Origin of the sequence: Veillonella parvula, from assembly GCF_048309325.1 — a bacterium.
In the GTDB taxonomy this organism is placed as follows: domain Bacteria; phylum Bacillota; class Negativicutes; order Veillonellales; family Veillonellaceae; genus Veillonella; species Veillonella parvula_T.
In genome coordinates, this window is record NZ_DBFBTX010000005.1 from 694,557 (window position 1) to 752,227 (window position 57,671).

At 37.6% G+C, this 57,671-nt stretch carries 52 protein-coding genes (2 of these 52 cut by a window edge); 4 read left to right on the forward strand and 48 right to left on the reverse strand.

Annotation, left to right across the window (positions count from 1 at the left end; translation table 11 throughout):
* Both ACMKPP_RS08115 and ACMKPP_RS08120 read right to left on the reverse strand, forming a co-directional pair.
* Nucleotides 1–637: the 5' portion of an amino acid ABC transporter permease gene (locus tag ACMKPP_RS08115; RefSeq protein WP_004693053.1), read on the reverse strand. It extends 20 nt beyond the left edge of the window; 637 of the gene's 657 nt are visible here — the first part of the coding sequence; its start codon is at nt 635–637; the stop codon falls past the left edge of the window.
* An 11-nt stretch (nt 638–648) separates the two neighbouring features.
* Complete coding sequence (locus ACMKPP_RS08120; protein WP_120054737.1) at nt 649–1,455, reverse strand: basic amino acid ABC transporter substrate-binding protein; 807 nt, start codon at nt 1,453–1,455, stop codon at nt 649–651.
* A gap of 903 nt (nt 1,456–2,358) precedes the next feature.
* Here ACMKPP_RS08120 and ACMKPP_RS08125 point away from each other — a divergent pair.
* Nucleotides 2,359–2,961, forward strand: coding sequence for an HD-GYP domain-containing protein (locus ACMKPP_RS08125; RefSeq protein ID WP_004693025.1), 603 nt, complete (start codon nt 2,359–2,361; stop codon nt 2,959–2,961).
* Between the two features lie 41 nt (nt 2,962–3,002).
* On the opposite strand, the gene ACMKPP_RS08130 is transcribed toward ACMKPP_RS08125, so the two are convergent.
* The 16 genes from ACMKPP_RS08130 to polA form a co-directional block, all read right to left on the reverse strand.
* Nucleotides 3,003–3,698, reverse strand: a complete 696-nt coding sequence (locus tag ACMKPP_RS08130) for a ComF family protein (protein ID WP_123137980.1) — start codon at nt 3,696–3,698, stop codon at nt 3,003–3,005.
* Nucleotides 3,698–5,851, reverse strand: a complete 2,154-nt coding sequence (recD2, locus tag ACMKPP_RS08135; protein ID WP_004693020.1) for an SF1B family DNA helicase RecD2 — start codon at nt 5,849–5,851, stop codon at nt 3,698–3,700. The genes ACMKPP_RS08130 and recD2 overlap by 1 nt, the downstream gene beginning before the upstream one ends.
* Nucleotides 5,851–6,615, reverse strand: a complete 765-nt coding sequence (locus ACMKPP_RS08140; RefSeq protein ID WP_418369590.1) for a shikimate kinase — start codon at nt 6,613–6,615, stop codon at nt 5,851–5,853. The genes recD2 and ACMKPP_RS08140 overlap by 1 nt, the downstream gene beginning before the upstream one ends.
* A gap of 12 nt (nt 6,616–6,627) precedes the next feature.
* Nucleotides 6,628–7,560, reverse strand: coding sequence for a bifunctional riboflavin kinase/FAD synthetase (locus tag ACMKPP_RS08145; RefSeq protein ID WP_004693017.1), 933 nt, complete (start codon nt 7,558–7,560; stop codon nt 6,628–6,630).
* A 2-nt stretch (nt 7,561–7,562) separates the two neighbouring features.
* The gene (locus tag ACMKPP_RS08150; protein WP_004693015.1) at nt 7,563–8,504 is read right to left on the reverse strand and encodes a tRNA pseudouridine synthase B; all 942 of its coding nucleotides are present in this window, start codon (nt 8,502–8,504) and stop codon (nt 7,563–7,565) included.
* Nucleotides 8,505–8,506: 2 nt separating this feature from the next.
* Nucleotides 8,507–9,448, reverse strand: coding sequence for a DHH family phosphoesterase (locus ACMKPP_RS08155; protein ID WP_004693013.1), 942 nt, complete (start codon nt 9,446–9,448; stop codon nt 8,507–8,509).
* Nucleotides 9,449–9,465: 17 nt separating this feature from the next.
* On the reverse strand, nt 9,466–9,822 hold the full coding sequence (gene rbfA, locus ACMKPP_RS08160) for a 30S ribosome-binding factor RbfA (RefSeq protein WP_004693011.1): 357 nt from the start codon (nt 9,820–9,822) through the stop codon (nt 9,466–9,468).
* A gap of 9 nt (nt 9,823–9,831) precedes the next feature.
* A complete protein-coding gene (gene infB, locus ACMKPP_RS08165; protein ID WP_004693008.1) occupies nt 9,832–12,294 on the reverse strand; it encodes a translation initiation factor IF-2 in 2,463 nt (820 codons plus the stop codon).
* A 15-nt stretch (nt 12,295–12,309) separates the two neighbouring features.
* Nucleotides 12,310–12,615 carry a L7Ae/L30e/S12e/Gadd45 family ribosomal protein gene (locus ACMKPP_RS08170; RefSeq protein ID WP_004693007.1) on the reverse strand — a complete coding sequence of 102 codons (306 nt, stop codon included), beginning with the start codon at nt 12,613–12,615 and terminating at the stop codon, nt 12,310–12,312.
* 12 nt (nt 12,616–12,627) lie between these two features.
* Nucleotides 12,628–12,897, reverse strand: coding sequence for an RNase P modulator RnpM (gene rnpM / locus ACMKPP_RS08175; protein WP_004693005.1), 270 nt, complete (start codon nt 12,895–12,897; stop codon nt 12,628–12,630).
* Nucleotides 12,898–12,899: 2 nt separating this feature from the next.
* Nucleotides 12,900–13,976 carry a transcription termination factor NusA gene (nusA, locus tag ACMKPP_RS08180; RefSeq protein ID WP_004693004.1) on the reverse strand — a complete coding sequence of 359 codons (1,077 nt, stop codon included), beginning with the start codon at nt 13,974–13,976 and terminating at the stop codon, nt 12,900–12,902.
* 17 nt (nt 13,977–13,993) lie between these two features.
* Nucleotides 13,994–14,452: a ribosome maturation factor RimP gene (locus tag ACMKPP_RS08185; protein ID WP_004693003.1), complete on the reverse strand. Its 459-nt coding sequence runs from the start codon at nt 14,450–14,452 to the stop codon at nt 13,994–13,996.
* A gap of 262 nt (nt 14,453–14,714) precedes the next feature.
* The gene (locus ACMKPP_RS08190; RefSeq protein WP_287507445.1) at nt 14,715–15,410 is read right to left on the reverse strand and encodes a hypothetical protein; all 696 of its coding nucleotides are present in this window, start codon (nt 15,408–15,410) and stop codon (nt 14,715–14,717) included.
* A complete protein-coding gene (locus ACMKPP_RS08195; RefSeq protein WP_012864253.1) occupies nt 15,394–15,948 on the reverse strand; it encodes a lytic transglycosylase domain-containing protein in 555 nt (184 codons plus the stop codon). Before ACMKPP_RS08195 ends, ACMKPP_RS08190 begins: the two co-directional genes overlap by 17 nt.
* Nucleotides 15,949–16,108: 160 nt before the next feature.
* The gene (coaE, locus tag ACMKPP_RS08200; RefSeq protein ID WP_021148058.1) at nt 16,109–16,711 is read right to left on the reverse strand and encodes a dephospho-CoA kinase; all 603 of its coding nucleotides are present in this window, start codon (nt 16,709–16,711) and stop codon (nt 16,109–16,111) included.
* Between the two features lie 29 nt (nt 16,712–16,740).
* Nucleotides 16,741–19,362 carry a DNA polymerase I gene (gene polA, locus ACMKPP_RS08205; protein WP_316063742.1) on the reverse strand — a complete coding sequence of 874 codons (2,622 nt, stop codon included), beginning with the start codon at nt 19,360–19,362 and terminating at the stop codon, nt 16,741–16,743.
* 267 nt (nt 19,363–19,629) lie between these two features.
* Between polA and rpsT the strand changes: the two genes are divergently transcribed.
* Entirely contained in the window at nt 19,630–19,890 is a 261-nt protein-coding gene (gene rpsT / locus ACMKPP_RS08210; protein ID WP_004692998.1) for a 30S ribosomal protein S20, read from the forward strand.
* Nucleotides 19,891–20,035: 145 nt separating this feature from the next.
* Nucleotides 20,036–22,240, forward strand: a complete 2,205-nt coding sequence (locus ACMKPP_RS08215; RefSeq protein ID WP_418369591.1) for an RNA ligase — start codon at nt 20,036–20,038, stop codon at nt 22,238–22,240.
* Nucleotides 22,241–22,355: 115 nt separating this feature from the next.
* Here the strand turns inward: ACMKPP_RS08215 and ade are convergent, their stop codons facing one another.
* The 29 genes from ade to ACMKPP_RS08360 form a co-directional block, all read right to left on the reverse strand.
* Nucleotides 22,356–24,029 (reverse strand): adenine deaminase, encoded by a 1,674-nt coding sequence (ade, locus tag ACMKPP_RS08220; RefSeq protein WP_058948478.1) that lies wholly within the window; start codon nt 24,027–24,029, stop codon nt 22,356–22,358.
* A gap of 13 nt (nt 24,030–24,042) precedes the next feature.
* A complete protein-coding gene (locus tag ACMKPP_RS08225) occupies nt 24,043–25,356 on the reverse strand; it encodes an NCS2 family permease (protein ID WP_418369592.1) in 1,314 nt (437 codons plus the stop codon).
* A 233-nt stretch (nt 25,357–25,589) separates the two neighbouring features.
* Entirely contained in the window at nt 25,590–26,762 is a 1,173-nt protein-coding gene (locus tag ACMKPP_RS08230) for a phosphopentomutase (RefSeq protein ID WP_058948476.1), read from the reverse strand.
* 130 nt (nt 26,763–26,892) lie between these two features.
* Nucleotides 26,893–27,426, reverse strand: coding sequence for an NUDIX hydrolase (locus ACMKPP_RS08235; protein WP_058948475.1), 534 nt, complete (start codon nt 27,424–27,426; stop codon nt 26,893–26,895).
* A gap of 8 nt (nt 27,427–27,434) precedes the next feature.
* On the reverse strand, nt 27,435–29,060 hold the full coding sequence (locus tag ACMKPP_RS08240) for a methyltransferase regulatory domain-containing protein (RefSeq protein ID WP_418369593.1): 1,626 nt from the start codon (nt 29,058–29,060) through the stop codon (nt 27,435–27,437).
* Nucleotides 29,061–29,206: 146 nt separating this feature from the next.
* Nucleotides 29,207–29,656 carry a dUTP diphosphatase gene (gene dut / locus ACMKPP_RS08245; protein ID WP_021148054.1) on the reverse strand — a complete coding sequence of 150 codons (450 nt, stop codon included), beginning with the start codon at nt 29,654–29,656 and terminating at the stop codon, nt 29,207–29,209.
* A 10-nt stretch (nt 29,657–29,666) separates the two neighbouring features.
* Nucleotides 29,667–31,736, reverse strand: a complete 2,070-nt coding sequence (locus tag ACMKPP_RS08250; protein WP_205112330.1) for a polyribonucleotide nucleotidyltransferase — start codon at nt 31,734–31,736, stop codon at nt 29,667–29,669.
* A gap of 111 nt (nt 31,737–31,847) precedes the next feature.
* Nucleotides 31,848–32,114, reverse strand: coding sequence for a 30S ribosomal protein S15 (rpsO, locus tag ACMKPP_RS08255; RefSeq protein ID WP_004692991.1), 267 nt, complete (start codon nt 32,112–32,114; stop codon nt 31,848–31,850).
* Nucleotides 32,115–32,285: 171 nt separating this feature from the next.
* A complete protein-coding gene (locus ACMKPP_RS08260) occupies nt 32,286–33,083 on the reverse strand; it encodes an ABC transporter ATP-binding protein (protein WP_119562894.1) in 798 nt (265 codons plus the stop codon).
* Nucleotides 33,084–33,093: 10 nt separating this feature from the next.
* On the reverse strand, nt 33,094–33,966 hold the full coding sequence (locus ACMKPP_RS08265) for an ABC transporter permease (protein WP_316063745.1): 873 nt from the start codon (nt 33,964–33,966) through the stop codon (nt 33,094–33,096).
* Between the two features lie 11 nt (nt 33,967–33,977).
* Nucleotides 33,978–34,958: an ABC transporter substrate-binding protein gene (locus ACMKPP_RS08270; protein WP_205112329.1), complete on the reverse strand. Its 981-nt coding sequence runs from the start codon at nt 34,956–34,958 to the stop codon at nt 33,978–33,980.
* 24 nt (nt 34,959–34,982) lie between these two features.
* Nucleotides 34,983–35,960 carry an ABC transporter substrate-binding protein gene (locus tag ACMKPP_RS08275; protein ID WP_287531148.1) on the reverse strand — a complete coding sequence of 326 codons (978 nt, stop codon included), beginning with the start codon at nt 35,958–35,960 and terminating at the stop codon, nt 34,983–34,985.
* 131 nt (nt 35,961–36,091) lie between these two features.
* Nucleotides 36,092–36,469 carry a hypothetical protein gene (locus ACMKPP_RS08280; protein ID WP_024061486.1) on the reverse strand — a complete coding sequence of 126 codons (378 nt, stop codon included), beginning with the start codon at nt 36,467–36,469 and terminating at the stop codon, nt 36,092–36,094.
* Between the two features lie 50 nt (nt 36,470–36,519).
* Entirely contained in the window at nt 36,520–37,911 is a 1,392-nt protein-coding gene (locus ACMKPP_RS08285) for an aminopeptidase (RefSeq protein WP_004697029.1), read from the reverse strand.
* A 71-nt stretch (nt 37,912–37,982) separates the two neighbouring features.
* Nucleotides 37,983–38,966, reverse strand: a complete 984-nt coding sequence (locus tag ACMKPP_RS08290) for a 3'-5' exonuclease (RefSeq protein ID WP_077708351.1) — start codon at nt 38,964–38,966, stop codon at nt 37,983–37,985.
* A 4-nt stretch (nt 38,967–38,970) separates the two neighbouring features.
* Nucleotides 38,971–40,011 (reverse strand): glycosyltransferase family 9 protein, encoded by a 1,041-nt coding sequence (locus ACMKPP_RS08295; protein ID WP_008600741.1) that lies wholly within the window; start codon nt 40,009–40,011, stop codon nt 38,971–38,973.
* A complete protein-coding gene (locus tag ACMKPP_RS08300) occupies nt 40,011–41,030 on the reverse strand; it encodes a glycosyltransferase family 9 protein (protein WP_004697170.1) in 1,020 nt (339 codons plus the stop codon). Before ACMKPP_RS08300 ends, ACMKPP_RS08295 begins: the two co-directional genes overlap by 1 nt.
* A gap of 69 nt (nt 41,031–41,099) precedes the next feature.
* Nucleotides 41,100–41,594 carry a D-glycero-alpha-D-manno-heptose-1,7-bisphosphate 7-phosphatase gene (locus ACMKPP_RS08305; protein ID WP_004692981.1) on the reverse strand — a complete coding sequence of 165 codons (495 nt, stop codon included), beginning with the start codon at nt 41,592–41,594 and terminating at the stop codon, nt 41,100–41,102.
* A complete protein-coding gene (rfaD, locus tag ACMKPP_RS08310) occupies nt 41,594–42,559 on the reverse strand; it encodes an ADP-glyceromanno-heptose 6-epimerase (protein WP_004697321.1) in 966 nt (321 codons plus the stop codon). Before rfaD ends, ACMKPP_RS08305 begins: the two co-directional genes overlap by 1 nt.
* Nucleotides 42,556–44,034 (reverse strand): D-glycero-beta-D-manno-heptose-7-phosphate kinase, encoded by a 1,479-nt coding sequence (rfaE1, locus tag ACMKPP_RS08315; RefSeq protein ID WP_060918812.1) that lies wholly within the window; start codon nt 44,032–44,034, stop codon nt 42,556–42,558. Before rfaE1 ends, rfaD begins: the two co-directional genes overlap by 4 nt.
* 93 nt (nt 44,035–44,127) lie before the next feature.
* On the reverse strand, nt 44,128–44,697 hold the full coding sequence (gmhA, locus tag ACMKPP_RS08320) for a D-sedoheptulose 7-phosphate isomerase (protein WP_060918811.1): 570 nt from the start codon (nt 44,695–44,697) through the stop codon (nt 44,128–44,130).
* Entirely contained in the window at nt 44,697–45,623 is a 927-nt protein-coding gene (locus ACMKPP_RS08325; RefSeq protein WP_060918810.1) for a dipeptidase, read from the reverse strand. Before ACMKPP_RS08325 ends, gmhA begins: the two co-directional genes overlap by 1 nt.
* A gap of 60 nt (nt 45,624–45,683) precedes the next feature.
* Complete coding sequence (gene nrdR / locus ACMKPP_RS08330) at nt 45,684–46,175, reverse strand: transcriptional regulator NrdR (RefSeq protein ID WP_004692976.1); 492 nt, start codon at nt 46,173–46,175, stop codon at nt 45,684–45,686.
* A gap of 198 nt (nt 46,176–46,373) precedes the next feature.
* A complete protein-coding gene (locus ACMKPP_RS08335) occupies nt 46,374–49,820 on the reverse strand; it encodes a pyruvate carboxylase (RefSeq protein ID WP_195395141.1) in 3,447 nt (1,148 codons plus the stop codon).
* Between the two features lie 281 nt (nt 49,821–50,101).
* Entirely contained in the window at nt 50,102–51,451 is a 1,350-nt protein-coding gene (locus tag ACMKPP_RS08340) for a M18 family aminopeptidase (RefSeq protein ID WP_008600727.1), read from the reverse strand.
* Nucleotides 51,452–51,685: 234 nt separating this feature from the next.
* The gene (locus ACMKPP_RS08345) at nt 51,686–53,086 is read right to left on the reverse strand and encodes an anion permease (RefSeq protein ID WP_418369594.1); all 1,401 of its coding nucleotides are present in this window, start codon (nt 53,084–53,086) and stop codon (nt 51,686–51,688) included.
* 236 nt (nt 53,087–53,322) lie between these two features.
* Entirely contained in the window at nt 53,323–54,156 is an 834-nt protein-coding gene (locus tag ACMKPP_RS08350; protein ID WP_021148035.1) for an Mrp/NBP35 family ATP-binding protein, read from the reverse strand.
* Between the two features lie 120 nt (nt 54,157–54,276).
* Nucleotides 54,277–55,470, reverse strand: coding sequence for an aminotransferase-like domain-containing protein (locus ACMKPP_RS08355; RefSeq protein ID WP_418369595.1), 1,194 nt, complete (start codon nt 55,468–55,470; stop codon nt 54,277–54,279).
* A gap of 151 nt (nt 55,471–55,621) precedes the next feature.
* Nucleotides 55,622–56,359 (reverse strand): TVP38/TMEM64 family protein, encoded by a 738-nt coding sequence (locus tag ACMKPP_RS08360; RefSeq protein ID WP_288580144.1) that lies wholly within the window; start codon nt 56,357–56,359, stop codon nt 55,622–55,624.
* Nucleotides 56,360–56,605: 246 nt separating this feature from the next.
* On the opposite strand from ACMKPP_RS08360, the gene ACMKPP_RS08365 reads away from it, so the two are divergent.
* Complete coding sequence (locus tag ACMKPP_RS08365) at nt 56,606–56,998, forward strand: thioesterase family protein (protein ID WP_004692969.1); 393 nt, start codon at nt 56,606–56,608, stop codon at nt 56,996–56,998.
* Nucleotides 56,999–57,142: 144 nt separating this feature from the next.
* Here ACMKPP_RS08365 and ACMKPP_RS08370 read toward each other — a convergent pair whose 3' ends face one another.
* Nucleotides 57,143–57,671, reverse strand: the 3' portion of a protein-coding gene (locus ACMKPP_RS08370) for a branched-chain amino acid aminotransferase (RefSeq protein ID WP_004697304.1). It continues 494 nt past the right edge of the window; the window shows 529 of its 1,023 coding nt (coding positions 495–1,023); the start codon falls outside the window, past its right edge — the gene reads right to left on this strand; the stop codon is at nt 57,143–57,145.

The window sequence follows — 57,671 nt, forward strand, 5'->3', positions numbered from 1 at the left end:
TTTCAAGATATCCAACTAATTGTGAGATAGTCACTGTCATAATAAGGTAAATCACAGCAACCGTACCCCAGATTTCAAAGGATGCATAGGTTTTAGCAATGATTAATTGACCACGACGTGTCAACTCCTCGAAACCGATAACAGAAACTAAAGAGGAATCTTTCAACATGGCAATAAATTCGTTCCCTAACGGAGGAATAATTGCTTTAAAAGCTTGAGGCATAATGATGTAACGCATGGTTTGTCCCCAAGTTAAACCAAGAGAACGACCGGCCTCCATTTGACCTTTATCAATAGATTGAATACCAGCACGGAAAATTTCAGATACATAAGCACCAGAGTTAATACTACATGCGGTAACAGCCGCAATATATGGATCAATCCGTTGACCTGTAATCATAGGCAAAGCAAAATAGATTAGGAAAATTTGCACCAGTAATGGTGTACCACGAATGATATCTACATAACATTTTGCAAGCAATCTAACTAATCTAAATTTAGATAAATTTGCTAAAGATACTAAAAGACCGATAAAAAAGCCACAACCTACAGACATGGCTGTAATTTCTACAGTCACTAGAGCACCTTGTAGCAAGAGCGGTAAATTATCCGCAATTAACCCCCAATTAAAACTCATAATCTCTCCTATTATTTAAATTCTAAAACTACTGGCATATCAGCAGGTGCATCTACATTAAACCATTTTTTATATAATGTATTAAATTCACCATCAGCCTTCATATCAGCAATTGCTTTATTGATTTCTTCTTGCAATGCTTTGTTATCCTTATTAATTGCTAAGCCCAAATATTCTTTAGTATTTGGATATGCCATAAATTTAATATGTTGGTCAGGATGCTTAGTACTGTAATATTGAGCTACAGGTAAATCGATTACAGTTGCATCTACTCCACTATTTTGTAATTCTAACAAAGCTTCATTACTATGGTCAAATTCTTTTACAGTAGTACCTTCAATTTTATGAGCTAAATCTGCACCAGTAGTACCTAATTGGGCTGCAATTTTTTTACCCTTTAAGTCATCAAGAGAATTCACAGCCGTTCCATCTTTATATACTACTGCTAAGGCATTTTCATAATAAGGAGAAGAAAATAATACTTTTTCACTTCTCGCTTTTGTAATAGTCATACCAGATGCAGCAACATCAATATCATGTGTGTTCAAAGCTGGAATCAAAGCATCAAAAGCTACATTTTTTAGCTCCACATCTTTATTAATACGCTTACCGATCGCACGAATCAATTCAATATCAAAACCTGTATAATCTTGAGTTTTTTCATCTTTAAACTCAAATGGAACAAATGTAGCATTAGTGCCAACGACAAGTTTATTAGATGTAGGTTGATTAGAGGAACCACATCCACCAACTAAAGAAGCCGCCATCACTAACATACAACCGCCAAGAATTATTTTTTTTACTTTGCTATTTAACATATTATCAACCTCATTATTTTAACTTACTACTACTTTATAATAGTATATAGATTTAGTATAATTATGTCAATAATTTTGTATATAATTTTAGATACAATCGCAAAATCGCTATATTTATATTTTAATTTTATACATTGTTTGTATAAATATTACGGTTATGTATAAAAACTTTCCCATAGTTAGTGGTTTTCTATAGATTTTATAATATACAACTGTATAAAAAAAGCACATGAGAAAAGCCTCATGTGCCCCTATACGGCTGACCTGGTCTTTGCCCCCACACTCGCCTGCTGGAAGGTTCGCTCATAAGTCCAAGACTCCCCACTACTACCTCTCTCGATTTTATCGGCAGGACTTACACCTAAGCCGCACCATGCTCACAACCCTTTGGGCTGCTTATGTGGATCGTTTTGCCTGCGACTAGCCTCGACTTTCAACCACAGACCCGTATAGACGTATTATAAAGAATAACAGTATTCATGTCTAGTTTTACTATTATTTTAAAAAATTTTTGATTATATAGTTAAGTAGCCAAACATAATTTTTTACCAAACATATTATCGCATAATTCTTAGAACAATGAGAATAAATTTTGCAACCCCTATTTGTTGATGTATAGAAAATTGGAATAGAAAACCTAAAATATTCTTCATAATATTTTAATATTTCTAAAATCACATTTTTTAAGTACCATATCTAGTGGATTCTTAAATTGTCAATTAGTTTTTGTATGCCAAATATGAATACAACATATTTGTAAGAACATACGTATCATACACAAAAAATTATTTATGGTGTATAATTTGTATACTGTTAAATTAGAACGGCCTAAAGTTGTACGATATGAACATAAGTACGAGGGGTTGTACCATATGTTCAGTTTGTTAGTTAGAGGGGTTTATTATGTTTATGTTATCATTGATGCAACCATCAGGTTTGTATGAACTGGAGAAAGACAGTTTAGAAGCCATAAGCGCACAACTTTTACAGATGATACAAATGAAAAGCTATCATCTCTATACACATTCTATTCAGGTTTCAAACTATGCTGTTAGCATCGCAGCTAAAATGGGTTTACCATTAAATGAAATTGAACAGATTCGTCACGCAGCTTTACTTCATGACGTGGGTCTATTAATGGTTCCTAATGCCTTAATCCAAAAATCTCCATATCTTAATAAGCAAGAAATGTCTAAGTATAAACAACATGCTGCAAGTGGTGCCAATATGATTGAAAACTATCCTTGCTGCCAACAAATTTTGCCTTATATTCGTTACCATCATGAAAAATGGGATGGCTCTGGTTATCCTAAACATTTACGTGGTGCGAATATTCCATTGGGAGCTCGAATTATTGCTGTAGCAGATTACTATGATACAACAGTTAATCCTTCTACTGAATTTTGGGCGAAAACAAAAGCTAAAGCAAAAGAAGAACTCTTTAGTGCGTCTGGTTCCCTTTTTGATCCAGATGTTGTCAAAGCATTTATTGATGTACTTGGCTAATATGAAATCAAATATTATATTCCTACATTTAGTAATAAAGATTAGAAACTACCACTAGCCAGCGTAAGGGCATCAACACGTAGCGCTTTATGCTTTTGTAAGACTTTTGCTACAGCTTCAATTGTGGCACCTGTAGTATATATATCATCAACAATTAATATATTCTTATTGGTAAAATCAATATCCTTATAATCAGCACATATAACAAAGGCATCATCAATATTTTGATGTCTTTCTTTATTTGTTAATCCCCACATATCTCGAGAAGTATTAAACTTGTATATACAATCTAACCATTTAAAGTTTTTTCTATCTATTTCCCATAAAGAATGAGCCCATTCAAAAAAGAATAAATCTACTTGATTATATCCTCTCTTAGCTTTTTTCTTTTCGCTAGACGGTACAGGAACAATATAATCATACATAATTTTACAATTACTATTCACAATATTAGACTCATTATATTTCATGTAAAAGTTGTACGATACTAAAAAAGGAGCGGCCCCTTTGGACTGCTCCTTTTTTTCATTAAATTTTACATCGTAAATCATAGACTTTAGACCACCACGATATTCGGCCAACACACATACATCATCTACATAGTGTAAAAATTTATGTGGTACATGACGAATATGTAATAAATCTGTAAAACAAGCTTTACACCAATCCCCTTGTGTTGCCACAGGTGCACCACAGTGAGGGCATACAGGTGGAAATAGGAAATCCCAAAGACTCATTACGAATCACATCTCCCTTGTAGTCGTTCTTTAAACAATGTGTAACGTTCATCGGCATTAACAGTACGCACAGCACGTTCAACTGCGCTCGTAGTACCAACGATGATTACTTTACGCTTTGCCCGTGTAACAGCAGTATACAACAAATTACGTTGTAACATACCACCATAACGTGGAACAAATGGAATAATAACTACACCATACTCACTACCTTGACTCTTATGGACCGTAATAGCATAAGCAGGCATAATCATATGTGCTTCATCGATAGGTAGACGAACCTCTTTATGGATAAATCGGATACAAATATCGGTCCGCGTAATAGCATAGATAACGCCAATTTCGCCATTAAACACTTCTAACTCATAATCATTGAGAATTTGAATAACCTTATCCCCAACGCGATACGTAATGCCATTGACACGAACTTCTCCCTTATAGCTATCTGGAGGGTTTACGGCTTGTTGTACATATTGTGATATCAATGTACTACCTGCTTCACCACGGCGCATAGGAGAAATAATTTGAATATCTAATTCATCCTCTATCGTCTCTTGTTCACGTTTATATACATCAATGATGGCTTTCATCATCATGTCATAAGATTTAACAGGAATAAAAGAAAACTCTTCGCTCACACCTTCCAGGTTAGGCATTTCACCACGGTTAATTGCGTAAGCACTTTCAACGATAGTATTACCAGAGCTTTGACGATAAATCTGATTAAGTCGTGTATAGGGCACACAATCACTATCTAATAAATCTTTTAATACGAACCCAGCACCTATAGGTGGTAATTGATCTACGTCACCCACAATAATGACATGGGCTTCCTTTGGAATAGCAGCCATCAAAGAATAGAATAAACGCACATTAAGCATAGATGCTTCATCGATGATAATGACATCTATATCTAGAGGATCATCTTCATTCTTTGTAAAGTCATAGGAGTCACTACCTTGAACAGGTACCAATAGACGATGAATTGTAGTAGCTTCAAACTCAGTGGCCTCGGTCAGACGCTTTGCAGCACGTCCCGTAGGAGCACAAAGTATAATGCGCCCCAATCCACCGAGTTGGAAACCTTTTACTAGTGCCTTGATGATAGTTGTTTTACCTGTACCAGGACCACCAGTTATAAGAGAAAACTTTTCAAAAAATGAGAGCTGTATAGCTTCTTTTTGAGCATCACCAAAGATAATGTAGTTGTCTCGTTCAAACTTTTCAATAAAACTAGAAATATCTAATGCTATTGGATCAGCTTCTAATAGAAACTCACGAGTATAGTGGACACCTTCCACTTCAGAAACATACATCTCTGGCGGATAGATATATAAGATATCTTCATAATACGTACTATACAGTGCACCTTGTTCCAGCAGGCTTTCAATAAAGTTCGCAATATCATCTACATCAGTTTGTAATAAATCGTCAAGTCGACCGATAAGTTGGTCTACTGGTAAACATGTATGACCTTGATTATCTAGACTACGTAGAATCCATTCTAAACCAGCCTCTAAACGGCGTGTATCACTACCATTAATACCAAGATGCTCTGCTAGTGTATCGGCCGTACCAAAGAGCATATCCGGTGCTACACGTAATAATGTATAAGGATTATCCTCTATAACTGCGACGGACTGCACACCATAATAGGTATATACAATACGACTCCATTTCGATGAAATGTGATGACTTTCAAAAAAATGATTTAAATCGGATAAAATACCTTCGCCAAGTAAGGTATTGAATAGCTCATCCTTAACACTCTTTCGGAGACCTGGAACATCTTTAATCTCTTCTGGACGTTCTTCCCGTAAAATTTCTAAAATACGAATACCGAAATATTCTAGTACCTTCTCTACGGATTTTTCACCAAAACCTTTTATGCCTAGGTTCAACAAATAAGTCTTGGCAGCACCCATATTATCAGGTTTTAACTTTTCAACACTGCTCGCATCAAATTGGCGGCCGTACTTTTCATGTTCTACATAGCGGCCCCGTACTTCGATGTCTTCCCCTTCTTTAGGAGACTCAAATTTGCCAGTACAAGTAATGTATTCCTCATTATAATCTTTTAGGATAAACACGCAATATGTACGTTGTGTATTCTCATATATAGTTCGGTATACAAATCCTCGTATGGCGTCCATTATTTCTCCGTATTCGGCAAAGCTTCAATAATTTCTTGCACTGCATCGGTAATACTGCCTTCGTTACCAATTTTAATATGTGCTACTTCTTCATATAAAGGATAACGTTCTTCATATACATTAAAAATATATTCGATACTTTCTTTTACAAGCGGACGAATCTCTAGATCCAAATCATCTAAAATATGATTTACATCGCGGTTAACAAATACAACAAGACCATTATTGCGCATCAATTTAACAGTTTTATCATAGGTAACAGTGCCGCCACCTGTAGCAATGACAGATGGTTTATTGTGAATTAATTCTTTAATTGTACTATATTCATATTCACTGAAAGCATCTTTACCATCGTAAATATAAATATTTTGAACGGATTTACCTACCTTGTCTTGAATCGTTTGGTCTAGATCGAAAAAGTCGCGGCCTAACTCTTTTGCTAGAACCTTACCAACAGTAGTTTTACCTGCGCCAGGCATACCAATGAGAAAAATATGCTTATGCATATGCTCCTTTAAGAACTCATTACTCATAGAAACGACGGTTTTTATATAATTTTCAATATAAGGTGCTAAAACTTTATCTTTACAATTTTGAGTATGTAAAGCAATGATACTTTCATCCCGTTCTTCATCAATAAGTGGTAAGTGATGTTCATCCTTATATTTACCAATTTCTTTAATCAGTGTGAGTCGCTTCTCAAACTCCGTAACTAATACAGAATCAATACTATCTATCTGTTTTCGAGCTTCTTTAATATCCATGAGAACCCCCTTTTATGCATTAGCCAAAATAGCTAGAGCCTGTTCTTCATCTACCTTCATTTGATCGATAAGATCTTGTAAATTATTAAATTTAACTTCCCCTCTAATATAAGAAATGAACTGTACAATTACTTCTTTTCCATATATATCTTGGTCAAAGTTAAAAACGTGTACTTCACATCTATGGTACTGATTTCTAAAGGTTGGATTATCTCCAATATTGCCTACCCCATCATACCAAATACCATCAATACATACACGATTAGCATAGACTCCGTCTGGAGGTGTAGCCATTTCATTAGGAAGTAATAGATTTAATGTAGGAAATCCTAATGTGCGTCCCCGTTGATCACCTTTAATCACAGTTCCTTTAAACTGGAATGGCCTACCTAGCCAATGATTTGCATCCTCCAAATGCCCTTCATGAATAGCTTTTCTAATTTCTGTACTAGAAATAGGTGTACTACTACCATCACAAGGTAATAAAGGCTGTACAAGAACTCGTATATTCTTATCCGCTACCACTTGTTTCATATATTCTGGATTACCAAGCCCCTTTGCACCAAATGTAAAGTTCTCACCGATTACAATAGCTTCCACATTCATATCATTGCAGAGTTCATGTAAGAATTCATCTGCAGTCATTTTTAATAATGCTTCAGTCATAGGTAACCGCAAAATATAGTCAACTTTGAGTTCTTCTAGCACAGTATCCATAATCTCTTCTTGAATCACTCGTTTAGGTACTCGTTCTGGATGTAATATAGTCAATGGATGATGCTCGAAGGTAATGATGATACTAACCCCATCGACTGATATAGCCTCTTCAACAGCCTTATGTATAACTCGTTGATGACCTCGATGAATGCCATCAAAGGTACCAAGGGCATATACTTTTGTATCTTTGATTTGACGTAGTTCATCAAACGAATGTAGTTGCTTCATACTTATCCTTCAATAAAAATATTTTTTTCCACTTTTAATGTGTGGTTGTTTCGTTTCATAATACCAATAAAACCATTCGGTCCATAAGCTCTATAGAGCTGACCTATTTCTGTGAAAGCAAATTCTTTACCAATCGGTAACTGCTTGCCTTCTATCATCATTCTTAATTGTACACTATTTACAGTTACTTTTGAAAGATGAGAAACAGCCGTATCTGTTGGCAACAACAGACTTTCACCATGTAGCATCAATTCTTCGGCCATCTTAGCAGAGCCGATATCAAAAGGGCCTACTTGAGTACGTGCCAAAGAAGTCATAGCGCCAGGAATACCTAAAGCAATACAAATATCGCGTAATAACGAGCGAATATAAGTCCCCCCTGAGCATGTCACACGAACCGTGAAAAAAGGGAATCCATAAGCAATGAGCTCAATATTTTTAATATGAATTTGACGTAATGGTAGCTCTACAGGAATACCTTTACGAGCATATTCATAAGCTCGAATACCATTTACTTTAATGGCAGAATACTTAGACGGCCTTTGGTCCTGAACGCCAGCAAATTTTCTCAAAATACTAACCAATTCTTCAAAGCCTGGTTTAACCATCGTTGTCGAGATTTCTGTAGATTGAATAGCTCGATTCAATACAATACCATCTCGCAATAGCATATCATTATCTGGCAATACAGGTTGTCCTGAGCTATCTTCAGTATCTGTAAAAGTACCCAATTTACATTCTGCTACATAGGTTTTATCAAATTCATCCGTGTATTCTATAAGGCGCGTAGCCTTACCAAGAAACACAGGCAATACACCATAAGCCATAGGATCCAATGTACCGCTATGACCAATGCGCTTTTCCTTTAGAATACGACGACAAATAGCAACGGCATCATGGCTTGTAATGCCAGGTGGTTTTAAAAATGGTAATATCCCATCCATTATTAAATTACCTCAATGAGAGCTTGTTTTGCCTCTTCTAATGGTAGATTAATAGTGCAACCTGCAGCACGAATATGACCACCACCACCAAAATGGCTTGCTACAACGTTCACATCAATACCTTTGGAACGTAAACTTACACGTGTTATATCATCAGCTTCTGCTTTTAATAAAATTGCCACGTCTACAGTATCAACATTTCTAATAATATCTACAAAACCATCTGTATCATCGCCAAGAATAGTCATAGCCTCACGATTCAACTCGATGGTAGCAATCGTATCATTCTTGTAAAACTCGATAGTTTGCATAACTTGTTTTGTTAATTCTAAACGACTGGCAGATACGGCTTCTATGGTTTCAGAAATAACATTTGGTCTAGCCCCTGCAGCTACACATTTGGCAGCCATCTCAAGAGTATTTGCTGTAGTATTGCTAAATTTAAAGAAACCACAATCTGTAGCAATCGCCATATATAATGCAGTACCCATAGATTCAGTGATAGGCCAATTCCATTTTGTACATAAGTCGGTAACAATTTCACCAGTAGCAGCAAAGTCAGGCTTTAAATATAGATGGTCCGCGAATTCTGTATTAGAAATATGGTGATCTATATTAAAAATAGGTGCACTCCAAAGTGCACCTACTTTGCCAATTCGCTCATACGTGCTAGCATCCAAAACCATAAGCATATCAATATCAACTGGATTAGTTTCAAAATACGCTACATCATGAATGTGGTCCGTATATCGTAAGAATGTGTACTTCTCAGGAACTACATCATCCACTACCATATATACAGTTTTACCTTGTCCTACAAGGGCTTCGTAAAAGGCTACCATGGACCCAATAGCATCACCATCAGGTCTAATATGGACGGTTAGCATAATAGAATTAGCTTCACACAGAGCCATATGTAATTGATTAATAGTAATCTTACTCATGTTCTGTATCCTTTTTGTTAATTTATTTCTTCATCCTTTTTGATTTCATTCAAAAGGGATTCAATATGCATGCTATAGTCTAAAGACGTATCCTTATCAAAGGTGATGGAAGGAATATGGCGTAATTTAAGTACTTTACCAAGCTCTGTACGAATATGACCTGCTGCATGCTTTAATGCGATAAGGGTATCTTCTTTTTCCTTATCGGAACCAAACAAGGAGACATAAATCGTAGCTTCACGTAAATCACCTGTTACATGAACATCGGTAATAGTAGTGAAGCCGATACGCGGATCTTTCAATCCGCGCATCAACATTTGACTTACCTCTTGTTTGATAAATTCTTGTAATTTTCTGACACGAACATCACTCATATAAACCTCCTATAATTGAGGTGCAATTTCTTCCATCAAGTAAGCTTCAATAACGTCGCCTTCCTTGATGTCGCGGTATCCTTCTAAGGAGATACCACATTCAAAGGATGTTTTAACTTCCTTAACTTCATCTTTAAATCGACGTAAAGAATCAACCTTACCTTCAAATACAACGATGCCGTCACGAATTAAACGAACTTCAGAGTCGTTAGTAATACGACCTTCTGTTACATAAGAGCCAGCTACAATAGCCTTTGGTGTGGAAATAACCTGACGCACTTCTGCACGACCTACGACAACCTCTTTAAATTGAGGCGCCAACATACCGCGCATAGCAGATTCAACGTCATTGATAGCATCATAAATTACACGATATGTACGCAAGTCAACCTTTTCTTGTTCCGCTGCACGTCGAACATTAGCATCAGGGCGTACATTAAAGCCCATTACAATCGCATTAGATGCAGATGCCAACATGATATCCGATTCATTAATGGCACCTACTGCAGCATGAACAATAACAATACGAACCTCAGGGTTTTTGATGCCTTCTAAAGATTGACGCAATGCTTCTACAGAACCTTGAACATCGGCTTTGATGATAATATTAAGATCCTTCAACTCGCCTTGTTGAATTTGGTTGAAAATATCATCTAATGTAACTTTATGTGTAGCTTGCAATTCTTGAACCCGTTGCTTAGCAATACGTTTTTCAGCAATTGCACGTGCTTCGTTGTCATCCATACCATTTATAATTTCACCGGCTTGTGGAACTTCGGAGAAGCCCAAAATTTCTACCGGCATAGACGGACGAGCAACTTTTACTTTTTCACCGCGCTCATTTGTCATGGCACGTACTTTACCGTATGCAGTACCAGCAAGTACTGTATCACCTACACGAAGAGAACCTTTTTGTACCAAGACAGTACATACAGCACCACGACCTTTATCAAGTTGAGCCTCGATAACTACGCCATATGCCTTACGGTTAGGGTTCGCTTTCAATTCCATAACCTCTGCTACAAGCAAAATATTTTCAAGTAAGTCATCAATACCTTGTTTTTGTTTAGCAGATACAGGAACCATGATGACATCGCCGCCCCATTCTTCTGGTAAAAGACCATGTTCAGACAATTGTTGTTTAACATGGTCTGGGTTAGCACCTGGTTTATCCATTTTGTTGATGGCTACAATAATAGGTACATCTGCAGACTTCGCATGATTAATGGCCTCGATAGTTTGTGGCATTACTCCATCGTCAGCAGCTACTACGAGAACTGCGATATCTGTAGATTTTGCACCACGTAAACGCATAGCAGTAAACGCTTCATGACCAGGTGTGTCAAGGAATGTGATTTTATTATCCTTGTAGCGAACTTGGTACGCACCGATATGTTGAGTGATACCACCAGCTTCGCCAGCTGTTACATTAGTTTGACGAATTACGTCCAACAAAGATGTTTTACCATGGTCAACGTGACCCATAATAGTTACTACAGGAGGACGTGGTTTTAACGTTTCTGGTGCATCTTCAATTTCGATAACATCTGTAGGATCTTCTTCTGGTTCTACTTCAGTTACAGTTACACCGAACTCTTCAGCTACAATAGTAGCTGTATCTACATCAACCTCTTGGTTAATGCTGGCCATAACACCTAAAAGCATCAATTTCTTGATGATTTCAGATACTTCACGACCCATTTTTTCAGCTAATTCTTTAACAGTTAAAGGACCGCTCAATTCAATTTCTGTAGCAATTGCTGCTTCAGCTTTACGTTCAGCTTCTGCTTTTTGCTGTAAGTACTGCTCGTTACGATGTTTTACGCGATTCTTCTTTTTTTGCATAGATGTAGATAACAAGGATTGAGGGCGGTTATTGCCACCTTTTTTATTTTTCTTGTTACGGCGATCATTATTAGAATTGCGGTTATCGTTATTGCGGTTGTCGTTATTACGATTATCGTTGTTGCGATTATCATTATTACGCGCATCATTAGAACGAACGTTATTACGGTTATCATTATTGCGGGTATTATTAGGGCGATTGTTAGCGCGGTCTCCACCATGTTGGTTACCATCGGATTTGCGTGTAGGCTCAGAGATTTGTACATGACGTACATTGCCTTTTTTATGGTCCTTTTGTTTAGATTGATCGTCTTGTTTTTGACCAGATTGTTTATGTTTATCTTTTTTCTGTTCGTTAGAACGATTTGGATGTTGTTTATGTGACGCAACTTCTTGTTTATGAGCTGCAGGAGCAGACTTTTGTTCTACCTTTTTTTCTATTTTTTGTGCTACTTTAGGAGCTTCAGATTTTTTACCTAATTGTTTTTTTACAATTTCATAACCTGAATCATCTACAGAATTAACTGCTTTCGTAACATTGATATTATTTTGTTGCAAGATAGAAATGACCTGCTTACTTTCTACGCCGAACTCTTTGGCGATTTCATGAACGCGCTTTTTGGACATCTACATACCCCCTTATTATCGATCAATCTCTTTAAGTAATGCCTTTGCAAATCCATCATCTAGTACGGCAACTACTACCCTAACTTCCTTACCAATAGCCGTTCCTAAAGCCTCTTTATTGGCAATACTGTGAAGTGGAATGTGATGGGTTTCTGCTAATTGAGTATATTTCTTTTCATTATTGGCTGCACAGTCACCAGCGAGAAGTACCAATTTCGGTTCCTTTCTCTTTATAGCTTTTTCTACGATAAAATCACCAGAAATAACTTTTCCTGCTCGTTGTGCTAAGCCTAAGAGATTCAAAATTTTATCTTCATTCATGTATATCAGTGATTACTCATTCTCTTGTAAATCACGTTGTAATGCTTCGTATATCTCTTTAGATACACTATGTTTTAATGATCGTTCTAATCGTTTTGCCTTATAAGCCTGCTCAAAACACGACATAGACTCACATAAATAAGCTCCACGTCCTGGTGCTTTACCGCTGCGATCAATAGTGATATTGCCGTCTGGACTCAAGGCTACGCGAATCAACTCTCGTTTTGCCTTAGGTTCACCACATCCTACGCAAGTACGCATAGGTTGGGATTTTGGTTTCATGACTATTCACCATCCTCAGCATTGCCAAAACCTGTGAAAGGTTCTTCAGCAGCTTGAGTTTCGCTTTTAATATCAATTTTCCAGTTAGTCAACTTAGCAGCTAAACGAGCATTTTGACCAGCCTTACCAATAGCTAAAGATAATTGATAATCAGGTACGACTACATAAGAAGCTTTTTCTTCTTCGCTTACATCTACCGATACAACCTTCGCAGGGCTTAAGGAGTTAGCAATATAAATTGCTGGATCTTCATCCCATTTAACAATGTCTATTTTTTCATCGTGTAATTCATCAACAATATGTTGTACACGTTGCCCTTTAGGACCTACGCAAGCACCTACAGGATCAATATTTTCATCACGACTATATACGGCGATTTTAGAACGCATCCCCGGTTCACGAGCTACAGACTTAAGCTCTACTACGCCTTCAAAGATTTCTGGAACCTCTAATTCAAATAGACGTTTTAATAGACCTGGATGTGTACGAGAAATCATAATTTGAGGGCCTTTCGTAGTTTTCTTAACCTCTACGATATAGCATTTAATACGATCCCCTTCACGGTATGTTTCAGTAGCAATTTGCTCTGTTGGAGGTAAAATTGCTTCTGTTTTACCAAGGTCGATAAACACATTTTTACCTTCGACACGTGTAATAACACCAGTGATGATATCACCTTCACGACTGTAGTATTCCTCATATACTACACTGCGCTCAGCCTCTTTCAAACGTTGAATAAGCATTTGTTTTGCAGTATGGGCAGCACTACGACCAAAGTTAGCAGGAGTTACATCGACTTCTACTACATCACCAATCTCAAAACGCTTATCTTTTTTGCGAGCATCCAACAAGCTAATTTCTGTTTCAGGCAATTCAACAGTTTCCACAACTTGTTTTTTGGCCATTACTTTATAAACACCTGTTTCGCGGTCAATCACAACGTACGCATCTGGATTAGATGTTGGTTCTTTGCGATATGCTTGCAGTAATGCAGCCTCTAAGGATTCAAAAATAACCTCAGGAGCAAAACCTTTTTGTTTTGTAAGCACCATTACCGCTTGAATTAATTCTTGACTCACTCGTATGCCTCCATATATTAAAAATCAAGATGTAATCGAATTTGTGCAATAGCAGAACGTTCAAATGTTATGCTTTCACCATTAATAGTAAAGTCGATAGATGTGTCCGTAAAACCTTGTAATGCACCAGTAAATTGTTTACTGCCATTAACAGGCTTAAACAACTGAATATCTACATCACGGCCATTATACCGAACTAAATCCTTATCTTTCTTTAGAACTCGATCAAGGCCAGGAGAAGATACCTCCAATAAATAATTTTCCGTAATTGGATCCTTTTCGTCGAGGACAGCACTTAATTTTTCGCTCACCAACTGACAGTCATCCAAATCTACACCACCTGGTTTATCAAGGTAGACACGTAAATACCAATCCCGTTCACGTACATAGTCTACATCGACGAGTTCCATATCGGTGCCGGCTATAATACCTTCAACTACAGAGGATACAAACTCCTCCACTGCTTCTCTTTTCATAGCCATCGCCTCCTTACTTACTACATCTTGTATATATCTCTTGATTCTAAATACTCTAAAATTGAGCTAATCATAAATGAAAGAGTGGACATAAGCCCACTCTTTTAAAAGATTATATAAAAGTCATATATAGTATATCACATTTGCTGTGTATATACAAATTCTACGCTTTTGAATGGGTATTAAAGAAACCAATCCCACATAAGTCATTCTATAAAAACAAAAAATGACAAAAAATAGCATAGTTAAATCTATCCAAACTTTAATCAATGCGCTCATTCAAGCCTTTTAGTATAGCACCTAAATGCTCACGCAATAGCACTGCTAAATCATCTAGATTTTTTGCATCTAAATGATGGTCGATTTCTGGATAGCTTTTATAGCGAAGTTCCGCAAAGTATTCATCACGCAATTCATTATAATACAATAGTAAGCCTGTACACTCATCCATCTTGTGGTATTCGCCGATGATAAAAGACCCATTAATCATGCGAATCGCATGGGCTGGATCAATATCGCGTACAAAACCTTCTAACTCCTCAGGCATAACTTGTGAGAAGTCCCATTCAGGAATCCCTCGGCGACGATAAGTAAAAGTAAAATTATTAGCAGGTTCTATTAACATATTGGTTAACCCTTTTACACATCGTTCTTGTAGCCCTGTCCAAAAAGACTCTAAATCGGCTCGCACAAAAGAAATGTCCACAAAGGAAAATAGTGGCATTTCTATATGTACTGTATAGTCCTCTACCTCTTTATCATATAAGGCAGACCAACACCATCCTAAATCGTTTTGATAGTGGAAAATAGGTACCTTCAATACGTCTTCACCAGCACTAATACGATTAGCTAACTTTGTATAGTCACTTTCAGTAGAGGTAACTAGTGTAAAGCCTTCAATGGATTGAGGCAACCAGGAATAGTCTAAGGCTTTACAAGCTTCAATAATCGTTTCCATATAATGCCTCATATCTTTCTTGATACTGTAAGACTGCTTTTACATAGCTACGAGTCTCAGGAAACGGAATCGTATCAACCATTCCATTCCAGTTATTTTCGTGAATCCACGATTCCACATGACCACGACCAGCATTATAAGCAGCTAATGCTAGTACTTGATCCCCATTAAACTCCTTCAGCAAATGACCTAGGTACCAAGTACCTAGCTCAATATTTATAGTAGGTTCTTTTAATTGACGATCTGTATAATTGCCATGCCCAACTTGTTGTGCCACCCAACGAGCTGTATCTGGCATGAGTTGCATCAATCCAAGCGCACCGGTTTCAGACTCCGCTGTGTTTTTATACTTGCTTTCAGCTAAGATAACACTGGCCACCAAAGACGGAGGTACCTGCTCTTTCTCAGCTGCGGCTATAACTTCCTCTTTATAGTTAAAGGGATACGCGATTTGACGCGCGAAATGGTCATCTAGATATGTAAAATAAAACCATCCTAGTACGACACAGGATAGTGCCGTTGCCGTTGCACGTTTCATATATCCCCCTTTCTACATACAAACTGAAAATAGTCATTAAAATCTAACATATAACAAATGCTAAACTAATATTATGCTAAGTTTTATGGGCTTATTATACCATTTATTACTATTATTTATATACTAAATTTGACACATAAAATGGCAATTATCAATTTTCTTATAGAGCTGATTCGATACGCTCATTCCAGATGGTATCTAATTGTTCCTTTAAATCCAGAGGTGTACCATTATTATCAATGATTACATCCGCATAAGTCCGTTTGTCATCAAGACGCATTTGACTCTTAATACGAGCCAATGCATCCTCTTTGGTAAATCCATTGCGGTTCATTAAGCGCTCAATTTGAGTTGACTCATTCACATATACGAGCCACACCTCGTCCATCATGGTATACCACTCTCCTTCGATAAGTAAAGGAATGTCATATAGTAAAACTGGTGTATGCAGTGCCTCATAATGAGCTGTGAGCTCCATGATTCGATTTTGAATATGCTCTTTTAAACAACCATTCAGTTGTTGGCGTTTTTTTTCATTGTGAAAGATAATAGCCCCTAATGCTTCTCGGTTTAATGTCCTATCATCGTGCAATACATCGGTTCCAAATGCAGCTACAATTGCTTCTAGCCCTTTTGTACCAGGCTCTACAACTTCACGAGCCACAATATCAGCATCGATATACGGTATACCTTTATCCTTAAAATATGTAAGAACTGTACTTTTGCCAGATGCAATGCCACCAGTTAAGCCAATTTTAAACATATATACCTTCTATTAATTATAAATATATATTACTTTACTAATGCCCAGTTTTCTGCATGATGTACGTCTACAATAAGAGGTACTTGTAGCTCTACAACAGATTGCATTGTATTACGTAATAATTCCTCTATAGCTTCTAATTCAGAGTTCACCACTTCAAGTACTAGTTCGTCATGTACTTGTAATAAAAGTCGAGACTTAAAGTTTTGTTCTTCTAATTTTTGCTCCACTTGGCTCATGGCTAACTTAATAATATCTGCGGCAGTACCTTGAATTGGCGTATTCATTGCAGTTCGTTCAGCAAAGGAACGACGGTTAAAGTTACGACTATTAATATCAGGTAACTCGCGTTGACGACCAAACATAGTGCGAACCTTGCCTGTTTCATGAGCCTCTTGAACCATTCGATCCATATACTCTTTAACCTTAGGATAACGGCTAAAATAAAGATCAATATAGTTTTTAGCTTCACCCCGTGTAATACCAAGGTCACGAGATAAACCAAAGTCAGAAATACCGTAAATAATACCGAAATTAATCGCTTTCGCATGAGAACGTTCTTCGCTAGTTACATCATCTTGAGCTTTACCAAGCACCTCTGCCGCAGTAAAGCGGTGAATATCCTTGCCTTCTACGAAGGCTTTAATCAATGCTTCATCGCCAGATAAATGGGCTAAGATACGCAACTCAATTTGGGAGTAATCGGCACTCACCAATGTATCATATCCAGCACCCGGATAGAATAAGGCACGAATTTCACGGCCTTTTTCGGTACGAACAGGAATATTTTGCAAGTTCGGATCAGATGAGCTAAGTCGACCTGTAGCCGTAACCATTTGATTGAAAGTCGTATGAATACGACGAGTCTTATCATTGATAAGAACTGCCAAACCTTCACAATAGGTAGATACTAATTTAGCAACAGAACGGTATGCCAAGATTTTTTCAACAATCGGACTTTCGTGACGAAGCATATCCAGTACTTCCGCATCTGTAGAATAGCCGGTCTTAGTTTTCTTGATGATTGGCAAGTTCATCTTTTCAAACAAGATTACACCCAATTGTTTAGGTGAATTAATATTAAAAGTTTCTCCGGCCAGTTCATAAATCTCTTGTTGTACTTGAGCTAGTTCCTCTTTAAAGCGAGCCGTTGTTTCTGCCAACTTCTCTGTATCGATATAGATACCATTCTTTTCCATCACTACTAAAGTATGAATCAAAGGCAACTCAATCGTTTCATATAAAGACCATAACTCTTCACGACGAGCAGATTCACAAGCTACTTCGTTCATGGCGAGTAATGCTTTCACCATGGATACGCATTCAACATCTGCACTACCGCTAGCAATGCTAGGTACAGAGAAGCGCTCAGTTAGATATAGATATCCATAATTAGTACGCGTAGGATCTAATAAATACGCAATGAGAGACATATCGTGAACACGAGCAGTTTTATCAGCATTAAATAAAGAAATCTCAGCTGGCACATCTGCACCAAAGGCTTCGATAATCTCCTTAGTTTGAGTTGTAACAATGACTTTAGCACCTTGTAATACAGCTAAAACAGCTTTAGTATCGTCTGTTTTTACAATAGTATCACCATTATATAGATACGTATTCGTTACCGTTCTAAATGGAGTCTTACCATCTAATATAACATGCACTGCTACCGTTTTATCTTTATAGAAGTCGGCTGTTAATGCTTTAGCATCCGCTAAATCATCTAAAGAAATCTCCTCTTGTGGTGCAAATAAAGAGCCTGGATCTCCAAAAGTTGCTTCCTCGCCCCCCATTACTTGAACAATGCGAGGTGTTAATTTAGTAAAGCCTAAAGTTTCAAATAAAGGCTGTACTTCAGAGGTATGGAAGTTTTGTACAAAATCTTCTACTTTATAAGATAACTCCATATCTGTTTTGATTGTTGCCAACTCACGAGATAAGAAGGCTAACTCTTTATTATCTACGAGTCGCTCTTTTAATTTCTTACCAGAAATATCTTCAATATGTTCGTATACAGATTCAAGATTGCCATATTCGGTAATTAATTTAAGCGCTGTTTTCTCACCTACGCCTGGTACACCTGGAATATTATCAGAAGAGTCACCCATAAGCGCCTTCATTTCGATAACCTTATCAGGACCATAACCATAAAGTTCCTCCATATTATCTAGAGTAACTTCTAACATGTCAGAAATACCTTTTTTAGTTAAGAACACATGGCTATGTTCTGTTACAAGCTGTAAATTATCGCGGTCACCTGTAATAATTTGAACAGCCATCTCAGGGGCTCCAAACTTTTTACTCAAGGATCCAAGGATATCATCCCCTTCAAAACCTTCTTCTTCGATGACACAAATGCCCAATGCTTTTAATACATCTTGAATTAAAGTAAATTGTGGACGCAAATCCTCAGGTGCATCTGGACGATTTCCTTTATATTCACTATACATTTCAGTACGGAATGTTTGACGACCTTTATCAAAAGCTACGGCAATATAGTCAGGATTAATTTCTTCATACAATTTAATGAGCATTGTCAAGAAACCATATACTGCATTGGTTGGTGTTCCCAAAGCGGATTTTAATGGTGGTAATGCAAAAAATGCACGGAATAACAAACTGCTGCCATCTATAATCATTAATTTTTTCATAATACACCTCACTTAATTCTATTCTTCATTATAACATAAGGACCCTTTTAACTTTCATAAATAAAAATTAATATATTGTTACACTAGAAAATGAGTAAGTAATTTGATTTTAAAAACCACATATATGCTTTCATTAATAAACAGTAGAATATGTTTTACAAATCATGTCATTATAGAAAATATTGGGCTGAAAAGTCCTTGCGTATCAATATTTGGTATGATATAATCATTCAGGTATAAGAAACGATTTTTAAGGAGGTGACTCAATTGCCAAACATTAAATCCAGTATTAGAAGCGTAAAAACGGATGCTGAACGTCGTGCGAAAAATGCCGCTGTAAAATCTCAAATTCGTACAGCAGCTCGTAAAACCGTTGAAGCTGTTCAAGCAGGCGCAGTAGAAGAAGCAAAACAAGCACTTGTTCATGCTACTAGCGTAATTGATAAAGCAGCCTCCAAAGGTGTACTTCATAAAAACACTGCAGCTCGCAAAAAATCTAACCTTGCAGCTAAAGTAAACGCTTTATAATTTTAAAAGCAAGCAAGACAGTCTCTCGGATATCCGTTGAGACTGTTTTTTTATGCCCTTTTCCTATTTAATCATAAAATAATTTTTCGTTTGTTATACAGTTATATTTTATTACGCCCTATGGGCAGATTAGAGGACTATTACTATGAGAACACTATTATTAATGCGTGGTGCTCCTGCTAGTGGTAAGTCTCAGTGGATTCGTGACAACAATCTTGAGGCTTACACCCTTGAAGCCGATCATTTCCGTATGCTTTTACGTAGCCCTTCCCTTGGTGAGAATGGCTGGTATATTTCACAAGAGGATAATGGTCCAGCATGGAAGCTCCTACTAGATTGTTTAGAAAAACGAATGAGCAATGGTGACTTTGTCGTCTTAGATGCTACCCACACTACATCTAAAGCGGTTAATGCTTACAAAGAATTGCTTAACAAATATAAATATACTGTATATTACTATGAACCAGATACATCCTTAGAAGATTGCTTGGCCCGTAATGCGGCTCGCGCCGATTACAAACGAGTGCCAGAGCAAGTCATTCATCGTATGTACAAAATGATTAAAACAAGTACATTACCAAAGTTTTGTAAAAAAATTAACTCTATTGATGAAATCAACAATTACTTTACGGTTAATCTAACAAATAGATATGATCGAGTGCGTGTTATCGGTGATATTCACGGTTGCTACACCGCATTACAACAAGCTATTACACCGTGGGATGAAAAGACATTATACATCTTCTGCGGTGACTATTTAGAACGCGGTATTGAAAACAAAGAAATGATGTACGAAATGATGCGTCTCAGCACATTACCCAATACAATTATGTTAGAAGGTAATCACGAACGACATATTGCAAACTTTGCATTCCATACAAATTTAGATCGTTCCAAGCGCTTTATGAAAGATGTGGTAGCACCTATCGTAAAAGATATGACGAAAAAAGACGTAGAATCACTCCAACGAGAACTACGACTCTTTTATAAATCACTTCGTCAATGCTATCCATTCAGCTTCCATGGCAAAAAATATTTAGTTTCCCATGGTGGCCTCTCCTATGTGCCTAATATGACCTTCATAGCTACCTCAACATTTATTAATGGTTTTGGAGCTTACGAAACAAATATCGCTAATATTTACGATACTAATTACGAGCAAGGCATGTGTCAGGACTTCATTCAAATTCACGGTCATCGTGGCGTTCCAGATGGAAAGTACTCCTTCTGTTTAGAAGGAGAAGTTGAGTTTGGTGGAGAGCTAAAATACATCGATATTACAGCAAATACTTTCATAAAAAATGGAATAAAAAACGATGTATATGATAAAGATTATATGCGCCATGAATTCCAAAATATGACACAACACATCATCTTCACACAGAACGAAGATATTAATATTATTGGCAATTCAAAATTAGTAAAAGTAAAACAGTGTTCCCCCAACCTATATTCCTTGAACTTTACCTCTCGTGTATTCCATAAACGATTATGGAATGAAAGTACAATACAAGCTCGTGGATTATTTGTGGATCGAATTACAGGAGATGTGAAATTACGTAGTTATAATAAATTCTTTAATCTTGGTGAACGCCCAGAAACAGAGTTAGATAATTTAGCTAATACCCTCTCTTTCCCAGTCGAAATTCGAACTAAAGAAAATGGTTACCTTGCCATTCTTGGCGTTATCAACGAAGAATTCGTATTTGCCTCTAAATCTACAACAGAGAGCATACATGTGGATTTATTTAAAAACCTATTCCATAGATTGCCTGAAGGCTTACAAACAGAAATCAAAGATTTATTAGCACGTAATAATTGTTCTATAATATTTGAAGTCATTAGCCAAGAGGATACTCATATCATTAAATACGACCAAGACCATCTCTATGTACTCGATTTAATTCAAAATACGCTAGACGTAAATGGTAAGCATATAGATGTCCCATTCTCTAGAGAAAAATTAACTGAACTTTATACAATTTTACAAAAATATGACACTGACTTGATTTCCATTGTTAAAACAGTTCAACAAGTTTCTACCATGGAGGAGCTCCAAGGCATTATAAATGAGGAGCTAAATTCATTCCATAAATCTGAAGGCTTTGTATTAGTCGATAGCAATGGTTTTATGACTAAATTCAAAGGTCCTTATTATAATACGTGGAAGCACAGACGAAATCGCATTCTAGAGCCATATCAAAAATTTGGTAAAATTCCATATGGAAACTGTAAAAATGAAGATGACACTAAATTTGCAGACTTCCTTGGTTCATTAGATTATGATGTGGTATGTAAGTCTACCATACTTGATATTAAAGATATGATGGAAAATCAAGGCTTGCTATAATTAAATAAACTCATCCTGTTTTAAGGATAAAAGCAAAAGGGACTGCAACTAGAATGTGGTAAAACCACATTCTGTTACAGCCCCTTTTTATATTAGCTTTTCATTAAACTTAACACTAGAACTCCATCACACCTGTAGTAGTAATTCTAATTTCTGGAATTACAGTTAATGCAAGGAAACTCAAATTAATAAAAGGATCTAGGCCTTTCGGCACGCCCATACCGTAAGCAATATCTTTCATCTTAGCCACTTTTGCATCTACTTCTTCGTGAGGTCGATTTGTGATTAAGCCCATTACTTCAAGAGCTAGTTCCTCTACTACTTTGCCTTCACTAGCAATGACATATCCGCCGCCAATTTCGCGAATACGCTCAATAGCAACCATCATATCTGCATCGTTGTCGCCAACAACAATCAGATTATGTGAATCATGTGCAAAGGATGACGCAATAGCACCATTTTTTAAATTGAAGCCTTTCAAAATACCGACACCATTTCTACCAGATGCTTTATACCGCTCGATACAAGTAATTTTATTGTACTCAGCATTAGGCTTGAACAGTCCATTTTCAACAGGAACCTCTTCAACAGTTTTTTGTGTAACTATTTGCCCAGGTACGATATTAATAATCGCTTGTGGACCTTCAATAGAAACATCTAATTTTTCCTTTGTGAAAGTACCTATATTAATCGTATGGAGTAATTCAGATGGTACAACCTTCTCTTCTCTCATAAGAACGCGTTCAATCGGCTTTCCTTTATAAAACACTTCGTGAATATCTACGCGTTGCTCATCATTGAGGATTACAAGATTAGCACTATAGCCGGGAGCAATAGCACCTAAATCTTTTAATCCGTAACATGCTGCCGGATGAGTGGAGGCCATTTTATAAGCTTGGATTGGTGTCAGTCCCAATTCAATCGAACGACGAATATTATAGCTAATATGGCCTTCTGAACGAATATCCTCAATATGCTTATCATCTGTACAGAAACCATAACGCTCCGTATTTCCTTGCTCTTCTACAAGCCCTTTCACAATGGAGTCTAGATTATGAGCCGCACTGCCCTCACGAATCCATACATAAATCCCATTTTTAACTTGCTCTTTTGCTTCTTCGTAGGAAATACATTCGTGATTTGTAGTAATGCCTGCCAAACGATAGCTTGCTATTTGCTCTGGTGAAAGTCCAATAATATGTCCATCCATAATTGTATCTTTAAAGTAATCTAACTTTTTCATCATGTAAGGATCACTATTGATAACACTATAACAGTCCATGACTTCACCTAATCCTAAGATACGTAGATTAGCTTGTAGCTTATGTAACATATCGCCATCTAAAATAGCGCCATTATCTTCACCTGGTACAGCAGGCACACAGGATGGAGCCATAACATATACATCACCTTGAGCCGACGCAGTTTCATTGATCATGTACTCAACACCGGCAATACCCGCTACATTACCGGCTTCATGAGGGTCTACAATAAATCCTAACGTTCCCACTTGAGAGGCCTCAAATACGAGTTCTTTCGGATTCACCAAGGTGGATTCCAGATGGAGATGGCTGTCTATAAATCCGGGCACAATATATTTACCGCTGTAATCATATTCTGTTTCACCTGTATATGTTCCTACACCTATAATCGTGTCATCATGAATCGCAATATCCGCTTTTACCCATTCATCGGTGAATACATTTAAAACAGATGCCCCCTTCAATACGACAGGAGCCTTATCCAACCCCTGTGCTTGTCGAGAAATTTTTGCATTAAATTGTATCATATAAGGATCCTCCTTACATATAGGTTTCTTTCAAAATGAAAATGAGCGCCAAGAAATACATGACACCGGAAACATCTCGATATTTTCCAGTCAAAACCTTAATCAATACATAACTGATGAGACCCCATTCGATCCCCACACCTATGGAGTAAGCAAATGGCATCATGATAATGGTCAAAAATGCCGGTAGTCCTTCCGAAATATCACCGAAATCGATGTCCTTAACGGATGCCATCATAAATAGACCTACCACGATGAGTACCGGCGCTGTAGCCGCCACAGGAATAACCATGAGTAACGGTGCCAGGAATAAAGATGCTATAAAGAGTCCCGCAATAGTTAAAGCAGTCAAGCCCGTGCGGCCGCCCTCTGCGATACCCGCTGCCGATTCAACAGCTACGATATGAGGAGATGTACCTAGTGCGCTACCTATGATAGTGCCTAATGCAGATACTTTCATACAAGAGCTTTGTACACCCAACTGTTTATCTTGAGGCACTTCGGCTTGATTCGTAAGACCAATCAATACGCCCACTACATTAAATAAATTAACGAACAAGAACGTAAAGGCCACAAATACCATATCTACAGATAAAAGTTCGCTCATATCATAATGAAACCAAATCGGTGCCAACGATGGTGGCATAGAAAATATCGTCGACGGCAACTTTGTAATTCCACAGAAGAACCCAACAACCGCAGCAATGATAACGGCTAGAAATATTCCTCCTTTTACATTGCGTCCCATAAAAACGGCGATTAATATGATTCCCAAAATGGATATCAAGCTAGATGGTGCCTGTAAGTCCCCAATGCTCACAATAGTAGCAGGATTGCTGACAATAAGCCCAGCACTACTAAGACCAATGAGAGCGATAAACAAGCCGATACCCGCTGTTACAGCCAATTTAATTGTATGAGGTATGGCATTAAACAGATATTCTTTTAACGGTGTAACTGCGATTAGTAAAAATGCTAAACCTGCGATTAATTGAGCCGTTAACGCAAAGGCAAAGCTATGTCCCATTTGGACCACAATAGTGTAAGCAAAAAATGCATTGATACCCATACCGGATAAGCCGGCGAATGGCATATTGCTATACAAAGCTAGCAATAATGTCATAATGATAGCACTAACAGCCGTTGCCGTGAATACGGCGCCTACATCCATACCGGCAGCGCCAAGAATAGCAGGATTTACAGCTAATACATAAGAAACGCAAAGAAATGTAGTGGTCCCCGCAAATAACTCTCTCGATACGGATGAGCCTCGTTCTGATATTTTGAATACTTTGTCCCATACACTACCTTGAACTTGTTCTCTCATAATAATTCCTCCTCTCGTACTTACAATCATGGGCGTATTCTCCTATACTTATATATTTCCACATATAAGTAAGAATTTCCTGTTCTTTATTAAAATCTACTCTATAAAAAAATACCGCAGTATGTATTTAACTCAATTAAAGTAAATATATACTGCGGTATTTCGCATATGTAATCATTTATAAAATCAATAATGTAAATCTATTCAACTCTAAATAAATATAAATTCTAGATTTATCCCTTCAGGGAATCTAAAAATGAAGTCCCAATCCCCCATTGTTTCAATCCAAAGTTTTGTAATACTGTTTCACCTATGTCCGCAAAACTGTGTCTATCACCCAAAGCTACGGAATGACTCATACTTGGACTATAAGCGAGCAAAGGCACCATCTCTCTCGTATGATCTGTACCCTTCCAAGTCGGATCATTCCCATGATCTGCGGTGATGAGAAGTAAATCGTCATCTTTAAGCAAGTCCAACAAACCACCTAATTGGTAATCAAAGTCTTCAATAGCACGCTTATACCCTTCTACATTACGCCGATGACCGTACAGACTATCAAATTCAACAAGGTTGACCATCATGAACCCCCGTGCAAAGCTTTGGCCCAATAGATAAGGAACTACGTTCATACCATGCGCGTTAGACTTTGTCGGATATGATGCATCCCAGCCAACATGAGCATAAATATCGCCGATTTTGCCAACTGCCACTGTTGGAATATTTGCGTCTTGTAACTCTTGTTGCACCATTTTCTTTTCAGGCATACGACTGTAATCATGACGATTTGAGGTACGTACAAAATGACCTGGTGTACCAATAAAAGGCCGAGCTATAATACGCCCCACATAATAATCACCGACACATACCTTATCGCGTGTAATTTGACACATGCGATACAAATCTTCTAAGGGAATGATATCCTCATGCGCAGCAATTTGAAAAACCGAATCCGCCGATGTATATACGATTGGCTTACCAGTTCTTATATGTTCTTCTCCGAGGCGTTCAATAATTTCTGTTCCAGAGGCTACCTCATTACCAAGAAATCCATAACCCGTTTCTTTTGTGAAAGCATCCATCAGTTCCTTCGGAAATCCATCATAAAATGTCGGAAATGGCACCGTTACAGGATGCCCCATCATCTCCCAATGACCACTTGTCGTGTCTTTGCCAGTACTCGTTTCAGACATACGACCATAAGCACCAATTACAGGCTCATCAAACGCTGATATATCAGCAATATTAGCTAAACCTAGAGATTTTAAATTTGGACAGCGAATAGGTCCTACTACAGCTTCGATATGTCCTAATGTATTCGAACCTTCATCGCCAAATTTAATCGCATCGGCTGCATGCCCTACACCGACACTGTCCATTACTAGTAGAATAATTCGATTATACATATGTACTCCTAAATCTATATGAGATTAGTTACTCATATAATGTAAAAATACTTTGTAACATATTACAATTAAAATCATCAATATGAATTAATAAAATACATAATATATTGAGAGATAATATTTCTAAAAATTACTTAAGATATGGCATAGCAAGCATGAGGGCCGCCAAAGATTTGCTATCCTTAATAGTCTCATTCTTGATAGCCTCCAATAGTTCTGGCAATGTGTAGTATTCTAACTCTACATATTCATCAGGATCCCAATTAGTTTCCCCCATGGTAAGGTCCTTCGCAAGATATAAATGTAATACTTCATTGCAGAAACCAGGACTCGTAGCAATTGTCCCTAACGAAATCCATTGAGCTGCACGATAGCCGGTTTCCTCAGCAAGCTCCCGTTTAGCACAAACAATCGGTTCTTCATTTGGATCCAATTTTCCTGCTGGTACCTCCAGTAGCGTCTGTTGCAAAGCATATCTAAATTGACGTTCCATAACAATCTTATTATCCCCTGTGACTGCCACAATCGCTGTAGCACCTGGATGATGCACAACCTCACGCCATGCATCCTTTCCGTTCACATCGGCTATATCATAGGTAACTTGAATCAACTTACCATTAAATTTCATTTCGCTGGATTTCTGAATTTCCTTACTAATTGCCATATATACCTCTAATCTTCTATTCTATGTAAAAACCCGAGCATTCTTATACGTTGTAAAATTTCCTCTAAATACACTTTATTAGGAACAATAAAATCAATATTATCCCGCGTATGACGCTGAACTGTAATATTGTCATCCATAATAGCAAGAATCTTTTCTTTTGTTGTAGGCTCCACCATTTGCTTTATTACAAAGAGAAATCCATTATCTATATCTTGTTGTACTTTATTGTACATGTCGCCTATACCAATATAGGAGCTGCCTTCTTTTTCTACTATAGTAGAAATAAAATCTATAAAACGTTGAGGTATATACACCTTATTATCTTCGAAAGCAACTCTTTCATATGGTTCGGCATACATATCGAGATTATCTACAATAATCAAATATAGTAAACGAGAATAAACTCTGTCCATTTCGATAGTATAACCAGGCAACTTTCTATGTATATGATCAACTATATCCTGAACAGTAAATATATCCCCTCGATCCATAACCTCTTTAATAGCAATATGGATACTATCCGTCATATTAGAAGGAATACCAGTATTGACAACGCTGCAATAATATAATTTTGATAATACATCTATACTAACTCGTTCATTACGAACAATCTTTTTACTATGTTTATTTTTCGTTAACAGGGACATTCTAAACTGCGTATCATAAATGTAATCATAATATTGCTCTTTTGCAATATAATCATCATTTGCCAATTGAGCTATATTATCGTGAATATCCTCCGGTAACCAACTTATGAAAGATCGTGAAAGAAATACATCCCCTATATAGGCACAACCTTGGTCATTGGCACGTTTTATAAATTCATGTACATATACAGGATCATTAAAAGGCTCTAAATATTCATGAGCCACATAATAATCGTTAGAGCTCAACACATTTTGGATGTTATCAATTTTATAACTCGCTTTTTGACTTATCCGATTATCTAATCCCATTGTATCCGCTACGAGCTTCAATATATTCTTCGTATATAAAGTCCTCTCCATCAACGGTAGCTCTAACTCTTTTTGCTCTGCATATTGCATGATTTCTCGATACTGCTCTAATCGTTTCCATCCAGGATAGGTATTATACGATACATAAGCTACACCGTTATCGGATAAATTCTTATTACAGATAGATAGAATTTTATCTTTTACCACATCCGGAACCCAGGACCAAATACCATGTACAATAATATAGTCAAAAATACCGAACGATTCATCAATATCCAGAATATCCTTCTCAATCAAATGTATATTGGTAAGTCCCATCGACGCAATCAGTTCATTTCCCATCTTAATCTGGGAAGACGATAAATCAATACCCGTAAAAGACGCTTCAGGATAGTATAAAGCTTGAGAAATAATATTTCCACCAAACGAACATCCAAGCTCAAGGACACGCGCCTTTTTTAAAGATACAGGATTTAATCCAAATAACAAAGCTCGCGCTGCTAATGTGTTCAACGAGGTTGCCCCAAAAGGTTGAGAAATATATACTACATCTTCATAACTCTTTTTAAGAACCTTATTCTCATCCAATACGTGCATAGTATTTTGTGTAGTCTCAATGTCATTCCCCATAACTGATGTACCTACATTCTTTTTTTGTTTTGACTCCTGTTTCATAAAGCCTCCCGAATTGTTCTACTAACTATAATAAATATTATATAGTATTATTGATAATAATTACAGCTGAAGAGAGAAATAAACACACAAAAACCGCCCAACAAAGTTGAGCGGCTTTTACTAATTTATACTAAAGCATAAATTATTTACATAGTCCCGGTGCTTCCAATGCCACCAGTTCTTACACCTGTAGCGTCATCATCGTTTGTAATAAGGTATTTAGAGAATATACCTTGAGCAACGCGTTCGCCTTTTTCAAGGGTAACTGGTTCTTTGCCAAAGTTTAGAAGGGCAATCATAATATGACCTTCGTTGTCCTCATTGTTGTAGTAATCACTATCAATGATACCTGTGCTATTCACAAGTGCTAGATGGCGTTTAATAGCCATACTAGAACGAATATGAATGGCAAGGTATTCATCGTATGCCATGAAAGCTTTAATACCTGTCGGAACGAGCACTACTTGGCCTGGTTCTAATGTAACAGCTTCAGCACATTCAATATCATAACCTGCGCTTTCAGTTGTTTTACGTGTTGGTAAGTTGATATCTTGTTCTTCAAAAGCAGAAACTACTTCAAAGCCACGAATATCCATGTAACACCTCTTATTTTAAACAATCTTTACGGGACAAGTTTACACGGCCTTGTTTATCGATCTCGATAACTTTTACCATGATTTCATCCCCTACACTTACTACGTCTTCTACATTTTCAACGCGTTCTTTTGCAAGTTTGGAAATATGTACAAGACCTTCTTTACCTGGTAATACCTCTACGAATGCGCCAAAGGCCATTAAACGAGTTACTTTACCAAGGTATACTTCACCTACTTCAACCTCTTTAGTAAGGTTAGTGATGATTTCTTGAGCTTTCGCAGCCCCTTCTTGTTCTACAGAAGCGATAAATACTGTACCATCATCTTCAATGTCAATTTTAGCGCCTGTTTCTTCGATGATACTGCGGATTACTTTACCGCCAGAACCGATTACGTCACGGATCTTATCAGGATCAATTTTCATTGTAATAATACGTGGAGCGTATTGAGACATTTCTTGACGTGGTTCAGCAATTGTATCAAGCATGATACCCATGATATGCATGCGGCCTTTGTGAGCTTGTTCTAATGCTTCTTGAAGGATTTCACGGGATAATCCGGAAATCTTGATATCCATTTGAATTGCTGTTACGCCTTTAGCTGTACCAGCAACTTTAAAGTCCATATCTCCAAGAGCATCTTCCATGCCTTGAATGTCAGTTAAAATTGTATAATGTTCCCCTTGAGTTACAAGACCCATAGCAATACCTGCTACAGGAGCTTTAATAGGTACACCAGCATCCATCAAAGACAATGTAGAACCACATACGGAAGCCATGGAGCTAGAACCATTTGATTCCAATACTTCAGATACTAAACGCAACGCATATGGGAAGTCTGCCTCGCTCGGAATCACAGGCACCAACGCGCGTTCAGCCAATGCACCATGACCGATTTCACGACGCCCAGGGCCACGGGAAGAACGAGTCTCCCCTACGGAGAAAGATGGGAAATTATAATGATGAATATAACGTTTTTCAGTTTCAACACCAAGGCCATCAATGGTTTGTTTTTCGGATAAAGGCGCTACTGTTGTGACATTCAACACTTGAGTTTGACCACGTGTAAACAAGCCAGAGCCATGTGTACGTGGTAATACGCCTGTACGGCAAGAGATTGGACGAACTTCATCAAGTTGACGGCCATCTGGACGGATTTTTTCAACAGTAATCATATGACGCACGATTTCTTTTGTCATTGCATCAAATGCTTTATTTACATCAGCCAAGTTATCTGGGTAGATCTCTTCAAAGTGAGCTAATACATCTGCACGTACTTCATTTTCTTGTGCATCACGTTGTTGTTTATCTGCACAACGAACTGCAGCATCAAGTTTATCATGACCATAGGCACGAACTGCATCACTAATTTCAGCAGGAACATCTTTACATTCAAATACGCGTTTTTCCTTACCTACTTTTGCAGTCATATCTTCTTGGAATGCTACGATTTTTTTGATTTCTTCGTGAGCTGCCATGATAACTTCAAGAATGATATCTTCCGGTACTTCTTCAGCGCCACCTTCAACCATGAGGATAGCATCTTTAGTACCAGCTACAACGATATTAAGATCTGTTTCTTCTAATTGTGCTTTCGTTGGATTTACAACAAATTCACCATTGATACGTCCCATACGAACGCCTGCAATAGGACCATTCCAAGGAACATCAGAAATAGACAATGCCGCAGAAGCACCAATCATACCACAAATGGCTGGATCACAATCTTGGTCCACAGACATAACTGTTGCTACTACGTGTACTTCGTTACGTACACCTTTATTAAATAATGGACGAATAGGACGGTCAATCAAGCGGCTATTCAAAATCGCAGACTCAGGTGGACGTGCTTCACGTTTAATGAACCCCCCTGGTAAACGACCAACAGCATACATTTTTTCTTCATAGTCTACTGTAAGTGGGAAGAAGTCGATATCCTTCGCCTCTTTAGAACCTGTAGCAGTAACGAGTACACGAGTATCGCCATAGCCAACCATTACGGCACCGCCAGCTTGTTTTGCAAGTTCCCCAGTCTCAATCGTAAGAGTACGACCAGCTAGGTCCATTTGGAATTGTTCCATTCCTATTCCTCCTAAAAATCTTCTTATATGTATACCTTCTAATTATATATCAATTAAAGCTAAATAGCCAATTCAAAATAAAAAAGCCGTCCTTTAGGACGGCTAATTTTATTATTTACGAAGACCAAGGCGTTCGATAAGGGAACGGTAACGTTCGATATCTTTACGACGAAGGTAGTCAAGCATGTTACGGCGTTGACCAACCAATTTCAACAAACCACGACGGGAATGATGGTCTTTTTTGTGCTCTTTCAAGTGTTCAGTTAAGTATTGAATGCGACTTGTTAAAATCGCAACTTGTACTTCTGGAGAACCAGTGTCACCTTCATGAGTAGCGTATTCTTTAATTACTGCTAATTTAGCTTCTGTAGTTAACATTAATGTTACCTCCTAAAAAATTATAATCCCGATAAGCTTAAGTAACCGTTGGAGAATCGAATACTTCGCTTACGATATGTCTTACGACCTAATTTAGTATACAGTATCTGCCCTATCTTGTAAAGCAAAAATACAGTAATTGAACAAAAGATAGATTAGAACTTCCTTCTATTATTTAGCACCTAGCACCATGCGGTCGCTCAGTGCATTTTCACCAGCTACCTCGAACTTTTGAAGTAAGTCCGCAACAGTTAATTGTTTCTTTTCTTCCCCTTTTACATCGTAGATGATTCGACCAGCGTCCATCATGATGAGGCGATTACCAAATCGCAATGCATCACGCATATTATGGGTAATCATAAGAGTTGTTAGATTATGTTCTGCAACGAGTTTATCAGTTAGTTGCAATACATTTTCTGCAGTTTTAGGGTCAAGTGCCGCCGTATGCTCATCTAGCAATAAGAGTTCTGGACGAAGCATGGTAGCCATTAACAATGTAATAGATTGACGTTGACCACCAGATAGTAGGCCCATACGAGCAGATAAACGATCTTCAAGGCCTAAGCCTAATAATGCAAGCCGTTCCTTGAAAAATGCTTGTTCACTATCTTTGAAAGCCCATTTAAGACCTAAACGTTTACCACGACGCATAGCAAGAATCAAGTTTTCCTCGATTTGCATATTACCAGCAGTCCCAACCATAGGGTCTTGGAACACACGACCAATGTATTTAGCGCGTTTGTATTCTGGCATTTTTGTCACATCAATCTCATTAATTGTAATGGATCCTTCATCTACTGGAAATACACCAGCAATGGAGTTTAGCAAAGTACTTTTACCAGCACCATTACCACCAATGACAGTACAAAAATCACCCTCTTCTAGACGAAGATTAATGCCTTGTAATGCAGTCTTTTCATTAATTGTGCCCTTAAAGAAGGTTTTTACCATATTTTTTACTTCTAACATAGTGTCCTCCTTAACGAGCCAACCATTTTGCTTTCAATGTAGGTAAGGAAAGCGCGATGGCAACAAGAATTGCAGTGAATAATTTCAAATCATTTGGTGGCATACCCATGTAGAGAACTGCAGCAATAACAATACGATATACAATAGAACCAAGTACTACGGCGATGAGACTGCGTACGAAAGATTTCGTACCAAACACTACTTCACCGATGATTACAGATGCCAAACCAATAACGATGGTACCAATACCCATACCTACATCAGCAAAGCCTTGGAATTGACCAATGAGAGCCCCAGACATACCAACAAAACCATTGGAAATCAAAAGACCAAGAACGATCATATTATCAGTATTTACGCCTTGAGCGCGAATCATTTGAGGGTTAACACCTGTAGCACGTAAGGCTGTACCAATTTCGGTACCGAAGAACCAAAATAAGAGCAAACATACAACTACAGCTACTATAATACCTACGATGGCTGCAGACCACATATTCGGCGTATGGAAAAATCCACCAAGAATCGTATAAATTGTATCCATACGAAGCAAAGATACATTAGCTTTGCCCATGATGTGAAGGTTTACAGAGTACAATGCAATCATTGTCAAAATACCGGCCAATAATGCAGGAATTTTTAATTTTGTATGAATCCAACCTGTTACAGCACCGGCTATCATACCACCCACACCGGCAAGTAAAATGGAGAGGATTGGATTCATACCACTTGTAATTAAAATAGCAGAAATGGCTGCCCCCATTGGGAACGTACCTTCCACGGTTAAGTCAGCCACATCTAATACGCGGAAGGTTATGAATACACCGACCGCTAACAAAGACCATAAAAAGCCTGTGGTTATGGTGCCTACCACTAAATCTAACATCAAATTCTCCTCTATTGTTTCATATCTTTACGAAGAGCCTCAGGAATCGTAATACCTAATTTTTTAGCACGTTCTTCGTTAACAGTTAACTTAATCTCTTTTTGTGTCTCAATAGCTAAGTCTGCAATTTTTGCTTCTCCTGCAAGAACTTTAGCAGCCATTAAACCTGTTTGATAACCCAATTGATAGTAATCAACAGAATAAGTTGCTACACCACCAGTCATTGTCATACCTTCATCGGCAGCAAATACTGGAATTTTAGCAGCATCTGTAATTTGTGCTAAGTTAGCCATAGCAGATGCCAATACATTATCTGTTGGCGTATAGATAGCTTGTACATCTTGGTTCACAAGATTTGTAGCGGCTTGTTGGATATCATTTACATTGGAAACAGTTGCCTCTACAACAGTAATACCTTTTGTAGCAGCATACGCTTTCATTTTTTCAACTTGTAATTGGGAGTTGATTTCAGAGGATGTATAAATGGCACCAATACGCTTTACATTCGGTACTAATGCTATGATAAGATCAACCTCTTTTTCAACAGGTGTCATATCAGATGTACCAGATACATTACCACCAGGGTGTTCGTTAGATTGAACGAGTTTAGCTGTCACGTAATCTGTAATAGCTGTACCCATGATTGGCATGTCATGAGAAGCATTTGCCATCGTCTGAGCCGCAGGCGTTGCAATAGCTAATACTAAATCTTTTTTATCAGACACGAAACGTTGTGCAATACTATTTAGATTAGATTGATCGGCCTGTGCATTTTGTTGGTCAATTTTAATGTTTTGACCATCCTTATATCCTTTAGCTGCTAAACCATCTACGAAACCTTTATTAGCAGCATCAAGAGATGGATGTTCTACTAATTGAATAACACCAATTTTCTTTTGGTCATTAGTTGCAGTATTGGAACCACAACCAACTACCATTGCCATAACAGCAATGGCACTAAGTGCCACTGCAATACTTTTTTTCCAGTTCATGTATAACTCCTTACCAGTTATGTATTAAATCATAGTCGCCTTGTTCATCAAATCCTCTGGTAAGGTGATGCCCAATTTTTCTAATTTATCTTTTCCCACAACTAATTTAAATTCTTTCTGCATTTCGATAGGCATATCTTCAACTTTAGCTTCGCCAGTTAGAATTTTAGCTGCCATCAAACCAGTCTGGTAACCAAGTTTGTAGTAATCTACAGACAAGGACATAACTGCCCCACCTTTTACGTGGTTATCTTCACCGCCAAACACAGGAATTTTTGCTGGATCGGTAATAGCTACAAGATTGCTCATCGCAGAAGCTACCACATTATCTGTTGGCACATAAACTGCATCCACACGTTGAGATACTAGGTTTTGTGCCGCTTGTTGAATATCGTTTACATTGGAAACTGTAACTTCTTCAACTTTAATACCCTTTGTAGCTGCATAAGCTTTCATCTTCTCCACTTGAATTTGAGAGTTTACTTCGCTTGAGCTATAGATGGTACCAATTGTTTTCGCATTTGGCATTACTCGTAAAATTAGATCTACTTGTTGCTCTACTGGGTTCATGTCAGACGTACCAGATACATTACCACCAGGTTTTTGATTGGATTTAACAAGTTTAGCTGCCTCGTAATCAGTAATTGCTGTACCTAAGATTGGAATATCATGAGTTGCATTCGCCATGGATTGAGCCGCTGGCGTAGCAATTGCTAAAATCAAGTTTTTCCGATCGGATACGAAACGCTGTGCAATACTATTCAAATTAGATTGATCAGCTTGCGCATTTTGTTGATCAAAAGTAATCTTTTCTGCCAAACCTTTTTCTTTTAGCGCATCAACAAAGCCCTTATTGGCCGCATCTAGTGCAGGATGTTCTACCAGCTGTACAACACCAACTTTATATTCACCATTCGATGTAGTTCCATTTGAGCCACAGCCTGTAAACGCCAACAATGCTGCCGCCGTGAGCGCTAGGGTAATACCTTTTTTCAAGTTCATGGGGATTTCCTTCCTATCTGCAATGACTATAATACATCTATTATAAACAAATTTCTTTACTACATCAATGTAGCAGGTTAAAGTATTTTACATTTGTCCATTTATAGAACACATTAAGATACGAAATCCTTTTACTTTTCAAGAGACGCTAACATGTCTTCTGTTAGATCATTAGCTGCCAAAATATAGTCCTTAAGAGTCCCTTTGTCGAGAGCTACCTTCATAACAGGCACTTCAAATGGATCCAATATGACGCACATTAGAATTTCACCCGTTATATAGTAACCAACCACTGCTTCCCCTTCTTCAGGATCTAAGGTTTCACGTTTTACAGTAACACAGTATGATTTCATAACCTGCGCTGCTGCTTCTGCTACCTCTTCACGATTAGCAATATATTCTTCAACCTTCGTTTCAGGGATGTCAAAAATATCTACCTTTACAGTCTTGACCTCTGTAGCCTCTCCTTTCGCAGACTCTATAGCTGCGCCTAATTCTGTTTGCTTCATATACACCTCACAAAGAATGGACTTTTACCATTGGTGAAAGCCCCATTATCTTAGATTGATTCATCAGCTGCATTTAAGAACGCCACATAGCATTGTTTAGCCTCGTAAATATCAGCCTTAGATGTAACCTCCCAAGGAGCATGCATGCTAAGAACGGCTACGCCACAGTCGATGACATTCATACCATAAAGAGCCATGATGTACGCAATGGTGCCACCACCACCTAAATCAACCTTACCGAGCTCTGCTGTTTGGTATGTTACATTGTTAGATTCCATGACACGACGGATAAAGCCCATATACTCAGCATTCGCATCATTAGAACCAGCTTTACCACGAGAGCCAGTAAATTTATTAAATACTACACCCATACCAAGGTAAGAAGCATTTTTCTTTTCATACGCCGATGCATAAAGCGGATCATAGCCTGCACTTACATCGGAGGATAACATACGAGATTTCTCCAACGTACGACGTACACTTACAGAATTAGGTTTACCCATAAGTGTTAAAATTTCAGCCACTGCATTTTCAAAGAAGCGTGATTGCATACCTGTAGCACCTACAGAACCAATTTCCTCTTTATCTACAAGTAAGCAACAAGTAGTACGCTTTACATTATCCACTTCAAGCATTGCTACCAAGGATGTGTAGGCACACACGCGATCATCTTGGCCATACGCCATTACCATGGAACGATCAAAGCCCATATCACGTGCTTTACCAGCTGGTACAATTTCTAGTTCTGCAGACAATAAGTCACGTTCAATAAATCCATACTCTTTTTCAAGAAGGCTATTAATAAATTTAGTAACCCCTTCTTTTTCTTCGTCTTTAACTGGACGGCTACCGATGAGTAAATCAAGAGCTTCCCCTTCAATTACTTTAGCTGCATTTTTTTGCATTTGTTCTTGTCCCAAATGAGGCAACAAGTCAGTAATACAGAATACAGGATCGCTTTCCTTATCACCAATATTAATATTGATACGAGTACCATCTGTTTTTACCACAACGCCATGAATAGCAAGAGGCATAGCTACCCAATGATATTTTTTAATACCTCCATAATAATGAGTATCCCAAAATACTAAATTACTATCCTCATATTGTGGATTTTGCTTTACATCGATGCGTGGAGAATCAATATGAGCACCTAAAATATTCATACCCAATTCAATATCATCAGTACCAATATTAAATAAAGCAATAGATTTATCCATATGTGTGTAATAAATCTTATCACCAGCTTTAATTGACGTATTGCTTTTAATAATGTCATTTAGATTTACATAGCCCTTTGCTTCTGCAAATTCTACAGCTTGCACAACGCATTCACGTTCTGTTTTACCATTATCTAAAAATTGACGATATGTATCACTTAAAGCATATACCTTTTCCATAGTGGCATCATCATAATTATGCCATGCATATTTACGTTCCATAATCTATCCTTTCTAAAAGTTCATATCCTAATATATAGTACAGTTCAGAAAACGAACTTGAATTTACATAACTATTTTTGGCGGACTTTTTCTTGTTCCGCCTTACGATACTCTAAATATTTTCGCTCTTTTTCGCGATTGATTTCAGACTTCTGAGTATATAGAGAACGAATTTCATCCGTACAATGGGTCAGTACCTTAGTAACATAGAATTTACTACTGCCGGACTTAATCGTATACTTTCCAACTTTAAGTTGCACCGCAAAATCGCCATGTTTAGGACATACTCCAATGGCTAGGTGCTTATCCCCTTGTAATCGTTCAGGTCTTGTCGTTTCTAAACGTGTTTGACAGTACGGACAGAAGGACATACGTACTCTTCTATCATGAACAATACGTTTTTTCTCAGAAAAATTTTCATACATAAAAAAGGTAAGAATAGGAGGATATAGGAAAGGATTACTACTTTCCTTGCGAATTAGATCATAATGCAGAATTCCTTGTGCAATATCTAAAGTCTGACAAATGTGAGCTGTAAAAACTGCATCATGCAAGGCATTATGAGCAGATAAATGCTCCGTCGATATATTGAGATCCTCCATAGCATGCGCCACAGAATACTGTTGACTTGTTCCATAGCGTTGATAAGAATAAATCATTTGCGCATCTACCCATTGATCATAAGATAATGCTTTCATCTTATGAAGCATAAGATTTTCTCGAAGGATAAGAATATCGTCTGATCCCCAAGAAAGCAACATATATTCATCACCACACCATTTTTGAAAGTACTGCATAGCCGTCTTGAATGGCACACCATGATTGAGCTCATGGGTGGTTATCCCTGTCAACTCGCGCACATGTTTATGCATCCGTGGCAGATATTGAGGTTTGATGAACATCGTAAAATGATCTATAATGTCCATCTTTTCATTCAGTTTTACCGCTCCGATTTGAATGATTTCCCCTGTCAACGGCATTTTTGTGCGCTTCATAAAGCTAATGTCATTGCTATAGGGTTGGTTCCATTCTAAATCAAATACAATATAGTTCATACGTTTATTTCGATTCTAAAAGCAATGTTTCCGCTGCTTTAATAACCTGTTCTTCAGAAATTACAGATAAACCTTTATAATTTCCTTCTTTAATAATTTTTTTCATGCTTTTACCAATCTCATAAGAATCCATCGTTTCTAAAACGATAGCATGAGCTTGATAAGGTCCATAAAAGAATGGATTTGATGGACCATACAGTGCCACAATTGGCACACCTTGACTGATTCCTACATGCATTGGTCCAGAGTCATTAGTAATTAGTAGATTACAACGGCTCATAGCCGCTGCCAAAGGGCCTAACTGGAATTTTCCGGTAGCCACAATAGGCTTTGTTTCCATTTGTTCTACTACGGGCTGCACCATTTCAAGGTCCATAGGTCCGCCAAAGAAAACCGTCTTATAACCTAATCGACCAAAGTAATCTGCTACATGAGCAAATCGTTCAGCTGGCCAACGTTTCTCAGGAACGGCGCTACCGATATTAAAACCAATGAGTATATCAGTATCAGTTAATCCATGACCAGAATAAAACTCTCGAGCCTGACGACGCCATTCTTCACAGGTCTCAATATGTAAACCAGAGTTAGAAGTATCTGTTACACCTAATTGCTCTAGTACATTAATGTACATATCCGCAGCATGACGAGTTTTACGATCTAAGCGCGTATACTTTGTCATGAATGGTCTAAAGAGGAAATGACTCATACCAGTTGTAATAGTTGCATGAATTTTCCAGGCTAAATATGAAGTACGCTCATTAGGATGTAAATTAATGACAATGTCAGGTTTTCCCTTAGCATTGATTTCACGAGCCACTTCATTGAGACCTGAGATGCTATTATGGCGCCCTTTTTTATCTACAACAATAAGTTCATCAATATTTGGATTATATTCCATTACTTGTTGTAATTTTTCATCTATTACATACGTAATATGACTATGAGGAGCCGCTTTGCGAAGCACTTCTAAAAACGGAGTCGTTAATATAACATCGCCTAAATGCATTAAAAAGGTTACCACAATGCGCTTATAATCTAGTTCCATTATAGTTCCTTTCCAAGTACTTGTTCATACACTGACCATACCGCGTCTACAGGAATTTGTGCCATACAATCTGGATCATCTACTAGTGGTTGCTCAGGTGTAGCCTTAGAAGTAGGTGAAATAATGAGATGTACATGACTACCACCATAAGGACCTGTGCGCTTAGGTGATGTTGTACCAAACATGGCAATCAAAGGACGCTTCAAAGCATTTGCAATATGCAATGGTCCCGTATCGGCACTAATAAAAATCTGACAATGACGAATCAACTCAATGAGTTCAGGCATGGTTGTAGATCCAACTAAATTGATCAGATTCTTATGTTTTACATAATTTTCTATGAAAGCACCTTTATCTACATCATCAGGAGCACCGGCAATAACAACCTTCTTACCAGATTCACATAAACGAATACAAAGTTCTCCAAAATTTAGAAGTGGCCACTCCTTAACAATCCATCGTGCCCCTGGTACAACTACAATATATTCATCATCTACACCATGGCATTTCAACTTTTGTTTTATGGATTTCTCAGCCTCAACGTAAGCTGGCATCGGAAATTCAATCTCCTCCACCTCACCACCAAGGGCGCGTACGGTATCCAGATAGCGTTCAATAACATGGTCGTATTTATGCTCACCTACTAATGCTTTATTAACAAGATTACTGCCCTCACGAAGCTCCCAGTAGCCATACTTTTCAGGGGCACCAGATAATAAGGAAACAATAGCACTTTTTGCGATGCATTGAAGGTCTAAGGTCATATCAAAATGACGACTATGTAGCTCCTTGCGCAATTGATATAAATACGTAGGCTTCTTTAGTTGTTTTTTGTCAATGATAATCACGTCATCAACCCATGGTGTACCAGGTAAGAGGCTAGCGAATTGCTCATGAATAGCCCATGTAATACGCGCATTAGGCCAATTCTTGCGCACAGCGTACAAGGTAGGCAATGCGTGAATTACATCACCTAAGGAACTCATCTTGATGATGAGTATATTCTTGTAATCTTTCATATAGCCTCCCCAATACAAAACAACAACCCTAAATATATTCTTCAAAAATAGACTAAATGGAATAAATGATTAAATTATTGTTTTAATGAAATCCAATAGATTAGAACCTTTAAATAGGTACCCCTTAATGCCAGCAGCCTCAGCTGCATCAACATCACGTTGACTGTCACCGATAAGAAAACTATCTGATATATTTACATCATAATCCTTAATAGCTTGCTTAATCATGCCAGGTTTAGGCTTTCTACATTCACATTCTACTGCATAGAGAGGAACAATACCTTCTTTATGATGTGGACAGTAATAGAAATGTAAAATCGGTGCTCCACTGCGATCTAGTTCATGAGCCATATAGTCATGTAAAATCTGAACATCAGATTCTTTATAATAACCACGAGCTACACCACTCTGATTTGTCACTACAATGAGATCATAGCCCTTACTATGAGCATAAGCAAGGGCCTCTTTTGCACCATCTACCCACTCTAAATCGCTGATTTTATATAGATAACTAACATCCTTGTTAATAACACCATCGCGATCTAAAAATAATACCTTGCGCATTAGCGTAAATATCCTTCGTTATTATCTAATAGTTCACAATATTCTTTAACGGCATCTTCCATTTTATGGAACCCTTTATCATAGCCAGCAGCTAACAATTTAGTAGTATCAGCCTCTGTAAAGCTTTGGTATTTACCCTTTAACACCTCTGGGAATGGCACATATTCAATTTTGCCTTGACCATTGTAGTCGATAACAGCTTGCATGAATTGGTTAAAGCTATGAGCATTACCTGTACCACAGTTAAAAGTACCAGAGATTTCAGGATGCTCCCAGAAATAGAAGTTTACATTAACTACGTCTTTTACATAAATAAAATCACGTGTTTGACCACCATCTTCGTAACCATCTGTACCTTCAAAGAGGTTAATAATACCTGTTTCTTTATTTTTGTAGAACATTTGACGTACTAAAGAAGCCATTTTATCTTTATGAGCTTCATTAGGACCATATACGTTAAAGTAACGCAGCCCCACAACTTGTGCAGTATATTCACCTTCATATTTACGTACATAACGGTCGAATAACAATTTAGAATACGCATATGGGTTAAGTGCTTCTTCAGCTTCCGGTTTTTCTACGAAACCATGTGTACCATTACCATAGGTAGATGCAGAGGAGGCATAGATGAATGGAATACGACGATCTTGGCAATAATGGAATAGATTTTTAGAACCTTCATAGTTGTTCTTCATCATGTATTTGCCATTATATTCCATTGTGTCTGCACAAGCACCTTCATGGAATACGACTTCAATAGGGCCAACGTCGAATGTACCATCAGCAATAGCACAATCAAAATCATCACAATCGATGTAATCTAGAAATTCTAGATTTTGAATATTGCGAATCTTACGACCATCTGTAAGATCATCTACGATGAGAATATCTGTACGACCACGATCATTCAGTGCTTTCACAATATTACTGCCAATAAAACCAGCACCACCTGTTACGATAATCATAATTTGCCCTCCTTAGCCATAGTAGCTATTTTCCCTACAATATCTGATGTAGAGTAACCTTCTTTAAATGAAAGAACCTCTACATTGTCAACGGACTCGCGTCCAATAATATCTTCTATTTTGTAATCTCCGCCCTTAACAAGAGTATTAGGACGTAAGTACGCTAGTAATTCAGCCGGTGTATCCTCTTCAAATAGTACTACACCGTCAATACATTGCAACGCACTCAACAAGGCCGCTCTATCCGCTTCACTTACGATGGGCCGTATTTCCCCTTTTAAACGTCGAACAGATGCATCAGAATTTAATCCAATGATTAAATGATCACCTAGCTGCGCAGCTTCTTGTAAATACGTGATATGTCCACGGTGAAGAATGTCAAAACAACCATTTGTAAACACTACAGTTTCACCTTTGCTTTGCCATTGTGAAACGAGTTCTTTCATCTCTTCCTTCGTATATAATGGCTTAGATTGAATACTATGTTTATAGGAATGCCATAAGTCTAATAACTCAGAACGATGTATTGGATACGTACCAACCTTAGATACTACGATACCCGCTGCACCATTAGCGATATGCAAGGCTAAACGCATCGATAGACCACTTGCAAGACAGGTCATCATCATGGATACAACGGTATCTCCAGCACCACTCACATCGAATACCTCTTGTTGAGTAGCAGGATTATGCCATGTACGGCCATCCTTTGCAATAACCGTAATACCCTTAGCAGATCGAGTAGCCACAATATAGTCTAAATCTACAGTAGCAAGTACAGACTTAGCAGCCTCTACAATAGTAGCATCATCATTTTCTAATGTACGGCCTACACATTCACCGAGTTCTTTCACATTCGGTGTAATACATGTAGCACCATTGTATTTAGACCAGTCTGCCCCCTTAGGATCTACGATAGTTTGCACACTATATTCCTTAGCCAAACCAAAGATTGTCTTCAATAAGGTAGGTGTACAAACGCCTTTACCATAGTCAGATACGACAATACCATCAATCCCCGCTTTACATAGATTTTCCAACCAAACAGACAATTGTTGCTCTTCTTGATTGGTTAAATTTGTAATCGTTTCAAAATCAAGGCGCATCATCTGTTGACGATCACCTAATATGCGCATCTTAGTAATAGTAGAGCGGTCATCACTAGTGATTAAACCAGTCGTATCGATTTTATCAGTATCAAGTAAATTTTTTAATAAATGGCCATGGTCGTCATTACCTGCTAGTGCACCAAGATATACTTTACAGTCTAAATTAGACAGATTAGATGCAACATTACCAGCTCCACCAAGGACCTCTTTCATCTTGGACACGCGGTTTACAGGAACCGGTGCTTCTGGAGAAATACGACTTACATCACCAAAAACATAACGATCTACCATTACATCGCCTACAACGGCAATCTTCAAGTTTGGCAGTTGCTTTGTTAAAAACTGATTAATGGTAGTATTTATCATAATCCACCTATTCCTTATCAAAATTACATATGTTCCTAATTTAAATAAATTTATAATTGAAACAATGTGTATCTATAAGTAAAAACCTATCGGTTAATAATCTTCTTCAATAATTTCGCATATAATGTGGCCAGCTAAGATATGCATTTCTTGAATGCGCGCTGTCACATTACTGGGAATAGCCAGCGTAATATCACATAGTTCGGCTAGTTTGCCGCCCCCTTCACCGGTGAAAGCAATGGTATGCATACCAATAGAACGGGCCATTTCTGCAGCTTTTACAACATTCTTGGAGTTACCAGATGTAGAAATACCGATGAGAACATCACCTGTACGGCCTAAGCCCTCTACTTGACGTGCAAAAACAGATTCAAAATCATAGTCATTCGCAATAGCTGTTAATGCGGATGTATCAGTAGTTAATGCAATGCCTACAAGAGAGCGCCGTTCCTTTTTAAAGCGACAAATCAATTCAGCTGCTAAATGTTGAGAGTCCGCCGCAGAGCCACCATTACCACAGAACAAAATTTTATTACCATTTTCTAAAGCCGCTTTACAGCGATATCCGATTTCTTGAATGGTATCCATATGTTCCATCGTTTTACCAAACACTTCAAGATGCTCTGTAAAACGATCTGCAATGATTGGATTTAAATCAGTCATTATAAAATCTCCTTTAGTAGTCTATCTGCATTTTTCCAGAATAACTTTTCACACTGTTCCACAGATAAGCCTGCCTCTTTAAATGCATCATAAAGACGACTCATTTGAGACATATCTGCAATCTCTGTGTCGGGTGGAATCCCATCAAAATCAGTTCCTAATGCCACTACATCTTCACCGCCCTTGTCGATGAGATATAGACCATGTTTAACAATATCTTCAATGCGACTAATTGGCGATGTGCCGAGAAAATTCTGTGCAAAATTAAGTCCTATAATACCTCCCTTATTAGCGATAAGTCTAATAAGATTATCTGGCAAATTTCGCGTATGAGACCGTAATTCCCGTGCATTTGAATGAGATGCTATAAAAGGAACATCTAAAATATCTCCTAGTTGCTCTGTACCAGCATCGTTAAGATGAGAGCAATCAACAATTATCCCTAACTCTTGCATAGCTTCTACAAATTCAACACCTTTAGATGTTAATTTCTTATGTTGCTCACCACAATGTGGCTCGCCAAGTCCATTTGGATAGTTCCATGTTAGCGTTATAAGTCTGACTCCATCTTGGTAAGCTTGTTTAAGTTTATTTAAATCGCCACCTAGTACGCCACCTTCCTCAATAGACATAAGTGCCCCAATCTTACCAGTCTTGTATACAGACTCTACATCTTGATAAGAGAGCACATGTTGTATGTGCTCTCCATAGTGATGAATTTGTGATACACACAAATTACGCATCTCTTCATAGCGGCCATAAGGGTCATTCGTCTCACCCATATTAATAAAGAGTGCAAAGTCTTGTATCTTGCTATGAGCCTTTTGTAATTTTTCTATATCTATTTTCCAAGTATTGCGATATAAATCACCACTATCAGGATGATCTAGCAATTGCATCATCGTATCACAATGTAAATCTATCATAAAGCCTCACACATTGCTAATTTCAAAACCATGTATAACCAATCAGTAATACAGAATCAATTATTCTTCTACGACAGGTTTGCGTTTCGGCTTTTTAGCGTCTAACTTCTTCAGAGCTTTTAACTCTTCCATAAAGCTATCAATATTATCAAACTTACGATATACACTAGCAAAACGAACATATGCAACTTGATCTATGTCTTTCAGTTGTTGTAACACGAGCTCACCAATGCGATCAGTTGTAACCTCTTGGTTAATTTCATTCCGAATATCACGCTCTACATCATTAACTACTTGCTCCATCACAGACATAGGAACTGTACGCTTATCACAAGAGCGCAATAACCCATTCAGTAGCTTACCGCGGTCAAATAATTCACGTCGTCCATTTTTCTTCAATACCATAAGTGGTACTTCTTCTATAATTTCATAGGTAGTAAAGCGACGGCCACAATTGATACATTCACGGCGACGGCGAATACTATTACCTTCATCAGTCGTTCTAGAGTCTGTTACCTTCGTGTCTGTGTGTTGGCAATAAGGACATCTCATCTGTTACTACTCCTTTTCTACTAATCATTCTAAAATAACGCATAATACGCCCATTTTCTCTATATTATATAGTACCATGAAACCCTTGAAAATACAAAGAATCCCTAGGATTTCCTAGGGATTCTTCCATTATTCTTCAATTTTTCATTTTATGAAATATTTGAGAAATAATATTTTTAATTTTAAATGATTGTTAGCTTATCGTTTTAAAGCATCTTCAATACGAAGCAAGCAGTCACCAGATTCGATACGGCTACCTTCACGTACAAGGATTTCTTCTACGATACCGTCGATAGGAGCTGTAATTGTTGTTTCCATTTTCATTGCTTCTGTAACGATCAATGGTTCACCTTTAGTTACAGATTGACCATTCTTAATAAGGATCTTAACAACGGAACCAGACAATGTAGCACCAATTTCACCAGGGTTAGATTCATCCGCTTTGCGACGAACAACACCAGTTGTCTTAGCATGTTTATCATGAACCTTAATGCTACGAGGTTGACCATTAAACTCGAACAATACGATGCGATTACCATCTTCATCAGGTTCAGAGAAACCATTCATCTTGATAATCAGTGTTTTACCTTTTTCAATGGTTACTTGAATTTCTTCGCCCCGTTTCATACCAAAGAAGAATGTTGGAGTATCTAATACAGATACATCACCAAAGTCTTTTACAAATTTATTGTAATCTTGGTAAACCTTAGGATACAAGCAATATGCACTAATATCTTCATCAGTTGTTTGGGCTCCCATTTCGCTTAATTCATGACGAATATGTTCAAAATCTGTTGGAGGTAATACAGCACCAGGGCGAACTGTGATTGGGCGAGCACCTTTCAAGATGATTTTTTGTAATTTTTCAGGGAAGCCTTGATATGGAGTACCAAGACGTCCTTCAAAGAATTCAACTACGGATTGAGGGAAATCCAATACATCGCCTTTTTCGTAGATATCTTTTTCAGTTAAGTTGTTTTGTACCATGTACAATGTCATATCCCCTACCACTTTAGAGGATGGTGTAACTTTAATGATATCACCAAACATCATGTTTACTTGGTGGTACATTTTCTTAATATCTGTCCAACGATCACCAAGCCCTACCATTTTAGCTTGTTGTTGCAAGTTAGAGTATTGTCCACCTGGCATTTCATGTTGATATACTTCAGTATTAGGATATGCTTCTGCTTTATCTACACCTTTGTAATATGGTCTGATACTACCAAAATAATGAGACATTTCTTCCATGTAATCAATGTTCATTTCTGGTTGACGTTCATGACCAGACAATGCATAGTACATGGAATTCATGCTAGGTTGAGAAGTACCATTAGCAAATGCTGAGTATGCTAAGTCGATTACATCAACACCAGCATCTACAGCGCGGCCATATGTATAGATAGAGTTACCGGAGCCTTCATGAGTATGCAAGTGAATTGGAACAGAGACAGCATCTTTCAAGGCAGATACCAAGTTATAAGAAGCTTGTGGTTTTAAAAGGCCGGCCATATCTTTAATGGCAATAATATTGGCACCAGCTTTTTCAAGCTCTTTTGCCATATTTACATAATAGACCAAGTTGTATTTTGTACGAGCACCATCAAGGATATCGCCAGTATAGCACAATGCAACTTCAGCTATTTTATTTTGTGCACGCACTTCATCGATAGCAACATGCATATTATCAAGACTATTCAAGCTATCAAATACGCGGAATACATCAATACCATTAGCAGCAGCCCGTTGAATGAATTGACGAACTACGTTGTCTGGATACGATGTGTAACCTACGGCATTTGCACCACGAAGAAGCATTTGAAGCAATGTATTTGGCACTTCACGACGGAACATGCGCAAACGCTCCCACGGATCTTCATGTAAGAATCGGTATGATACGTCAAAAGTAGCACCCCCCCAACATTCTAAGGAGAATAAGTTAGGTACACCTTTTGCAGCATGACCAGCTACGCGAGCCATATCGATTGTACGAAGACGTGTAGCAAACAAGGATTGATGGGCATCACGCCAAGTGGTATCAGTGAAGAATACTTGTTTTTGTTCCGATAACCATTTACTGAATTTATCTGGTCCAAGTTCATCAAATTTTTGTTTTGTACCAGATGCTGGACTTACATCCAAAGTAGATGGCATTTGAATCGGTTCAAAGTCAGGAACCTCTTGAGCCCCTGCACCAGAATAGCCATTAATTGTAACATCAGCAATGTAACGTAATAATTTAGTACCACGGTCACGATCTGGTTTCAATTCGAATAATTCAGGATGTTCTTCAATGAAGTTTACATTGTAAGAACCACTTTGGAATTCAGGATGTTCCAATACATTAATCAAGAAGTGAATATTTGTTTTTACACCGCGAATACGGAACTCTTTTAAGCAACGAAGCATTTTACGAATAGTTTCTTCGTTGTTAGGACCAAATGCTGTCGCTTTCACAAGCAAGGAGTCATAGTAAGGTGTTACAACGGCACCTGTAAAAGCATTACCAGAATCAAGACGGATACCAAAACCACCAGAGCTACGGTACGCTAAGATTTTACCGGTATCAGGCATAAAGTTGTTTTTAGGATCTTCTGTGGTAATACGACATTGGATAGCAGTGCCTTTACAAGGAATTTTATCCTGCTCAGGAATACCTACTTCAGGGCTATGTAAACTAAAGCCTTCAGCGATTCTAATTTGAGCATGAACAATGTCAATATCTGTAATCATTTCTGTTACAGTATGCTCTACTTGAATACGTGGATTAACTTCGATAAAGTAGAAGCTACCATCAGCAGTTACCAAAAATTCTACAGTACCTGCATTCACGTAGCCAACATTTTTCATGATTTTAACGGCAGCATCACATACAGCTTTACGAGTTTCTAATGATAACGCAAAGGCTGGCGCCATTTCAACTACTTTTTGGTGACGACGTTGAACAGAGCAATCACGTTCATGCAAATGAACTACATTGCCATGTTCATCACCTAAGATTTGAACTTCAATATGTTTAGGCTCTACGATAAGTTTTTCTACATATACATCATCATCGCCAAACGCAGCTTTCGCTTCAGATTTAGCACGATCATATGCATCTCGAAGATCTTCTTTATGATGAACTTCACGCATACCACGACCGCCGCCGCCATTAACGGCTTTAATCATCAATGGAAAACCATGTGTATCAGCAAATTCTTCTAGTTGAGCATAATCTTTTAAAGCCCCATCAGAACCTGGGATCATCGGAATTTTTGCTAATTTAGCTTGCTCACGAGCATTTACTTTATCACCAAACATATTCAAATGCTTGATTTTAGGCCCAATAAAGATAATTCCTTCTTCTTCACAACGACGAGCAAAGCCTTCATTTTCAGATAAGAAGCCATAACCTGGATGGATAGCATCGATGTCATGTTCTTTTGCAATACGGATGATATCTTCAATATCAAGATATGCGTCAACTGGTTTTTTACCTTCCCCTACGAGATAGGCTTCATCGGCTTGGTTACGGTGCAAGGATAATGTATCCTCTTTAGAGTAAATGGCTACAGTTTTAATTCCCATTTCATTACATGCACGGAACACGCGGATCGCAATTTCTCCACGGTTGGCAACCAATACGGATTTAATTTTTCTCATGTATTGCCTCCTACTAGCTTCCACAAATGTGAACTATCAGCTTTCATTTTTATTAATATATGAATATTTCCTATACTTATAGATAAATCAATATTGAGGAAAGCCTCATCAAAATTTATGATGAGGTTTTATATTCATAATAATATATACTTATTATACAATATTTTCATTATATTTAAAGGATTATACCAATTATGAAAGTATAAAATATATTTTTTACTGTTCATTACAAAAAATCATATGTCTTTCAATAATGCACATCGAATAAATTCCATTTTATATTACTTACCACCTAGAAAATGATTCATTAATCGATTTAATTGCTCTTGATCAGCTGCCCCCATCAATTCTCTAGCTGAATGCATTGCTAAAAGAGGCAAGCCTACATCAATAGTACGCATTGGTAACATAGCTGATGAAATGGAACCTACTGTAGATCCACCTGGAATATCCGAACGATTTACATAAATCTGATACTGTGCATCCGCTTCTTCACAAAGGCCTTTAACGATAGCAATGGCCTTAGCATCCCCAGCGTAAGATTGGCTACATGCAATCTTAAGGGATAGCCCTTTATTAAGTACAGGAATATTCGTAATGTCATTTTTCTCTGGATAGTTTGGGTGTAATCCGTGTGCTACATCGGAGGAAATCATAAAGCCTTTAGAGATAAAGCTGTCCATCTCTTGATTAGAATATCCTAATGCGTCATACACGCGTTTAACGAGATTTGGTAATATCATGCCAGCCCCACCTTGTTTCGTACGACTGCCCACCTCTTCGTTATCAAAGAGTATAGCACAGCGAACACCATTAACATTCATTTTTTTGGCTTGAATAATACCAGATAATACACTAAAGCAAGATGTTAAATTATCTAAACGAGGTGAGCTAATGAAATCACCTTCCGTACCGAGTACACAGCCTTGTTCCGTAGGATATAAAGTCATTTCATAAGATAATATTTCGGAAGGATCGCAATCTACTTCATCAGCTAAAAACTTTGTCCACTCATCGTATTGAGTATCTGATTCTGAAAATAAACTTGGATTATTTCTATTATTTAAAGGTTTTGTAGGATTATCTTCATTATTACGTTCCATCATCAATATAGGAAGCATTTCTTTTTGACGATTTAGTTTAACCCCATCATTAACAGAGCGATTCATATGAATAGCTAGGTTTGGAACAATAGCGATAGGCCGTTTTGTATCGACTAGAACAGAATCTACGTCAAAGGCATTTTTTCCTTTTAACACAACCGTACCTGCTGCACCTAATGGACGATCAAGCCATGTATTTTCTATAAGACCGCCATACATTTCTACATTTAACTTTGTGTATCCTTTCATAGAGGTTATAGGGTTTGGTTTAACACGAATAGCAGGAAAATCTGTATGAGCCGACGCAATACGTAATGTATGTTCTGGTTTCTTCCCTATATGAAAGGCAAATAAGGTGGTGCCGAACACGTTAACTACATAAGAACCAGAGTCTAACTGCCACTCATCTTCTAAACTGAGCTCTGTAAATCCTGAGTCCAATAGCATTTGTAAACTTGTATCTACTGTGTGATACGGAGATGTACAAGCGCCAATATACTTTAATAATTGTTCATTATCAAACTTCATAGGTCCCTCCTATGCACAAATCATATAAAATTTGTACAATTAGCTTGAATAATTTATTATGTATATTATTTTACAATATTTACATTAATTATCTATTAACTACTCATATTTTATCACAAAAAGCCGCCCCTATCGGGACGGCTTTTTATATACGATGTAAATGCATAGTACACTAAGTCTAATAGGTTTAAAGTACATGCCATTACAATCCTATAAAATTGTCAGTACTAAATTTTACCACATACCAATCAACTTCATCCATACAGAGCCAAGACCCATGAAGATAATTAAGTTGATTACAGATGTGAAGAAACCAAGTTTCCACCATATATTTTGAGGAACATAACCAGTATTAAAGATTACTGGAGATGGACCTGCTGCATAGTGAGTCAAAGACATACACAAGTTAGATGTGAATGCAATCATCAACAATGTCAACATAGGTGGGGCACCTGCAGAAATAGCGATTGCAGAGAATGCTACGAACATCGCAGAAATATGCGCTGTTAAGGATGCAAATACATAGTGAGCATATGTATTAACAAGAACAGCTACAACAAAGGCAATTACCCAAGAGCCTTCTGGAATATAACCACCCACTTGAACTGTAGCCCATTTGATAAAGCCCAATTTGGAAAGGAATCCGGCAAAGCCCATCAATGTACCCATCCAAACCAATGTATCCCAAGCACCCTTTTCACTCTTAACATCGTCCCAAATTAGAACGCCTGTAGCAAGTAAAATAGAAATACCTAAGAATGCAACAGTTGTAGCATCAAGTTTTGTAAATTGAGACGTAGCCCACAATACTAATGCTAAAATAAATACGCCAAGCATTACCCATTCTTGGAAAGAAATCTTGCCAAGACCTTTTAACTCTTCACGAATCATTTGTTGAGCTTCACGAGCATCTTTGATTTCCGGTGGATATACTTTATAAATGAAATACGGCATAATAATCAATGCAATAATACTAGGTACGATAGCTGCCATAGCCCAGTCGCCCCATGTAATACCAATACCAAAAGATTGAAGCGCTAATGCTGCAACCAATGTATTACCAGCCATGGATGTTTGGAACATCGCAGATGTAATCGTATTTACTTGGTAAATTGATTGCATCAAGAAAGAACCAATTTTACGAGGTCCATCTTGTGGTTCAGAACCGAAAGCTTTTGCTAAGCTAGTTGTAATTGGCATGATTACACCGCCTACACGAGCTGTGTTAGATGGTGTTGCGGGAGCTAAAATCAAATCAGACAAAGCCAATGCATAGGCCAAACGCAAGGAGCTACTACCAAAAGCAGAAATCAAATTATAAGCAATACGTTTCCCCAAACCAGTTTTAATAAAGCCACGAGAGAATAAGAAAGCACCTACAATTAGCCAGATTGCAGAGTTAGCAAAACCTGAAATACCTTCACTAATCTTTAATGTGCCTGTCAATGCAGCAACAGTAATAACAACGATAGATACGCCACCAATCGGTAACGGCTGAGTAATGAAGCCTACGATAGTAGCTACAAAGATTGCAAATAAATGCCATGACTGAGGAGTTAATCCCTCTGGAGTTGGAACAAACCACAGACCTAAACCAAAGGCTGCTGGAATGATCCAGTTCAATAGTTTTTTCATACACATACGTCCTACATAGGAAAACATTAAAATTAAACCAATATATGCCAATACACCCTATAGTATCATGTTAAGAAAAATAAAAATCTATACTAACTATGTTCAGCATATCTGTAGTAAGAGAATTAAAGATATAATTCTATCTTCCTACCATAAATATAACATAATTCACCATAAAAAGATGTGATAAAAAGCTGTGCATTTATAAATACACAGCTTTCATCATCATATGAATCCTATTCAGGTAGAGATACGTCCTCTAAATTTGTTTTTTCGATAGACTCAATATCACCTTTATCGCAAAGGTTTGCAATAGTTGGGTCAATTGGTAAACGGTTCAACAATAATAGACCGTATTTTTGAAGGATTTCTTCGATGTGGCTTTCACCAAAAATTTGATAATCCTTACCGTTATCTGGGCAATGGAAGTAAGAGTAGTTTTCCACCACACCAATAATAGGTACTTGCATTAAATCAGCCATTTTAACTGCTTTTTCAACAATCATGGATACCAAGTCTTGAGGAGATGTAACGATAATAATACCGTCCAATTTCAAGGATTGATATACAGTAATAGCAACGTCACCTGTTCCTGGTGGCATATCAACAAATAAATAATCGATATCTTTCCAAATAACATCTGTATAAAATTGTTTTACTACATTGCCTAAAATAGGACCACGCCATAAAACAGGATCTGTATCGTTTTCCAAAAGAAGGTTAACAGACATAACGTCGATACCGCCTTTGGATTTTACAGGATACATACCGATTTCGTCAGCATATGCCTTTTCCTTAATGCCAAACATCTTAGGAATAGAAGGACCTGTAATATCCGCATCGAGGATACCTACTTTGTAGCCTTTACGCGCCATTGTAATGGCCATCAAGCTGGTAACGGAAGATTTACCTACGCCGCCTTTGCCGGATACTACGCCAATTACATGTTTAACAGAACTAAGCTCGTGCAATTGAGCTGTAAGATCTTGAGGTTGTTGAGGCGCGCCACCACCGCACCCAGAAGATTGAGATGGGCATCCGCCACAATCACTGCTGCTACCGCAACCCATAGTAAACACCTACTTTCTTTGAGGCTATACCTCACATCTATATTAAAAACTTTTTTATATGGTAAACACAATGTATCTACGCTTACATTGTATCACGTTATATCAAAAATTATCAATATATTACTCACCACAAAATTCTTTAGTTAACCCGCCGAGAATTTCCATCCCCTTTGTAATTTCCTCTACTGTTGGCACCGTATAACTCAAACGAAATGCATGGCCTTCTCCTGCCCCATCTGCTGCAAAGGCACCACATTTAATAATCCCTACATTGCGATCCATACAAGTTTCAAAGAATACATCACAATCTACATCCTCAGGCATCATCATCCATGCAAACATACCACCTGTAGGTTGTGTCAAATGAACTTTAGAACTCGCATACTTTTCAAAAGCGTTAAGTAAAGCCTCACATTTCATTTTATATACTTTTCGTACATTATCTAAATGAGCATCGTAATCAATGGTATCAAGAACCTTCGCTACCACCTTTTGAGTGACTAATGGCATTTGTCCTGCCGTATTATTCTTTAATGCTTGAATAGCCTCAATTACCTTGGCCGGACCAAATAAAAAGCCTACACGCAAGCCTGCAGATAATGTTTTAGAATAAGAACCTGCATATAGAACGCGGTCTTCTGTATCAAAGGATTTAAATGTTGGGATATATTCGCCAGCAAAACGAATTTCACCATATGGATCATCTTCATAGATAAATAAATCATATTTAGATGCAATAGCATAAATCTCCTTACGTCGTTCTAAAGGCATAGTAATGCCTGTTGGATTCTGGAAGTTAGGAATTAGATAAATATATTTACCTTTACCAGATTGGACCGCTTTTTCTAATTCGCTTGGAATCATACCGTGCTCGTCAGTTTTAATACCTAATGCTTTACCACCCATGTTACGTACAGAATTGATTGCACTAGTGAAAGTGAATTCATCCATGTATACTTCATCGCCAGGTTCTAATACAGTAATCGGTACAAGACCTAATAATTGACCTGCACCATTGGAAATAATGAGACCTTGTCCTTCTGGATTCATCTTATGAGTTTGTACTAAACGTTCTAACGTAAGTTCTGCTAAATGTGCATCACCTTGCATTGGACCATATTGTAAAAGGCTCATAGGATTGGAATGAACCGCTTCATCAAAAGCCTTTTCGATAATCTCTACAGGAATCGCTTCAGGCGCAGGATTACCAATACCAAAACTAATAAATCCTTCCACGCCTACACCACGTTCAAATACTTCACGAATAAAATTAGGTCCTTTTAAGGTTACACGTTCAGGAAGAGAAAAGCTCATACTATCGCCTCTTTCATATATACTATGTAGAAAACACTTCTAAGTAGAAAATATTACTAACATCAAAAATTAAGAATATTGCATTATTAAAACGTAAGCAGCCTATAGTTAATTAGTTATTTTGTAATGCCTTACCTAATTAGACTTTATATTACGCATTAGGATCATGCTCTTGTTCCGCATTTTTCTTATTAATATAGTTCTTATATACTTTCCAAAGAATGAAGTATACAATACCTGCAACAAGAACAATAATTCCTAATCGTCCCATATTTTCTTGGAAATTTACAATATCTGTACCAATAGCTACTTCTAAAGCCGTAGATGGGAATTTACCAATCAAGTTTGCCAATATATAATCTCTAGGTTTGATTTTACTAATGGCCCCTAAGGCGGTAATGACCCCAGATGGAAAATACGGTAAGGATCGTGCAAATAACATGACCACAAAACCATTTTTACCGGAAAAATCATCTACTTTCATCAATACCGTACTCTTAGCAATCAACTTGTCCGCTGTATCACGTAAGAAGTAACGCATAATATAAAAGCTAATGACTACACCAATTGTTTCAGCCAACCAAGAAATAATAATCCCTGGCCACATACCAAATACTAAACCATTAGCTGTAGATATGAAAATTGACGGTAAAAAGCCTACGGCGTTAACAAAAATATCGAGGACCATACTCACCAACATGGCCATAGGGCCAAAACTTTGAATATACTCCGCTACTTCTTCCATAGAGCCACTTGTTGCTAAGTGCCACATGGTCGGATAAAACGTAGGATCTACAATATTTATAATAATTAATAAAACAATAAAACCTATGCCTGCTATTAACTGTACCCAACCTTCACCAGAAGGTTTTAAATTTCTTTTACTCATATATACCTCGTATAAAAAAGACTAGCTTCATTATATCACGTATTCTATAGAACAGTTATAACTAGTTACATTTCTTTAATTTTAATCTGAATAGCTTTTTTAATATATTTAAAATTGATAACCGATATAGCATTAGAGGTGTATACATATATCTATAAAATATGTATCATTACATTAGCATAAAAATTATCGAAAGATGTATAATACTATTATAACGAGAATTTTCTTAATGAAAGAAGGTATAATATGGTATCAGCAGGTCAAACAGCTACGGCTACTGTAACAGTTACAGAATCTAATATTGCTAAAACAATGAAATCTGGTTCTTTAGATGTCTTTGCCACACCAGCCATGTGCGCTTTAATGGAAGAAGCGGCTCAAGCAGCAGTACAACCATACTTAGAAGAAGGTGAAGGCACTGTAGGTATTGCTTTATCCATCACCCATGAAGCCCCTACTCCACTTGGTGCAACAGTAACAGCAAAAGCTATTGTAAGCGCCGTAGAAGGTCGCAAAATCACATTCGATATCGAAGCTTCTGATGGCATTGGTATTATCGGTCGTGGTACACATGAACGCTTTGTCATTAACAACGAAAAATTTATGGCTAAAGTGCATAGTAGAGCAAACGCTAACTAAATATAGCTAGAATATTTATCAATCAAAATCATTAGTTTACTAATATCTTTAGCAGAATAAAAAACGGCATCTATCATACGGTAGATGCCGTTTTTATATACTTTCATGTTTGCATAATTAAATCATATTTGCATAGTTAAATAATTAGCAAATTTTAACTACCCAGCCTTCAGGAGCTTCGATTTCACCATGTTGAATGCCAAGTAATGTGTCATATAATTTTTTAGTGATAGGACCCATATCATCCATGCCAGCAGGAACATTAATAGTGCCTTCTGGAGTATCGATTTGACCTACTGGAGAAATAACAGCCGCTGTACCACAAAGACCAATTTCAGCAAAGTCTTTTAATTCATCTTTATGAACAGGACGATGTTCTACAGTCATACCAAGGTAGTGTTCTGCTACATACATCAAAGAACGACGTGTAATGGATGGCAAGATACTATCAGATTTAGGTGTAACTAATTTACCATCTTTAGTAATAAAGATGAAGTTAGCACCACCAGTTTCTTCTACATGTGTACGAGTAGCCGCATCAAGATACATATTTTCTGCATAGCCTTCATTATGAGCATCAGTGATAGCATACAAACTCATAGCATAATTCAAACCAGCTTTAATATGGCCAGTACCATGAGGAGCTGCACGATCAAAATCAGTAATACGAATT

Coding starts and splice junctions, on each gene's coding strand:
- ACMKPP_RS08120 (WP_120054737.1), bottom strand. CDS start 1,455: ATGTTAAATAGCAAAGTAAAAAAAATAATTCTTGGCGGTTGTATGTTA.
- ACMKPP_RS08125 (WP_004693025.1), top strand. CDS start 2,359: ATGTTTATGTTATCATTGATGCAACCATCAGGTTTGTATGAACTGGAG.
- ACMKPP_RS08130 (WP_123137980.1), bottom strand. CDS start 3,698: ATGAGTCTTTGGGATTTCCTATTTCCACCTGTATGCCCTCACTGTGGT.
- recD2 (WP_004693020.1), bottom strand. CDS start 5,851: ATGGACGCCATACGAGGATTTGTATACCGAACTATATATGAGAATACA.
- ACMKPP_RS08140 (WP_418369590.1), bottom strand. CDS start 6,615: ATGGATATTAAAGAAGCTCGAAAACAGATAGATAGTATTGATTCTGTA.
- ACMKPP_RS08145 (WP_004693017.1), bottom strand. CDS start 7,560: ATGAAGCAACTACATTCGTTTGATGAACTACGTCAAATCAAAGATACA.
- ACMKPP_RS08150 (WP_004693015.1), bottom strand. CDS start 8,504: ATGGATGGGATATTACCATTTTTAAAACCACCTGGCATTACAAGCCAT.
- ACMKPP_RS08155 (WP_004693013.1), bottom strand. CDS start 9,448: ATGAGTAAGATTACTATTAATCAATTACATATGGCTCTGTGTGAAGCT.
- rbfA (WP_004693011.1), bottom strand. CDS start 9,822: ATGAGTGATGTTCGTGTCAGAAAATTACAAGAATTTATCAAACAAGAG.
- infB (WP_004693008.1), bottom strand. CDS start 12,294: ATGTCCAAAAAGCGCGTTCATGAAATCGCCAAAGAGTTCGGCGTAGAA.
- ACMKPP_RS08170 (WP_004693007.1), bottom strand. CDS start 12,615: ATGAATGAAGATAAAATTTTGAATCTCTTAGGCTTAGCACAACGAGCA.
- rnpM (WP_004693005.1), bottom strand. CDS start 12,897: ATGAAACCAAAATCCCAACCTATGCGTACTTGCGTAGGATGTGGTGAA.
- ACMKPP_RS08185 (WP_004693003.1), bottom strand. CDS start 14,452: ATGAAAAGAGAAGCAGTGGAGGAGTTTGTATCCTCTGTAGTTGAAGGT.
- ACMKPP_RS08190 (WP_287507445.1), bottom strand. CDS start 15,410: ATGGAAACGATTATTGAAGCTTGTAAAGCCTTAGACTATTCCTGGTTG.
- ACMKPP_RS08195 (WP_012864253.1), bottom strand. CDS start 15,948: ATGAAACGTGCAACGGCAACGGCACTATCCTGTGTCGTACTAGGATGG.
- coaE (WP_021148058.1), bottom strand. CDS start 16,711: ATGTTTAAAATTGGCTTAACTGGTGGCATTGCATCTGGCAAAAGTACA.
- polA (WP_316063742.1), bottom strand. CDS start 19,362: ATGAAAAAATTAATGATTATAGATGGCAGCAGTTTGTTATTCCGTGCA.
- ACMKPP_RS08215 (WP_418369591.1), top strand. CDS start 20,036: ATGAGAACACTATTATTAATGCGTGGTGCTCCTGCTAGTGGTAAGTCT.
- ade (WP_058948478.1), bottom strand. CDS start 24,029: ATGATACAATTTAATGCAAAAATTTCTCGACAAGCACAGGGGTTGGAT.
- ACMKPP_RS08225 (WP_418369592.1), bottom strand. CDS start 25,356: ATGAGAGAACAAGTTCAAGGTAGTGTATGGGACAAAGTATTCAAAATA.
- ACMKPP_RS08230 (WP_058948476.1), bottom strand. CDS start 26,762: ATGTATAATCGAATTATTCTACTAGTAATGGACAGTGTCGGTGTAGGG.
- ACMKPP_RS08235 (WP_058948475.1), bottom strand. CDS start 27,426: ATGGCAATTAGTAAGGAAATTCAGAAATCCAGCGAAATGAAATTTAAT.
- ACMKPP_RS08240 (WP_418369593.1), bottom strand. CDS start 29,060: ATGAAACAGGAGTCAAAACAAAAAAAGAATGTAGGTACATCAGTTATG.
- dut (WP_021148054.1), bottom strand. CDS start 29,656: ATGGATATTCGTGGCTTTGAAGTAGTTTCTGCTTTTGAAGAACAAGAT.
- ACMKPP_RS08250 (WP_205112330.1), bottom strand. CDS start 31,736: ATGGAACAATTCCAAATGGACCTAGCTGGTCGTACTCTTACGATTGAG.
- rpsO (WP_004692991.1), bottom strand. CDS start 32,114: ATGTTAACTACAGAAGCTAAATTAGCAGTAATTAAAGAATACGCTACT.
- ACMKPP_RS08260 (WP_119562894.1), bottom strand. CDS start 33,083: ATGTTAGAAGTAAAAAATATGGTAAAAACCTTCTTTAAGGGCACAATT.
- ACMKPP_RS08265 (WP_316063745.1), bottom strand. CDS start 33,966: ATGTTAGATTTAGTGGTAGGCACCATAACCACAGGCTTTTTATGGTCT.
- ACMKPP_RS08270 (WP_205112329.1), bottom strand. CDS start 34,958: ATGAACTGGAAAAAAAGTATTGCAGTGGCACTTAGTGCCATTGCTGTT.
- ACMKPP_RS08275 (WP_287531148.1), bottom strand. CDS start 35,960: ATGAACTTGAAAAAAGGTATTACCCTAGCGCTCACGGCGGCAGCATTG.
- ACMKPP_RS08280 (WP_024061486.1), bottom strand. CDS start 36,469: ATGAAGCAAACAGAATTAGGCGCAGCTATAGAGTCTGCGAAAGGAGAG.
- ACMKPP_RS08285 (WP_004697029.1), bottom strand. CDS start 37,911: ATGGAACGTAAATATGCATGGCATAATTATGATGATGCCACTATGGAA.
- ACMKPP_RS08290 (WP_077708351.1), bottom strand. CDS start 38,966: ATGAACTATATTGTATTTGATTTAGAATGGAACCAACCCTATAGCAAT.
- ACMKPP_RS08295 (WP_008600741.1), bottom strand. CDS start 40,011: ATGGAACTAGATTATAAGCGCATTGTGGTAACCTTTTTAATGCATTTA.
- ACMKPP_RS08300 (WP_004697170.1), bottom strand. CDS start 41,030: ATGAAAGATTACAAGAATATACTCATCATCAAGATGAGTTCCTTAGGT.
- ACMKPP_RS08305 (WP_004692981.1), bottom strand. CDS start 41,594: ATGCGCAAGGTATTATTTTTAGATCGCGATGGTGTTATTAACAAGGAT.
- rfaD (WP_004697321.1), bottom strand. CDS start 42,559: ATGATTATCGTAACAGGTGGTGCTGGTTTTATTGGCAGTAATATTGTG.
- rfaE1 (WP_060918812.1), bottom strand. CDS start 44,034: ATGATAAATACTACCATTAATCAGTTTTTAACAAAGCAACTGCCAAAC.
- gmhA (WP_060918811.1), bottom strand. CDS start 44,697: ATGACTGATTTAAATCCAATCATTGCAGATCGTTTTACAGAGCATCTT.
- ACMKPP_RS08325 (WP_060918810.1), bottom strand. CDS start 45,623: ATGATAGATTTACATTGTGATACGATGATGCAATTGCTAGATCATCCT.
- nrdR (WP_004692976.1), bottom strand. CDS start 46,175: ATGAGATGTCCTTATTGCCAACACACAGACACGAAGGTAACAGACTCT.
- ACMKPP_RS08335 (WP_195395141.1), bottom strand. CDS start 49,820: ATGAGAAAAATTAAATCCGTATTGGTTGCCAACCGTGGAGAAATTGCG.
- ACMKPP_RS08340 (WP_008600727.1), bottom strand. CDS start 51,451: ATGAAGTTTGATAATGAACAATTATTAAAGTATATTGGCGCTTGTACA.
- ACMKPP_RS08345 (WP_418369594.1), bottom strand. CDS start 53,086: ATGAAAAAACTATTGAACTGGATCATTCCAGCAGCCTTTGGTTTAGGT.
- ACMKPP_RS08350 (WP_021148035.1), bottom strand. CDS start 54,156: ATGGGTTGCGGTAGCAGCAGTGATTGTGGCGGATGCCCATCTCAATCT.
- ACMKPP_RS08355 (WP_418369595.1), bottom strand. CDS start 55,470: ATGAGCTTTTCTCTTCCTGAACGTGTAACCTTAAAAGGACCTAATTTT.
- ACMKPP_RS08360 (WP_288580144.1), bottom strand. CDS start 56,359: ATGAGTAAAAGAAATTTAAAACCTTCTGGTGAAGGTTGGGTACAGTTA.
- ACMKPP_RS08365 (WP_004692969.1), top strand. CDS start 56,606: ATGGTATCAGCAGGTCAAACAGCTACGGCTACTGTAACAGTTACAGAA.